This window comes from Paenibacillus glycinis (assembly GCF_009909185.1).
Classification (GTDB): Bacteria; Bacillota; Bacilli; order Paenibacillales; family Paenibacillaceae; genus Paenibacillus_Z; species Paenibacillus_Z glycinis.
Map to the genome: position 1 here is coordinate 230,687 of NZ_JAAAMV010000002.1, position 56,511 is coordinate 287,197.

The following is a 56,511-nucleotide window of genomic DNA, read 5'->3' on the forward strand; positions in this document are numbered from 1 at the left end:
CGGACTTAACCGTAGATGACCCCCCACCTGACGCCTCGTTCCTTGAGATAGCTGCGGTAGGCGATGCTGATCCGGTCCGACCTGAGATGCATCTCCAGCTGCAGGTCGAGCGGCAGCTCCTCCGGCTTCTGATTCTCCAGCACTTCGACATCCTGCTTGAAGATCAGCTCCTGATACGAGACGAACGCCTGCGTATCGACGTCGAAATTGCTCGTGACCAGAAAATAAGCGGCGGAACGGCGCTCTTCGTTCGGCTGGACGCATAATTGGATGGATACGACGTCGCCCGTCTCGGTGTCGGTCTTCGTGAATTTCACGCAGACCGGACTTAAAATTTCGTAAACGTAGCGGTATTGGACCTCTCTCCCTCTGCCGTCGCCGTTCGGCTGCATGATCAGGATGTCGTCCGATACGCCTCTGCCGTCGATCCAGTGCACGTCATGATCGGAGATGTACGGATGCTCCGGCGCTCCCAGATACCCTTCGTGGAGAAAAGCCAAGTGGCTGACATCCAGAAAATTCTCGATCAACCTCGGAGCGGCCGCCTTCACGCCGTAGGGTCCCATGGTCGCATGCAGCCGGAGGGCACCAGATTCGACCTCGGGGTATATAGGGAAACGGCCGTCCGAACGAAGCAGCCGGACCCAGACGAGGCCGTACCGTTCCTCGCAGCCGAACGCTTGGGTATGCGCCTTGGGCGGAATGACGCGGGCCGGATCGAGCTGCGGAATTTTAACGCATTGTCCGCCGCGGTCGTATTCCCAGCCATGGTACGGACAGACGATGCAATCGCCTTTCCGCTTGCCCAAGGAAAGCGGCGCGCCGCGATGCACGCAGACGTCCTTCAAGGCATGTACGCCGCCCTCCGAGCGGAACACGACGACGTATTCGCCCGCGACCGTCACTTTCAGCAGCTGTTCCTTCAACTCGGCCGACAGGCAGACGGGCAGCCATTCTTGCGCAAGAACGGGGTCTTCGATCAAGCTTGTTCGCCTCCCTCGCAGGCCATTGAATCGTTCGATTTTCCGACTTTGGTTGAGCTTAGTATAAGGAGGCTTTTCGAATCCGTCAACATCCTGCGTTACAGATATGTCATATAACCTAACGTGAATAGACAATCGTTGTGCATGATATACAAAAAACCCGTTCTCGGCTGAAGACATGCCGCGGGAACGGGTTTTGGCTCATTATAACTTCGTCATGATTGAACAGCGATCTACTATCGGCGCAGCTAGTCTTCGCCCAGAATAATATCCATGTTATACAGCAGCGACAAGGCTTCCGGCAGCATGAACGTCGCCTGCGAGATCCGGTTTTGGCTCGGATCGATCCGGTAGTTGGACGCATGCGACAGATCGGCGCCGCTCAAATCGGTGTCGCCGAACAGGCTTTCGCTGAAATCCGTCGACCGCAGGTCCGCCCGGTTCAGCTTCGCCTCCCGAAAATCCACGTCCCTGGCCAGGCAGTTGCGAAAGACGCTCTGCGGCAGATCCAATCCGATGAAAGTCGAATGGTTCAGCGTGCAGTCCTCGAACTTCAGCAGCGCGGGCACGCTGATTCTCGGCCATTCCCCTTCGCTCCAATTGACGCCGACCGCCTTGGATTGCATGAAGCTGGCATGGGAGAAGTCGCTGTCCACGATTTTGATGCCGTTCAGATCGCAACGGACGAAGCTGCAGCCCGACAATTTGCAGTCCGTGAACACCGTCTCGCTCAGGACGCAGTCCGTGAACACGCAATCGTAGAACCGGACGGACGTAAGCGTCTCGCCCGTAAATCGCAGGTCGTTAAACTTCTCGTCGTAATACTCGGTCTCGGTGAACATCGGATCAATTCCTTTCCGTTGCGGAGATGTAGAGCGTTAGGATGTCGTCGCGATAATCGATGAATGCCTTGGAGAGGGCGCTGTACGCTTTTGCATGCATCGACGGGTCTTGAAACAAACGGTTGCCTTGGCTGTCGTATACGATCATTCCATGCTCGTCGGCCGAACAGTACAAATAATCGTCGCAGAACAACCGACCGCGCTCGATCGGGAAGGTTGCGACCGGATCGCCGGTGCGCGTCGTAGCTTCTGAACAGTTGCCGGCGCCGCAATCCATCTCTTCTGTACAAATGGTATACAAAAGCGATTGCGACCGAACGTCCGTCTTGAGCTCCCAGAGACGCCCGCTTGCCGTTAAGACGTAACAGCCATGCGGCTCCGATTCGGACGGGGCGAGCGCGATGATCGTTTCGTTCAATTTCCATTCCGAACGGATGTATTGAAAAGCAAAGCCGGATTCCGTCATGCTCATGCCTTCCTCCAATCGCTCATCTCCGCAAGCTCAATAACAGCCCCGGATGCTTGGAGCAGATGCCCGTATCGGGCACGGTCGGGATCGCTTCGATAGCGTTCGAACGCCTGCCTGTTCGGGAACCAGACCAAATGCACTTCCCGCAGCCGGTCCGCGGTACAGAGCCTTCGTTCCAACCTTGCCCCGTGCCGCTCGAGAAGCGGAAGCACGGCTTCTTCGTAAGCATTGTACATCTCGATCCCGCACGCCGTCAGATTCGCGGTCATGACGAGCAGCAAGCCCGTTTCGGCTGCCTCCATGGCGAACGACTCCTTCCGTTATCCATCTTCCATTCCAATCTAGCATGCGATCCATAGCCCTCGAGCACGCTTAGCGCATCGATCCACCCATAAGACAGAGATTGACAGCCATTACGAAACGTTACGTGCAGCAGCGGGAAACTGTTCTTCTTGACCAGGTCCCGGCCATTCTTCATCGCGCCCGCGTTCGGCGCCAAGCTGTCGACATAAACTTCGGTTATGGATGTCATCGTCTACCTCGCATGAATTATGGGATACTTCCTTACTTCCACGCGATGCCGCTTTTTTCCTGTCCTTCACGTAAAATCCATCTTCTCCCCCGCCGCTCCCGAACGCCAAAAAGCCGTGCTCCCCGCGGATTGCCCCGGGAAGAACGGCTGCTTGGCAGATGAATGGGCTGGCTGCCGCGAATAACCGAATCGAATAGAACCGCGGACACCGATAGACGCCGTCGGCGCTAGCCTCTCTCCAATCGTTCGAGCGCGCGACGGTATTTCCCGAGCCGATCGATATCCGCCGGCGCGGGATCCCCGATTCGCGAGAGATCCATGTTTTCTTGAATATCCGCGATCTTGACGTTCCGCGCGATTGGATCTGCCTTCGCCCTGTCGACGAATTCGTCGTAGCTCTCCGCCGCGTGCCTCGTCAACGCCCGAACTGCGGCTACGATAGCCGCGGAGAACCCGTACTCCGTCAACTGCTCGAAGGTTACGTCCGAATCCTCCACGGTATCGTGCAGGACCGCGACGATCTTCTCGTCCATCGTCTTTACCCTGTTCATGACCGCCAGCGGATGCAGGATATACGGATGTCCGCCCTTATCCAGCTGGCCTTCGTGGGCTTCCAGCGCTACGGCTATCGCTCGTTCGATGTTCATTCCCCGCCGTCCTCCGCTTCGCTCTCCGCTATCCATTCCACCTGGTCGCCGAGCCGGATTCGGCCGGTCCGGACCACGGAAGCGTACACGCCGAAATGATTGCCGAAGGATTGGTTCACCTGCTTGAGCAGGGACGGATCTTTCGCGCGGGTGTCGGGGTCCATCGTAATCATGACGCAGCGTTCGCAGCGGCTGTCCACCCGCAGCCGCACGTCGCCGATTGCGAGCGTCCGTCCGAGCCACTCTTCTTCGTCCGGCGCGCCGCCCGCGAGCGTTACGACGAAGTTGCCGCGGAACCGGCGTTGGTCCACGTCTTTGCCCCACAGCTCCGCAAGCCTGCGTATCGAGGCGTCGGTCACGAGCAGCAGGCTCCCTTCGTCGACCGACATCAGCTGGGAATGCTCCGGATGAGGTTCCTTCAAACGCGACATCGAGATAGGCGTCGAGGTCAGCTTCTGGATGTCGCCCAGCAGGTCGTCGTTCCAGCCGAAAGTTCGCCCGTCCGCTCCCGTGACGCGAATCTCCCCATTGTCGTAGCGGGCTTGATAGGCGAGCATGTCCGGGATATTCCGGGCGGTCACGAACTTGTTCCAGCCTGCCTTGGTCTCGTCGTAGAAGGCGCCGATCCGGTCGCCGAGCATGCCATGCGGCTCGAGATCGCAATGCTCCAGCCGTTCTCCGCCGAACGATTTGACCGGAAAGCGGTTGATTTCGCTGATATGTCCCAGGGTTGCTTGCATCATTTATTCCTCCAGACCGGTATGGATCCACGATAAACTTTCTTGGCCTTCCAACGCAAGCGCCGCCGTCCCCGATCGCGAGGCCATCGCCCCTTAAGATAGATATTTCAAATCGAATCGTCTATAATCATTGGCATACAAAATGACCGGAGGTTATCGCTCATGGAGCTTAGACAGCTGGAATATTTTCACGCGATTTGCGGCGAGCTTCACTTTACGCGCGCGGCGGACAAGCTCGGCATCTCGCAGCCGACGCTCAGCCACCAGATCAAGTCGCTGGAGGACGAGATCGGAACCCCCCTGTTCGACCGGATCGGCAAGCGGATCGCCTTGACCGAGGCGGGCTCCGTCCTGAAGTCGCATGCGGCCGTGATCTTCGGCGCGCTTCGCAGCGCGAAGGATCAGATCGAGGAGCTGCACGACGGAGAACGGGGCTCCTTGTCCATCGGCTCGCTGCCGGGCGAGCTCAATCACCTGGTCGCCTCGCAGCTGGTGGAGTACAACAAGCATTTTCCGAAGATCCGGATCAAGATCGTCGCCGCCGAGGATGTCGCCGAGAAGGTGATCCATAACGAGCTGGACGCGGCCGTCACGCTGCTTCCGGTGGACGAAGAACGGCTATCGGCGATCCCGCTCTACGACGAACAATTTTATTTGACGGTGTCCCGCGACCATCCGCTCGCGGAGGAGACGTCCATCCCGTTCGCCGACGTGCAGGAGCTGCCCGTCATCTGGTTTCCCCAGGACCACAAATGCCGGCAGCTGATCGAGGCGACCTGCAGAACGACCGGCTTCGTCTTGAATCCGATCATCGAGACCAACACGATCGAGTCGATCATGAACCTGGTGAAATCCGGCGCAGGCGTCAGCATTTTATCGAAATCGCTCATTCAGCTGTACAACGACGGCCATGTCCGGGCGATTCCGATCGTCGATCCCGTCCTGCACCGGCAAGTCGTGATCATCTACAACCGGGACAAGTTTCTGAGCCGCTCGGTCAGGGCGTTCATCGATTTGCTCGGGCAATTCGTGGAAGATCACCACATCCGGGAAGGCCTGTTCGCGAATGGCTCCGGCGCTTAAGCGCTACACCTTCTCGAATAGCGCAGCATACCGGCCGTAGCCTTCCCGCTCCAGCGACTCGGAGGGAACGAACCGCAGAGCCGCGGAGTTGATGCGGTAATGCAGCTTGTCCGGACCCGGACCGTCGTGCAGCAGAACGCCCAGGTACGCGTTCGACAGCCGCGCGCGCAATATCGTGCGTACGGTTCCGCCGCCGAAATCCGCCTCCTTGCGAACGAAGCCTTCCTCCAGCGGCTTGGAGAAGCCCGGCCAGCCGTCGCCCGAAGCGAATTTATCCGCCGAGCCGAACAACGCGTCGCCGTTCACGGCATCGACGTACAGGCCGTCGCGGTGGTTATCCCAATACGCGTTCTCGAAGGGCGGTTCGTCCTCGCCGTTCTGGGTGACCCGGAACTGGACGTCCGTCAGCTGCTTCTTCAATCGATCCTTATCTTTCTTGCCGTTCCAATGCTGCTGCGCGAAAGCGTCGCGCCCCGATCCCTCGTGGTACAAATTGTAGTTTCTTCGGTGCGTCTTGTAGTAGTCCTGATGCTCGTCCTCCGCCGGATAAAACTTCCCGGCCGTCAGAATTTCCGTGACGATCGGCCGTTTGAAGCGGCCGCTCTTGCGCAGCGCCTGCTTGGAGGCTTCCGCCTGCTCGCGCTGCTCTTCGTCATGCGCGAAGATCGCCGTCCGGTACGAATGGCCGCGGTCCTGAAACTGCCCGCCGTCGTCCGTCGGGTCGATGAGCTGCCAGTAGATGTCGAGCAGACGCGCGTACGGGAAGATCTCCGGTTGAAACGCGATCTGCACCGCCTCAAAATGCCCCGTCGTCTCCGTGCCGACTTCCTTGTAGGTTGGATTATCCGTATGTCCGCCGGTATAGCCGGATACGATCGATACGATTCCGGGAAGCTCGTCGAACGGCTTCACCATGCACCAAAAGCAGCCGCCCGCGAATGTCGCGAGCCGCGTGCCCGCATGTGCGATTTTCATTTGTGCCCTGCTCCCTTCCATGTGAATCGAATCTTCCGCCGGCGAAGAATTCGACTCGTATTCTAAAGCGCGCGTCCGAGATAAGCGTCTACCGCGAGTATCCTATGCGTTCTACGGCGCGCGCCGGATCAATTCGATCGCTTCCTCGATATCGACGAGGACTTCCGTCGTCTCGTTCATGTCCTTGACGAGCAGCTTTTCCGCGGCCGCTTCGGTTTCCCCGATCAGGACAACGAAGCGGATCCCTTTGGACGAGGCGCTCGCCAGCGATTTGCGAAGCTTGCGGCCCGTGACCTCCACCCGCGTGCGGATGCCGCGATTCCGCAATGCGGCCGCGGCTTTGAGCGCGTCCGGCATGCTGTCGCCGATCGGAACGACCATCGCGGACGGCATCGCCGGAGTCAGGCTGCGGCCGCGCAGCATCTCCATGATGGATTCCATCCCGAACGAGAGGCCGACCGTGGGATACCGGATGTCCGCCTCGCCGACCAGTTCCCCGATGATGGCATCGTACCGGCCGCCTCCGCCCAAGCTGGACCCGAAGGCGCCGGACGCGTCGAAGATCTCGTAAACCGTCCCGGTATAGAACGACAAGCCGCGCGAGAGAAACGGATCGAACCGGCAAATGCCGTCCAGTCTCAACTCTTGGATCAGGTCCTGGAGCGCGATGACTTCGAGCGCGCCTGGCTGTCCCAGCAGCTCGTACTTGCCGGCCACCTGCTCGAACGTCGGGTCGTCCAGCTCGATGAGCGCGATCAGCTCGCTGGCCGTTTCCTCGTCCAAGCCTTTGCCGAGCAGTTCCCGCCCCACCTCCGCGCTCCCGATTTTCGCTGCTTTATCGAGCGTCAGCATGACGGAATGCTTGAAGTCCGGCAGGATGCCGACGGCTCCCAGCACCTCCCCGAGGAACCGCCGGTTGTTCCATTTGAGCGTGACCGGAATGTCCAATCTTCGGAACGCTTCCGCGGCCAGCTGCATCAGCTCCGCCTCCGCCTCCGGGCCGGCGACTCCGACCACGTCGGCATCGCACTGCAGGAATTCGCGCAAGCGCCCGCGCTTGACGGGACCGTCCCGGAACACCTTCCCGATCTCGTACCGTTTGAACGGCAGCTCGATCCCCGGGTTCAGCGCCACGACCTTGGCGAACGGGATCGTCAGGTCGTAACGCAGCCCGAGGCTCCGCTTGCCCTGGTCCGTCAGTTGATACATTTCCTTGAGGATTTCATCGCCTCCGGCGTACTTGGAGGTCAGGAGCTCGAGCTCGTTCAGGATCGCCGAGTCCATCTCCTCGAAATCGTACAGTCCGAACACGTCCTCCAGCGCGGACCGCACCTGCTTGCGCGCCGCCTGCTCTTGCCCGAAATAATCGTTGGTTCCTTTGACGTTTTGCATGGTACCATCCCTTTCCGCTGTGACAGATAAAAAACGCGCAGGACCTCGTGGTCCTGCGCGTTCGTATGCCGCAGGGAGGCCAACGCGAGATGCGTTAGCCCGCCCTGTCGATGACGGGCGTGCTAACGCTGCTTGTGACGATGGAGGCGATATGAGACGAGCTTGGGCATGGACATAAGCATGTTCGATACTCCTTCTCGGCTTGCGGATTAGCGAAATTATAGCGGATTGCGGCGAAGGATGCAAGTGCTTCCAGCGGGACGACTGTCCGGCAACGGCGAAAAACCTGCAAGGCCGGACGTTCTGCTCGCTATCATCGATTGGCTACGCCTCCGGTCCGGCTTCCCGCATGAATTCGCGCATCAACTCGCGAGGCGAAGCCCATTTCGCGAATTCGCTCCGGATATAGGTGTTGAACCAATGCGCATGGTATACGCGCATCCCGCACCGGGAGGCGCCTTCCAGCTCGCCGGAGCCGCCGTCGCCGACGAAGGCGCACGCCTCCGGCCTCGCCCCGAGCCGGTCGCAGGCAAGCCGATAGATCGCGGCATCCGGCTTGCTGCACTTCGCCTCGTAGGAGAATAAGCAATCATCGAAGTACGCGGACAGCTCCGATTCCCGCCAATCGGCCACTTCTTCCTCCGTGCAGTTGCTGATCAGCCCGAGCTTGATCCCCCTGCCGCGGAGGAATGCCAGCAGCTCGACGATCTCCGGTCGGATATGGCGAAAGGGCAGCCGTTTCTCCTCTATCCGCGCCCGCTTCAATTCTTGAATCGCCGTTTCGTTAACCGGCAGCCCCCTGCACGCGACGATATCCCGAATCACGTCCTCGAAGGCAGCGAACTCGCCGTTCATTCGCCGCGCTTGGCGTTTTCCCCACTCGGACTTGAACGCCTCGTTCGGCAGCCCCAGCAGCTTCGCGTAATCGTAGTTTCGGTTCGAACGTCTGCGCCCGTCCGCGAATTCGGTCACCAGCGTTTCGAACAGATCGAAAAAGACCGCTTCGATGGTCAAGTCGTCCGCTCCTTTTCATAATCATTCTCATAGACAAGGTGAGCGTACTCGTCGCCGGACAGGAAGCCTAGGCCCGCGTATAAGTGTTCAGCCTCGTTGCCGGCCGTCACGAATAATCGAATGACGGGAAAGAACGGTTCAAGCGCGCCTATCGCCCGCCGCAGCATGTAACGTCCTAAGCCATGACGCCGAAAATCGGGATGAACGGCGACGTCGTAGATCAAGGGCAGCTCCTCCCATAACGAAACCAGGCAGTAGCCGGCGAACTCGTTCGTCGCTTCTTGAAACACGATCGACGAGGCATGGTTCAGTTCTTGCCGCCGCTGATGCTCAAAGCAGTAGAAGGTGTCTTTCAGATAGGCTTCCGGCGCATCCTCGTCGAGTCCGCCGCGATAGGCCGCCTTCTTGAGCGCGACGATTGCCCTCAAGGGCTTCCGCTCGTCGGGGTCGACGCGGACGAAATCCGACAGATCCGGAAGCGCAAGGCTTTCCGTCGGTCTGATCATGCATGTGCTCGCGCTCCGCTTGCCGAATCCCGCGCTTTCGAAGGCGCTCAACTGTTCGGGCAATACGTTATGGGCTTCGACCCGTGCCCCTGCTGCATAACGAAGCGACGTTCAGAACCAGCTATGCATCGGTTGCGTTCAAGCATTCGTCCACCCACCGGTAACAGCGCTCCAGCTCGTCGTCGCTTATCCAATCCGAGCGATGCTCGAACATGATTTTCGCCTCGGCGTTCTCCCGCGCGAGGATCCGCAGGTAATCCTCGATCGGAGCCCAGCCGTCCGCCGTGCTCAGATGCGGCAGCACCGGATGGTTGCTCTTCGTCGGCCGATCCGTGATCCGCACGTTCTTCAAATGAATGATCTCCGCGTAGCGGGCGAATCTCCGAATGATCGAACGCGCATCGAAACGGGGATCCAGACGGTCCTGCGCATGCAGTCTGCCCGTATCGAGACAAAGCCGGATTCGGGGATGCTCGTCCAAAAGCCGCTCGAGGAAATCCGTCTCGCAGATATAACGATTCAGCACGTCGAACTCCAGAACGGGCGTGAATCGATGCGCTTCGCCGGCCGCGGACAACCAGTCGAACAGCGTCGCGCTTCTCGCCTTCAGCTCCTCGAACGAATACCGGCTCTCGAGCTCATGCTCGCGCCGATCCGCGAATCGCCACCCGCTCCAATCGACCCGGTCGTCCAAGATAACGGGCTTCGGATAATGAAAAAGCACGTAATCGGGCTTTACGGCGATCAGGTCGTCCAATTCCCGCCCGATCAGCTCGAACGCCTGCGCGCGGACCTCGTCGTCCAAGGCCAGGAACAGCGCATCCCGAAGCTCGGATCTGCCCGCCCGCAGCGGAAAGTGAATGCCGATGCGAAACCCGTCCCGCCTCGAAGCTTGGATCAGCTTCGACCAATCTTCTTCCCGCTCAAACAAGCATGCCTCGATGCCGCAAAAGCCTGTCCGGAAATCCCTCCGGTACTTCGCCTCGTCGAACGCCCCGTATTGGCCGATCATGAAGCGGTTATAATGGTTCGCCAACCTGCCATCCCTCCCGTCGCTGGAATAATATCACAATACCATCATTTCGGTCATCTTTTTGCGTAGCAATGCCCCTCGTGCGCAGGTATATTTGGAGGTGCCCGCCGATGGTACGGCCGCAGCCGGCGCTTACCGGCGCCGCTGCCGCTCCCGGCCGCAGCGGAGCTCGGAACGGAGGTGATGATGCGTAAAATGCAGCCTCAAGCACGTTTGCCTTAGTCCTTGCACGGCATTGATGAACGGTAACGCACACTCGTATCCTGGGAGGAATATGATGAAGATCCGAAATTTAAGAAAGCGCTTTCTCTCCGCCGCGTTCGCGGCGTCGCTCGTCATCGCGAGCACCTCGGTCGGACCGGCGACCACGAACGCCGCCGGTACCGCTTCGGCGAACAAGACCTTGTCCAGCTTGACGGTCGACGGCAGCCTGGGCGAATCCGTCTGGACGCTCGGGAACACCCTGGGCGCAACGACGATCGGCACGCCGAACAACACGGTTTCCTTCGGCACGCTTTGGGATGCCAATTATTTGTACGTCGGCGTCAAAGCGCTGGACAGCGCGCTCAATAACGACTCCGCCGTGATTTTCGACGACGATTCCTTCGATATCTACATTGACGCCAATCATAACAAAGGCACGTCCTACGACGGCTCCGACCGGATGTTCCAAGTCGCCTACAACGACGGCGCCCTCGTCGAGAAGAACAACAATACGAGCGGCGTCCTCCATGCGACGGCAGCCATCTCGGGCGGATTCACCGCCGAGCTCGCGATTCCGTGGAGCAGCCTTGGCGTTACGCCGGCCGCCGGAACGGTGATCGGACTCGATATCGCCAACAACGACGACGATAACGGCGGCACGCGCGACAGCCAGAAGGTCTGGAGCGGCACGGCCGACAACTACACGGATACGTCCGCGTTCGGCGACCTGACGCTCTCCGCCGCGACGGTCGGCAGCGCCTCTCCCGGTACGGCTTCCGCCAACAAGACGCTGGCCGCCATCGCGACCGACGGAAGCTTGAGCGAATCCGTCTGGAGCATCGGCAGCCTCGCGAACAAGACGACGATCGGAACCCCGAACAACACGCTCGGCTTCGGCGCCCTTTGGGACGCGACCTACCTGTACGTCGGCGTGAAAGCCTTGGACGGGAATCTGTTCAACGACTCTTCCCTGATCTATGACGACGATTCCATCGATATCTACATCGACGCCAACCATAACAAAGGTACGTCCTATGACAGCTTCGACCGGCAGTTCCAGGTTGGCTACAACGACAGCGCGCTGACCGAGAAGAACGGCAATACGAGCGGCGTCCTGCATGCGACGGCGGCCATCAGCGGCGGCTTCACGGCCGAATTAGCCATTCCATGGAGCAGTCTTGGCGTAACCCCATCGGCCGGCACGGTGATCGGACTCGATATCGCCAACAACGACGACGATAACGGCAGCGCGCGCGACAGCCAGCTCATATGGAATGGAACGGCCAACGATTATTTGGACACGTCGGTCTTCGGCGATCTGACGCTGTCCGGTACGACCGTCGGCACGCCAAGCACGGAGACGGTCGGCGGCGGCAGCATCTCGAGCCCGGCGATCGGTCCGGCGCCGACGGGATCGTTCTCGGGCTTCACGCTGGTCAAGAACTGGCATTTCGGCACGAGCGGCACGATCAAGAACACGAGCGATCTCGTCGGCGAATTCCAATTCCACGATCAATTCGGGACGATCGCGAACGGCACCAACTACGGCGCGGTCATCGTCGCGCCGACGGCCGCCACCGCCCTTGGGAGCACGCCGACCGGCGCGCAGCCGGTCGAAGACCCGAACCATCCGGTCCGCCAATTCACGTCGGACTCGCTCAAGACGTTCCTGGTGCCGTTGAACGGCGCGACGTCCGTCTCCCCGGGCCAGCATAACGTCGGCAACGGCTCGATCCAGGCCAAATGGAATTTGCCGAACGGCGGATCGCTCCTCGGCCGCGACATTCTGTGGGAAACGCGCGTCCGTTACGATACGCCGCAAGCGTTCTGGTTTGCGCTCTGGAACGCGGGCAACCAATGGAACCAAGGCGCCGAGATCGACTTGGTCGAGAGCTTCGGCTACGACAACGGCGGAGGCAACACGAATTTCGACGGCCGCTATTGGCATTCGAACAGCGTCAACAATCCCGATGCCATCAACTACGGCAGCTGGTCCTCCGGCATGGCCGCCGGCGGCGTGAGCGCCTTCGACCCGCTGCAGTACCATACGTGGCAGCTGCTGTACGCCCATGACAATTCGTACAAAATGTACATGGACGGCCATCTGGTGCAATCCGGCAACAATTACAACTGGACGGTGGGCAACGTGCCGGGCGGCACCCCGATCGATTTCGACTTCATGTTCGACTTCGGCTGGGGCCACACCCAGGTCGCGAGCGTGAACAAGACGCTTCCGGCTTCCGCGCTTTCCGGCAAATATTACGAGATCAACTACAGCCGCGTTTATTTGAAATAAGTAAATAAGTTCGCGTGGGAGGCGGGTTTCGATCCGCCTCCCTTTTCTTCGGCTTCCGGGCTCGCGCAAGCGCATGCGACAAGGTCAGCCGGGTTCCCCGCCCGCATTTCCCTCATCCCGATCGCGCCGTGCATTGCAAACCGCCCCCGTTCGTCATACAATACCAACTGTCGCCCCATTCTAGCAGACTCAGGCGACTTGGGAGATTCATCATGAACAAATCCGCACTGCTCCAATTGCTGATCGCCATGGCGATCTTCGGCTCCGTCGGCTTCTTCTCCGGTCTTACCGGGCTGCCCGCGCTCGAGCTCGTGTTCGTCCGCTGCATATGCGCGATCGTCTTTCTGGCGGCGGCATGGCTGCTGACGGGCACCTATAAGAAGGAACGGTGGTCCGGCAGGGAAACGGCGCTGATCGCGGCATGCGGCGTAACGAACGTGCTCAACTGGCTCTTGCTGTTCAAAGCATTCGAGCTCATCTCCGTGACGATCGCCATCTCGCTCTATCATCTCGCGCCGATCCTCGTCCTGCTGGCGGGTAGCTTCCTGTTCCGGGATAAATTGAACGGGCTCGCGATCGCCGCCATCGCGGGCTGCTTCATCGGGACGATATGCATCATCGGAACGGACGGCTTTCGCGCTTCCTCCCCGGGATGGGACGGCATGCTGTGCGCCGTGGGCGCCGCCTTCTTCTATGCCGCGACGATGATTCTCGGGAAGAGCATCCGGCAGACGAGCGTTTACGCGACGACGCTGATTCAGATGGCGATCGGCATGCTTGTGCTGCTGCCTTTCGTCCGCTTCGGCGCTTACGCCGGTTTGACGGGCGAGCAATGGCTGTACGCCGTCGTGACCGGCATCGTGCATACCGGCTTCGTGTATTTGCTATTCTTTCAGAGCATTCGGCATCTGCCTTCGCCCGTCGTGTCGCTGCTCGTCTTCGTCGATCCGGCGGTCGCGATCCTGCTCGATACCGCCGTGACCGGCTTTCGCCCGGATACGCTGCAGCTCGCGGGAATCCTGCTGCTGTTCGGCAGCTTATTCGCGGCGCTGACAGCCCCGTTGTTCGGCAAACGCCGGGCGCTGCGATCCGGATGACCGGCCAGCCGCGCGCCTGGTTCAACACAGCAAAAAGCCTCCGAAAGGAGGCTTTTTCGCATGATCAAGCTGGATTAAGATTTCCCGTTCTCGTAGGAATCTTGGACATATTCGTTCACGGCCTTCGCATCATAATCCGTCGATAAGCTGAGCGCGGCCCATTGCTCCGTTTCGGCCATTTTCGCTTGATCGACCGCGCGGGCGATCGCGACCGCATCGCTGCCGAGCAGCAGCCGAAGCGGCGGATGCTCGTGATCGACGATTGCGATGATGGCTTGCGCCGCCTTCGCGGGATCGCCGTTTTGCTTGCCGCTGGAGGATCGCGCATGCCGGAGCAGCGTGCCGACCGTGCCTTGATACGCGTCGCTCGGTTCGATATGGCTCATCGACGAGCCCGCCCAGTCGGTCCGGAAGCCGCCCGGTTCGACGATCGTCACCTTGAGCCCGAGCGGGGCGACTTCCTTGGCCAGCACTTCCGAGAAGCCTTCCACCGCCCATTTAGCCGCTTGATAAGCCGCGAGGCCGGGAGCGCTCGAACGTCCCCCGATCGAAGAGAACTGCACGATATGTCCGGAGCCTTGCTCCCGCAGCGCCGGCAGCGCCGCCTTGGTCACGTGGATGACGCCCCATAGATTCGTCTCGATCTGCGCCCGGAAGTCCTCGAAGGACGTATCCTCGATCGCGGATATGTTGCCGTAGCCGGCGTTATTGACCAACACGTCGATCCGGCCGAAGGCTTCGATGGCGGTTTGGACGGCCGCCCCGGCTTGTTCGGCATCGGTGACGTCCAATTCCACGGCACGGATCCGGTCGCCGTATCGCGCCGTTAGATCGGCCAGCTGCTCGGGCCTGCGCGCCGTCGCGATCAAACGATCGCCCTTCTCCAACACGGCCTCCGCCAAGCTGCGGCCGAAGCCGCGCGAGCTGCCGGTAATGAACCATACTTTCGACATCGCCAACCCTCTCCTATCGCAAACTGGATTCGTCTTGCTTTCCCGCGGCGTTTTCCGCTGATCGAAACGCTTGGATAGAAGAATAGCATGAATCGATATCGATGTAAACAATTATTATCTAATTTGTCTATTGTGTATTTTATGTGTATGTTTTTGCGAGAATCATGTATAATAGTGGTTAGAGAACGGTTAAGGGGATTAGCGAATCATGCCAAACTATGATGCGAGGACGAAATTGCTCAAGAAATTGATCGATTCCGTCATGAAGGACGGCTTCCAATCGCTCCGGATGGACGATATCGCCAAGCATATGGATGTCAGCCGAGCCACCATGTATAAGCATTTCTCTTCCAAGCAGGAAGTCATCGAGGGCGTCGTGCGGATCTTCATCGATTATATCGAAAGGCTCGACGAGCGGACCGACGAGGCCGACGAGAAATCGTACGGCATCTGGTTCCAGCAGTTGTTCGAGCAATCCGTGTCGCTCGTGGGGAAGATTTCGGACGTCTTCTTCAAGGATCTGCAGGCGGCCTACCCGGAGCTTTACGACGAGCTGAAGCACACGCTGCACAATCGCGAGCAGCAGACGCTCGCTTTCTACCAAGACGGCAAGAACAAAGAAATCTTCAATCCCATCAACGAGAAGTTCATCCTGCTGCAGGACAACGTGCTGCTACGGGAGATCATCAACGTAAAGTATTTGCTGTACAATCAAGTCACGATTCAGCAGGTGCTGCAGGATTATTATCAGTTCAAAAAAATCCAATTATTCAAGTCGGATAAGCTGTCGCTCGTCGACGACGCCAATATCGAACCCGTGATCGACCATATCGTCGAGAAATTCAACCGCACGCTGTCTTAGAACGGCCTTAGCCGGTTGCAGGGAAGCCAAAAAGCCGCATGCAGCGGCTTTTTCGTATTATGGGCTCAGTCAGGGATTTCCGGTTGGCCTTTTTGCGTTCCAGGCGACTTGCATATCGATTGGCGATGGCCGAGATCCCCTGCACTTATCGCCATCGCCCGCTTCAAGCTCGATACCCATACGCAATGCTGCCAAGCAGGTTCGCATGCTGCCCGACAGCATTCTTCCGGACAGGTTCGCAAGACGCCAAACAAGCACGCATGCTGCCCGCATTTCCATCCTTCTATGCTTGCTCGGATCCCGGGATGCCGTAACGAAGCCGGAGAACGCCGTTCCCCAATGCTTTGAAATCCAGCAGCCGCGCTTCTTGGTGTTTATACTTGTCGGTGTCCGTCAACAACCGGAGTCCCTTTCCCTCCAGCGTCGGAGCGATGACGAAGACGAGCTCGTCGACAAGCCCTTGACCGAGAAAGGCATTATGCAATTCGGCTCCGCCCGAAAGCAGCGCCGCCCGGTGTCCTCGCTCGCGCAGGTAACGCAGCGCTTCCTTCGGCGACGCCGCGACCTTGACGCCCGGAAGATCCGGATTGCCGCTCGAGACGACCACGATGTCCAATTCGCCGAAAGCGCCCCCTCCCCCGCTGGCCAGCATCCCTTCGAACGTGCGCCGGCCGACGATGAAATTGCCGGCTGCTCTCGCCTGCGCCGCAAAATCCTCAAGCGCCTCCTGCTTCGGCGGGTTGTCGGGACCCGACTGCGCGTAATTGCCGTTTGCGGTTAACGTTGCCCATAGCATGGTCTTCATTTCCATTTTATTTCCTCCTTGCGCGCTACGAATGCGCGGTTTGTTTGCTTCCCTGTGCTCTTGCGAATGCGCCGCCAACGGCTGCGGGTTTCATCCGAACCGTTCGCTGCATGCCGGTGCCTCCACATCCAATAGGTTAGCGCCCTATGGCAGAATTGAAAAGTAGTTACAATAAAGTGCAATAGTTTCAAAAAATGAACGATGTGCGGTTGCTAGGTTTATCGCCATCACATTCCTTGTGAGGGCCAACCGGATCTTGATATTCACCCCTAGACGCCGGCCCCGGATTCAACCGCGCCATTTATTTAATGGCCTTAAACGTACTGTTAAGTTGCATCCCGATGGATATCCGCTCAGCTCGAACACGCCTTTTGATTCGAACCGACTTCGAGCCGGCCCATGAAGAAATCCGCGCACGGCAAAAAACCGCGCGAGCGGCGCGGTTCACGATGCGAGCTTCTCCGTTAGCGGGATGAGCCGCGGGTATCGGCTTCAACGAATTTTCGCAGGCAAGCGCGGCAAATGCATGCTTTGCCGCGCAGCTCCGGCGGGACAAGCTCGAACAGCTCCCGCGGAAAATAAGCCTTGCCGCACCAGCAGTCATGGCTGCCTTCGCAGGCGTTGGTTTGTCCGCAAATCGGACAATCGGTTTGCGCTGCCTCGTCGTGCATCGGGCGGTCCTCCCTCTCGTAACCCGCGATTCCAAAAGCTGGCGGTTCAGTTCTCACTCGATTATAGGACGAGCCCAAACCGTTGGCAATCGGAATCATGGCAAGACCAGCAGAACTCGCCGACCCGCGCATGGCCAGGTGCTCGTGGCTTTGCCAGCTTGCCGGCCTAAGCAGAATGAACCGTTGTCTCCCCGTACGCGCCTAGAGCCGTGCGCACCGCGGCGCCCGTCCGGATGGACGCTCCGTGCAGCGGAAGCACGGCTTCCAACGCCGCCAGCGTCAGCAGCACGTTGGATTTGCGGCAGCTGTAGCCCATCGTGCCGATCCGCCAGATGCGTCCCTTGAGCGGGCCGAACGAACTCGCGATCTCGATGCCGAAATCCGCGAGCAGCCGGCTGCGGACCGCTTCTCCGTCCACGCCCGCGGGGATGCAGACGCAGGTAACGACAGGCATTTTGCAGCTCTCGTCGCCGTATAGCTCCAGTCCCATCGCCAGCAGTCCCGCGACGAGCGCGCGTTCGTGAAGCCGATGGCGCGCGAACCGTTCGTCGAGTCCTTCTTCCAGCGCCAGCCGCAGTCCTTCGCGCAGACCGTAGAGCATGGCCGTCGCTTCGGTGTGATGGTTAAGCCGCCGCGGACTCCAATACTCCTGCAGCTGCGTCAGATCCAAGTAATTGCTGCGGATGAACGCGGACGGATCGTCGTCGGCATACCCCTCCGGCCGGATTCCCTTTTCGATCCGCTTCCTCCGGAGCAGGCGCGCCTCCACGCGGTCGTTGTACGTAATCGGCGACATGCCGGAAGGCACGGACAAGCATTTCTGCGTACCGCCGACGACGGCATCAAGCTGCCACGCATCCGTTTCCACGGGTACGCCGCCGATGGTCGCGACCGCGTCGACCACGAGCAGAATGTCCCGTTCGCGGCAGGCGCGCCCGATGTCGGCGAGCGGCTGCAGCCGTCCGGTCGACGTCTCGCCGTGCACGATGGCGACCAGGCTCGGCTGCAGGCGGTCGATCGCCGCGATCACGTCGTTCGGATCGAAGACCGTGCCCCACTCCTGCTCGATCGTCGCCACGTCCGCGCCGCAGCGCTCCGCGATCTCGGCGAGCAGGTAGCCGAACCGGCCGAAGATCGGCACGAGCACCCGGTCTCCCGGTTCGATCAATCCCGTCAGCACCGCTTCGAGTCCCGACCTGGAGGTGCCGTCCACCGGATACGCCCAGCGGTTGGACGTCCGGAACACGTCGCGCAGCATTTCCATCGTCTCGTTCATGAGCGCCGTGAATTCCGGGTCGAACTGGCCGAGGATCGGATACGAGAGCGCCCGCAAGACCCGCGGGTCCACCTCGACCGGACCGGGCGTCATGATGATACGGGGCGAAGGCGACAAATCCGAATATTTCTTCATAGCTCTTCCTCCCCGTAAGCTAATGCGTACAGCAATCCGGTCAAGACGTCCGTGCCGCATTCGAGCTGCTCCGGCGCCGTGTCTTCCTCCGGCGCGTGGCTGATGCCGCCGCGGCTCGGCACGAAGATCATCGCCGTTCGGCAGACGGCCGCGAACAGTCCCGCGTCATGGCCGGCCCCGCTGCCGATGCCCCGGCAGGAGTACCCCTTGTCGGCGCATATCCGCGCGATCTCCGCTTGCAGCTTGGCATCCATCGGCGAAGGGCGCTCGGCGAGCCAGCACGTCAGCGACGCCTTGACGCCGTTGCGGTCCGCGATGTCGCCGAACGCCGCGAACGTCCGCTCGCAGAAGGCTTGAAGCGCATCCTCGTCCCGGTGGCGGACATCGAGCGAGAATCGGACTTTGCCGGGGATGACGTTCGCGACGTTCGGCATCGCGTCCAGCATGCCGACCGTCGCGACCAGCCCGTCGCCCGCCGCGACCGCGGCCTGTCGCAGCCAGACGATCATCTCGGCGGCGGCGGCAAGCGCGTCGGCGCGGATCGCCATCGGCGTCGTCCCGGCATGCCCGGCGCGACCTTCGACATCGACGAAGTACCGGCGCTGCCCGAAGATGGCGTCGACGATCCCGATGTCGCAGCGCTCGCGTTCCAGCACCTCGCCCTGCTCGATGTGAAGCTCCGCGAACGCGCCGATGTCCGACCGCCTGCTCAACCGGCCGGCTTCCGGATCGAAGCCCGCCTCCAGCATCGCCGCGCGCAGCGAGATGCCGTTCGAATCGACGGCGTCCAGGCTTCCGTCGAACCGCTTGCCGCCCGTTACATGTCCCGAACCCCAATACGCGAGCGGGAAGCGGCTGCCCTCTTCCTCGCAGAACGAGACCGCCTCCAGCGTCCGCCGCGGGGGTCCGTACTCGCGCTTCAGCCGCGATAATGCCGCGATGGCCGCGGCGATCCCGAGCGCGCCGTCGTACCGGCCGCCGCGCCTTACCGTGTCGATATGCGAACCGGTCAGCACCGAGGAGGCCGCGCCGTCCGTCCCGGCCAACCGGCCGTACACGTTGCCGACTTCGTCGACCGAGACCGCGAGCCCGGCTTCCCGCATCAGGCCGGCGACCATGCGCTGGGCTTCCCGCCAAGCGGCATCGTACAGCAGCCGGGTGACGCCTCCCTCCGGATCCGCGCCGACCGCGGAAAATCGCTCCAACAGCCGCGTCGTACTCCTGTAAGCCTCGCTTGCCTCCATGCCGATTCCCCCCTTATCCGATGATTCGCGAAGCCGAAGCATGAGGACGCAGACGCCTGCCGCTCGCTTGGCGCTCCGTATCCAATCCGCCTTGGTCGGCATGCCGGTCGTAGACGACGTTCCCTCTTAGCAGCGTTTTCTCCACGCGGCAGCCGAATCCGAATCCTTCGTAGGCGCTGTGGGGATGGCGGTACTTCAATTGATCGGCCGTCAGGACATACGGCGCGTTCAGGTCGACGATGGCGAGATCCGCGTCCAGCCCAGGGCCGATCGCGCCTTTGCTGCCGCTCAGCCCGAACCTTTCGGCCGGCGCCGCCGACATGGCGCGCGAGAGGATCGGCAGCGGGATGCCGCGCTTCAGCCAGCCTTCGCCGACGAGCAGTTCAAGCGTGCTTTGCCCCCCGAGAATGCCGCCCCAGACCTCGAAATAATTCCCGCCCTTGACGGTCTTCATGGATGGCGGACACGGCGAATGGTCGGAGGCGACGATATCGATCTTCCCCTCGGCCAATTGCCGCCATAGCGCCTCGCGCTCGCGTTCGCCCCGGATCGGCGGCGAGCATTTGGCGCCGGCGCCGATCCGGACGACATCCTCGTCCGTGAAAGCCAGATAATGCGGGCACGTCTCCGCCGTCACGTCTAGCCCGGCACGCTTGGCTTCGTCGATGAGCTCGATCGCCTCGGGCGTGCTGATATGGACGAAATGCAGCTTGCAGCCGGTGCGCCGCCCCATGTCCAGCGCCAGCTTCACGGCTTCCAGCTCCGCCTCGGCCGGTCTGGAAGCCAAGTAATCCCGCATGGCCGTCTCGCCGGCGGCTTGCTTGGCGGCGGCCAGCTTCGCCACGACGGGTTCGCTCTCCGCGTGCAGCGCCAGGACATGGTTCAGCGACGCGATAGCCTTCATGCCTTCGAACAGCGTGTCGTCGTCCACGTTCGCGAAACACCCGTCGCCCGTGTCGCCCGGCGAAGACATGAACGCCTTGTAGCCGACCACCCCGGCTTCGGAGAGCGCAGCAAGCTCGCCCTGATTGCCCGGCACGAGCCCGCCCCAGAGCGCGTAATCCACGCGGACGCCGCTTCGCCGTGCCGCGGCCAGCTTCAGCTCGAGCGCGGCCGCGTTCACCGTCGGAGGCAGGCCGTTCAGCGGCATGTCGACGAAGGTCGTGCAGCCGCCCGCCGCAAGCGCGGCCGAGCCGGTCGCAAAGCCTTCCCATTCGCCGAGCCCCGGTTCGTTGAGGTGCACGTGGGCGTCGACGACGCCAGCGAACACATGCCTGCCCGCGGCCGGAACGATCCGGTCGGCGTCCTCCAAGGGAAGATTCGGCGCGATATCCGCGATTCGCCCGTCCTTGATCCCGATGTCCAGCACCTCGACGCGGTCCCGAAGCACTACGCTGCCGCCCGTCACGACGACATCCCATTGTTTGCTCAGCATCCGGCTCTCCTCCTCCTCCTGCTTGCCTTGACGACGTCAGATCCTGGATGACCGCCTACAACGAGCGCAAGCAGAAATCACCACCGCAAGATCGCGTCAGATAATCTGACATACATTCTTATTGGTTACATAATAGCTTGAAATTCACGGATTGTCACTTACCGGATCGCATGAAATCATGCGCATATAGGGACGCTATCAAAAATAGATTCCCGGCGCATGCCGCTTATGCTATCTTAATGTTATAAAAAAATGACATGAACGGTGTAATACCCGATAGCCCTGGATATTACGCCAGCCGATCGGACGGCTATGTACCGGCGCATCGGTCGGCTATCGCTCGTAAATCCCGGCAAAATACGCAAAAGAAAGAAAATGTTCCCAGAGTGAAATCTGACGACTTCGTTCGACAGATTAATCGCCGCGTTCTTGCTACGATATCCATTGGATTGACATAAAGGCGGGATGGAGGGGATAATAGTGCGATTGGATATAGTACATATAATCGAGCAATTAGGAATTGACTCGGCGAAATTCGACGAATGGAAAATTGCCGTGCTTGGGAGAAGCGAAGCGCGGCAATCGGATCAGACAATTCCCCCGGAGGCTGACGATACCGGTCAAGCTTCGGAACGTCGGAAATAATTCGACGCATCCTACCGTGTCTTCATTATCTGACTCCAATCAAACGAAAGAAATAAAAGGCAAAACCATTGAAAAGTGGTGACGCAAAGCTATAGGGGCTGAAATGCCAGCCAGCTGCCGTATGAGGAGGAATCGTTCGTGGTTAAACACATCACCGATGAAAATGTACAGGAACTCGTCGACGCTCTGCATCTTGACTATGAAGCGCTCTTGGAAAGGTTTCACTTCACCATTGGCGGAAAAAGCTTGACGCGCGAAGAATCCATTCGGTTCATTGAATTTCTGAGAACCGAGCTCGGCAATCAAACGAAATAAAGGCCGCTTACCGGACATCGAACCGGCAGGCGGCTTTTTTTCGCATGCGGCGCGTCGGCCTCATTTCAACTGCACGTGCAGCCCCTCTCCCTCCGTCCACTCCGCGAAGTACACGTCGCGAAATCCTTCGATCCCTTGCTCCCGCAACAGTCCCAGCAGCCAAGCCTCGTCGCGGCCGAGCTCTCTCAGCTCGTCCCGCTGAATATAGCCCTGCTCAACGAGAATGCGCGGCAGCCCGTCCGGCTTGCCGGTCATATGCAGCTCCTCCCTTGTCGGAGGCTCTACGCGGGATTGCTTCATGACGCTCAAGCTCCCGTTCGGTTCGAACACCGCATAGGCGACCTCCTTCACGCTGAAGACTCCTTGCTCCCGCAGCAGCATGCCGACCTGATGCATATCGAGCCTGTTGCGCTTCATCGCCCGCACGTCGATCACGCCGCCGCGAATGACGATGTCCGGTCTGCCGCCGAGCGGCACCGACAGCCACGGCAGGAGCTGGACCGCTTTCTCGAGCGAGATCGACAAGACCAACCAGAGCGCGAGCGAATAGAGCAGCATGAGGAAATGCACTTGCCTGTCGTAGATCGTGTTGCCGACGAGCTCGCTCAACATCAGCGAAGAGACGAAATCGAACGGCGTCAATTGAGAAATCTCCTTCTTCCCGAGCAGCTTCGTCATCAGCCACAGGCCGAAGAAGGCCGTGACCAGTTTCAGGGTAATCATCGCGTAATCCATGCCGCACCGCCGTCCGCGTCGTTTTACTGGACTATACCCGCCGCGGGCGGACTTGAAGCGGACGCGGGCAATCGCGATCCGCTGTCACCCATTGGGCATCCGCGTAATACCATGTATAGACGCATGACTATTCCATTAACGGAGGTTACCCAATGAACCGTGGATTTTTCCCCGGCGGAGGATTCGGCCGTCGCCCGTTCTTTCGTCCGTTCGCGCATCCTTTCTTTCCCGGCCGTTTCCTGTTCCCGACGTTCTTCTTCAACCCGTTTTTCTTTCCGTTCTTCAGGGACGGCCAGCCCGGCGATGATTTATTCGCCCAGCATCAAGTAAAGCCCGGCGATACGATGACTTCGATCGGCCACGCCTACAACATGCCGCATGCGATCCTCGAAGAGGCCAACTCCCACCTGAACCCGAACCAATTGAAAGCCGGCGACACCGTGAACATTCCGCGCATCTCCAACATGCACTGCCATAAAACGTACTCGGAAGGACCTGCGCAGCAAGGCGCCGCTTCCGGTAAAATGTAACGCCGATTGACATGACAAAGGCAGCCGAGACCGTTAAACCGCCTATCCCGACCGTTAGTTCTGCTTCGTCTAACATTCGGGATGCGGACCGGCGTTCGGCTGCCTTTCTTGCGCGAGGCTAGCTTCTGCCCGCTTCGACGACCTTGTGGCCGAGCCAGTGGCGGATCATCGCGAGCAGCTGCGCGCTGTTGACCGGCTTCGTGATGTAATCGGACGCCCCCGCCTCCAGGCAGCGTTCCCTGTCGCCTTTCATGGCTTTGGCGGTGAGGGCGATGATCGGCAGCTCGGCGAACGCCTTGCGCTTTCGGATCGCCTGCGTCGTCTCGTATCCGTCCATGACCGGCATCATGATGTCCATCAGCACGATGTCGGTATCGGGATTTTGCTCCAGCATCGCGATCGCGTCATGTCCGTTCTCCGCGGGCAGCACGTGCATGTTATGCCGCTCCAGGATCGTCGTAAGCGCGAAAATATTGCGGATGTCGTCGTCGACGACGAGCACTTTCTTGAAGGCGATCAGCTCGTCGGACGAATGCAGCCGGACAAGCTTCTCCTGCGAGGTATCGGCCATGTTCTCCGCCTTGCGGTGCAGGAACAGCGCGGTATCCTCCAGCAGCTGCACCCAGGTCTTGGCTTGCTTCAGCACGGCCAGGCGCATCAAATCCTCCAGCTCGCGGTCTTCGTTCGGCTCCGGCTTGCGGCTCGTATGGAGCAGGATCGGAACGAATTTCCGCTCCGGATTTTTCTGAATCTCGCGAACGATCGACGTCAGCGACAAATCCGGCAGGTCGTTATCGACGACGACGCAGTCGAACGGCCGCGACTTAAGCTGGTTGGCCGCTTTGCGCAGCGTATCGACCGCCGTGATCTTGACGTCCTTGCCCGCGACCAGCTCCACCAGCTGGCCGCGGCGCTGCTCGTCGTGCATGGCGATCAGCAGCTGGCGGACGCCGCGGTCGGCGTTCGCGCCGAGCCGGTCGAGCGCCCTCTCCAGGTCTTCGTTCGAGACGGGCTTGCGGATGAAGTCCGCGACGCCCTTGCGCAGCAGATCGATCGCATCCTCCTCGACGGTGATGACGCAAACCGGAATATGGCGGACCTCCGGATTGTTCTTCAGGTGCTCGATGACGAGCCAGCCGTCGATGTCGGGTAAGCGCAGATCGAGCGTGATCGCGACGGGCTTGTACCGGAGCGCGAGATAGAGCGCGTCGGAGCCTTTCGGCGTAATGACGGCCTTGATGCCCTTCTTCCGCAGCTGGCCGAGCAGGATCTCGTTGAACTTCTGGTCGTCCTCGACGATCAGAAACACCCGGTCTCCCGGAACGATGGACTCCCGATCGTCTATCGCGGACGCTCCCGAATACGACGAGAAGCTGCGCGTCCTGACCTGCGGCGCGACGTCGATGACCTCCGGCACGTACGCCGGCTTCGGCGCCGGCTCGTTCGTGTCGACGTCGAGCGGCAGATAGAAATTGAACGTGCTGCCGATGCCCGGCACGCTGTACAGGGTCAGCTCGCCGCCCAGCATGGCCGCGATTTCCCTGGAAATGGCGAGGCCGAGTCCCGTCCCGCCGTATTCGCGGTTCGTGCTGCCGTCCGCTTGCTGGAATGCCTCGAAGATAATCTGCTGCTTCTCGGCCGGAATGCCGATGCCGGTATCGCTGACGGAGAAGCAGATCACCGTCTTCGCCCGGTTCAGCGTCTCGTTCGTCTCGCTCCAGCCGCCGGTCGCTTTGCGGATCTGCAGCATGACCTGCCCCTGCTCGGTAAATTTGAACGCGTTGGAGAGCAGGTTCTTCAGAATCTGCTGCAGCCGCTTCGAATCCGTGGAGATCACCGCCGGCACGCCTGGCTCGGTCGTCAGGCGGAAATCCAGTTTCTTGTTGTTTACGATCTGGCGGAACATCCGGTCCAGGCCGCCGCTGAGATCGGCGAGCGACACGTTGCCGTATTCCGGCGTGACCGTGCCGGATTCGATCTTGGACAGGTCCAGAATGTCGTTGATCAGGTTGAGCAGATCGAGCCCGGATTCTTGAATCGTCTTGGCGAACTTCACCTGATGCTCGGACAGGTTCGCCTCCGGATTCTCGGCCAGCTGCTCCGCCAGCAGGAGCAGCGAATTGAGCGGCGTCCGCAGCTCATGCGACATGTTGGCGAGGAATTCGGACTTGTACCGCGACGTCAGCGCGAGCTGCTCGGCCTTCTCTTCCAGGAACCGCTTCGCCAGCTCGACCTCGTTGTTCTTGCTCTCGACCTCGGCTTTCTGGATGACGAGCAGCTTCGCCTTGTCCTCCAGCTCCTCGTTCGTGTTCTTGAGCTCGTTCTGCTGCTTCTGCAGCTCCTCCGTCAGCAGCTGGGACTGCGCCAGGAGCTGCTCCGTCCGCTGGTTCGCCTGCATCGTGTTGATGACGATCCCGATCGATTCCGTCAGCTGATCGAGGAACGCGATGTCGATCTCGCTGAAGCGGCGGAAGGAAGCCAGCTCCAACACCGCCAGCACCTGATCCTCGAAGATGATCGGCAGCAGCACGATATTGAGCGGCGTCGCCTCGCCGAGCCCCGAGGAGATGACGACGTAATCGGCCGGCACGTTCGTCAGCAGGATCCGCTGCTTCTCGATGAGGCATTGGCCGACCAGCCCTTCGCCGGCGCGGAATTCATTGGCCAGATGCTTGCGCTGCTGGTACGCGTAGCTCGCGAACAGGGCCAGCGTCTGCTCGCCGTTCGCTGGCTCGTTGATGTAGAACACGCCGTGCTGCATCGATACGAGCGGGGCGAGCTCCGTGAGGATCATGCGGCAGACCGCGTTCAGGTCGCGCTGGCCCTGCAGCAGCCGGGAGAATTTCGCCAGATTCGTCTTCAGCCAATCCTGTTCCGTGTTGATCCGCGTCGTTTCCTTCAGGTTCCGGATCATCTCGTTGATGTTGTCCTTCAGCGTCGCGACGTCCCCGGCCGCGGCCACGTCGATCGACCGCGACAGATCGCCCTTGGTCACGGCGGTCGCGACGTTCGTGATCGCCCGCACCTGCGTCGTCAGCGTGCTCGCCATATAGTTGACGTTGTCGGTCAAGTCCCGCCAGGTGCCGGCCGCTCCGGGCACGCTCGCCTGTCCGCCCAGCTTGCCCTCGGCGCCGACCTCCCGGGCGACGGTCGTGACCTGCACCGCGAAGGTCGCGAGCGTGTCGATCATGTTGTTGATCGTGTCGGTCAGCTCGGCGATCTCGCCCTTGGCTTCCACGTTCAGCTTCTGCTTCATGTTCCCGTTGGCGACGGCGGTCACGACCTTGGCGATGCCGCGCACCTGATCGGTCAGGTTGGTCGCCATGATATTGACGTTGTCGGTCAGATCCTTCCAGATGCCGCCGACGCCGCGCACCTGCGCCTGTCCGCCGAGCTTGCCGTCCGTGCCGACCTCGCGCGCCACCCGCGTGACCTCGGAGGCGAACGAATTCAGCTGGTCCACCATCGTATTGATCGTGTTCTTCAGCTCGAACAGCTCGCCCTTCACGTCGACGGTGATCTTCTTCGACAGGTCGCCGTTCGCGACGGCGGTCGTCACGCCGGCGATGTTCCGCATCTGCACGGTCAGGTTGCTCGCCATGTAGTTCACGGTATCCGTCAGGTCCTTCCACGTCCCCGAGACGTCCTTCACCTCGGCCTGCACGCCGAGCTTGCCTTCCGTGCCGACTTCGCGGGCGACGCGCGTCACCTCGGAGGCGAAGTTGCTGAGCTGGTCGACCATCGTGTTCATCGTGATCTTGAGCTCCAGGATCTCGCCCTTCACGTCGACCGTGATTTTCTTGGACAGGTCGCCCTTCGCGACCGCCGTCGTGACATCGGCGATATTCCGGACCTGATCCGTCAGGTTGCGGGCCATGTTGTTGACGCCTTCGGTCAAGTCCTTCCAGGTGCCGCCGACGCCCTTGACCTGCGCTTGGCCGCCGAGCTTGCCGTCCGTGCCGACCTCGCGCGCGACCCTCGTGACCTCGGAGGCGAACGTCGAGAGCTGGTCGACCATCGTGTTGATCGTGTTCTTCAGCTCCAGGATCTCGCCCTGCACGTCCGCCGTGATTTTCTTCGACAGGTCCCCGTTCGCGACGGCCGTCGTGACGACCGCGATGTTCCGCACTTGATTGGTCAGGTTGCTCGCCATGTAGTTGACGCTTTCGGTCAAATCGTACCACGTGCCCGCGACGCCCCGAACCGTCGCCTGCCCGCCCAGGATGCCGAGCGTGCCGACCTCGCGCGCCACCCGCGTCACCTCCGAGGAGAACGTCGAGAGCTGATCCACCATCGTATTGATCGTGTTCTTCAACTCCATGATCTCGCCCTTGGCGTTGACCGTGATCTGCTTGGACAAATCGCCCTTCGCGACCGCCGTCGTCACTTCCGCGATGTTGCGGACCTGGTCGGTCAGCGTGCTCGCCATGAAATTCACGCTGTCCGTCAGATCCTTCCACGTCCCCGAGACGTCCTGCACGTCCGCTTGCCCGCCCAGGATGCCTTCGTTGGACACCTCGCGGGCGACGCGCGTCACCTCGGAGGCGAAATTGCTCAGCTGGTCGACCATCGTATTGATCGTGCTCTTCAGCTGCAGGATCTCGCCCTTCGCGTCGACGGTGATCGTCTTGGACAAGTCGCCCTTCGCGACCGCCGTCGTCACCTCCGCGATATTCCGCACCTGATTCGTCAGATTGCTCGCCATGTAATTGACGCTTTCGGTGAGATCCCGCCACGTGCCGGCGACGCCGCTGACCTCGGCCTGCCCGCCCAGGATGCCCTCCGTGCCGACCTCGCGCGCCATCCGCGTGACCTCCGAAGCGAAGGTCGAGAGCTGGTCGACCATCGTGTTGATCGTGTTCTTCAGCTCCAGGATCTCGCCCTGCACGTCCGCCGTGATCTTCTTCGACAGATCCCCGTTCGCGACCGCCGTCGTGACGACCGCGATGTTGCGCACCTGGTTCGTCAGGTTGCTCGCCATGTAATTGACGCTCTCGGTGAGATCCCGCCAGGTGCCGGATACGCCCTTGACGTCCGCCTGCCCGCCCAGCTTGCCTTCCGTGCCGACCTCGCGCGCGACCCGCGTCACCTCGGAGGAAAAGGTCGAGAGCTGATCGACCATCGTGTTGATCGTGTTTTTCAGCTCCTGGATCTCGCCCTTGGCGCCGACGGTAATCTGCTTCGACAGGTCGCCGTTGGCGACGGCGGTCGTCACCGCGGCGATGTTGCGCACCTGGTCGGTCAGATTGCTCGCCATGTTGTTGACGCTGTCCGTCAGATCCTTCCACGTTCCGGAGACGCCCTTCACGTCCGCCTGCCCGCCCAGCTTGCCGTCCGTGCCGACCTCGCGCGCGACCCGCGTCACCTCGGAGGCGAAGGTGCTCAGCTGATTGACCATCCGGTTGATGTTGTTCGCCGTCCGCTGGAACTCGCCGGTCAGCGCCCGGCCTTCGAACTCCAGCTCCACCTTCTGCGACAGATCGCCTTGCGCGACGGCGTTGATGACTCGCACCATCTCGCTGGTCGGCTGGATCAGGTCGACGACCAGCCCGTTGAGCGACTCGACGGCCGTCTCCCACGAGCCGCCCGTGTTCTTATGTACGAATCGCCGGCTTAGCTTGCCTTCCTTGCCGACGACCCTCGCGACGGACTCCGCTTCCTTGACCAGGCTTTCCATCATCTCGCCGATTTCGTTGAAGGTATCCGCCACTTTGCCGGAAATGCCGGTATGATCATATGGCATCCGATACGAGAAATCGCCTTTTTTCAAAGCCATCAAAGCATTCAGCAACAATCCCGAGTCAATCGTATCAGCGGCAACAAGCGGTACATTTTCCGTATCTGCCATTTTACAACCCTACTTTCATCGTGTATTTTGGCGGCATTTCCCTAGCGATTCCCAGGCGATGCCTATGTAAAGGGTGACGCGATTTCACGTTTGGCCGAGATCGTGAAGCGGAATAACGCTCCCCGGTCCGGCACGGGAACGGCCCATATCGAACCGCCCATCAGCTCGACGAGCGATTTGCAGATGGACAAGCCGAGGCCCGTCCCGCCGAATTGGCGGCTGGCGGAGCCGTCAAGCTGGTAGAACGGCTGAAACAACTGCTCCAGCCGATCCTCCGGCACGCCGATGCCCGTATCCCGCACCGAGCACTCGAGCATGATCGCGTCGTCGTGTTCCGCGAGCAGGTTGAACGTTACCTCGACGCCGCCCTCGGGGGTGAACTTGACGGCATTGCCGATCAGATTGATCAGTACCTGCCGCAGCCGCAGCATATCCCCGACGATGAGGTCGGGCAGCCGCGGATCGACGGCGACGTTCATCGTCAGATTGCGCTTGCGTACCTGGGCGGTGAACAGGTCCAGCGTTTCGTCGAGGCAGAGGCGAAGCGAGAAAGGCTGCTCCGCCAGCTCCAATTTGCCGGATTCCAGTTTCGAGAAGTCCAGGATATGATTAATGACCTTGAGCAGCGCGTTGCCGCTGGTTTGGATGATCTCGACCAACTCGGCATGCTCGGGCGGAAGCTCCAGCGTGAGCAGCAGGTCCGACATGCCGATAATGCCGTTCAGCGGCGTGCGGATCTCGTGGCTCATCATCGCCAGGAACTCGGACTTGACCCGCGAAGCGACCTCCGCCGCTTCCTTCGCCTGCAGCAGCTCGCGATTGGCTTTCTCCAGCCGGTGCGTCTGCAGCTTCAGCAGATCGCTCTGCCTGCTGAGCGACCGATTGGCCTCGTAGAAGCCGACGTACCCTTCCACTTTGGCGCGCAGCACCTGGGGAATCACGGGCCATGCCATGAAATCCACGGCTCCCGAAAATTCCGCCGGATCGTCAAGCTCTTCCGGATCGACGGCGGAAAGAAAAATAATCGGAATATGCCTCGACTTGTCCCTGGCCTTGATCATGCGCGCCGTCTCGAAGCCGTTCATGTCCGACATGCGCGCGGCGATGAGGATGACGGCGAAGTCGTGATCCAGCAAGCTCCGCAAAGCCTCCCGTCCCGAGTAAGCCCTTATCGACCGAAACGGCATCCCGGCGATGGCGGCCTCGACGGCGGCCAGATGCTCCGGTCGTTCGTCGACGATCAGCAGTTGAACAGGATGCTCCACCTGTCTCATTCCCCCTCCCTTCCTAGTGCTCCTTATACCCTTATCACCCGGATTCCGGGCAGGTGAAACAGATTGGCATTGAATAACGAAGCGATTGTGATTATAATCACAATGTACGATATTTTAACGAAATGAAGGGATTCGCGTGCCATTTTTACGGTTCAAAGGATTTACGACCGCTTTTCTGAAGCAGTTGACGCCGTCGCTCGTCGAGGAATTTTCCAAGCTCGTCCGCATTCCGAAGGACATCGTCAAGATCGAGCAGCTCGATATTCAGGTGATCACGAATACGCCCCGCTCCGTGGAGATTCTCATGTTTCAACGCGCCCAGGAGATGCACGACGCCATCGCGGCCAAGCTGAACCGCATGCTGATGGACCTCGGTTACGATAACGTCCACATCTTCTTCATCATTCTGTCTCCGGCTCTTTATTATAAAGAAGGCAAGCCCCTGCCTTATTCCCAGGCGAGAACCGTTTGATCCGATCGTTTCGTCGCATCCGGTCGAACCGACTGCCGCGGTAATCAAACATCCCCATACCTCAAGATGCGCGAAACCCCCGGCATGCAAGGATGCCGGGGGTTTCGCATGGATCACGTTATGCTTGAATCGAACGGATCGGCAATCGATTCGCCGATGAACGCCAAGACGATCGTCAATCGTCCGGACAAGCGCGGCAATTTAAAAAAGAGCTTCCCGGCCGGCTCCGCAGCGCGGAACGTCCGTGAAGCTCTTCGATTCGTGCGGATTGCCCGCTAATATAGGCATCCGCGGATGCGCCCGCAGCCAAACGAAGCACCTTAGGCGATTAGCCGCCCCTTGCCCCGAATCGATCATGAAGTAAATAGCGGCTTCTGCATGCCGTCTCCCGCGGCGACCCGGCTTCTCGCCAGCTGCTTGGTCATATACTCGCCGTTCACGAAAGTACGGTCTTTCAATTTCATGGCGTTGATTTCCAGCCCATAGGTAACGAATCCGAACGATTCGTACAATCGTTTGGCGCCCTCGTTGCTTTCGGCGACGGCCAAATTCAGCTGTTCGACTTCGGTCGTCGTCTCGACGCATTCGATAAGCCGGGCCAACAGCCGCTTCGCGATTCCTTTGCCCTGCCATGACTTATCGACGTACATGCCCCAGATGACGCCCTTATGCCGGAATTTCATAAGCGATTCTTGCTTGAATCCGACGATGCCGATCAAGTCCCCGTTCTCCGCGAACGCTCCGACCACGAATCGGGAGACGTGATCCGAAGCGATAAGGAGTTCGGGCGCGTCGCTCAACTCCTCGGACGATGAACTGAATGATTCTGGATGCTCTTCAATTGCCCGCTGGCGCAATTGCCGGAAAACCGCTCTATCCCCGGGTTGTAACAATCGGATGAACAAATAAACACCTCGCTTGATTTTCCATCGAAAACAAGTGCGGCCGAACGCAAAAAAACGCCGCCGTAGCTCCCGGCCGAGCGCTCGCCGCTCAACCGAATCCCGCCGCCGTTCCTCGTACCCTGCCTGCAAGATCCGTGCCGGGCGATTCCTCCTGCGCTGCTCCCCGACCGGCCAGGCCTTATCTTACACAATGAAAATGCCCGACGTCAACCAACTTGCTTTAACGTGTTACATGAACCGACATTTATGAAGAATGCGTAAAAGACGCCGTAGTTCAGTCGTCGCAATCCCTTTTTCCTAGTCCGAAACAGCGAAAACCGACGTTCCCTTACAGCGCCAGCTCGTAGCGGCTCGCGCTGTAGCCGTCGCCGTCGAATTGCCCGCGATAGCGCAGTCCGTTGCGGAGGTAGTACGCGTTCAGCGCAGGGTTGTCCGCCATGCAGTCCAATCTGAGCCAGGATTTTCCTTGACGCCGGATATAATCGGCCGCCCAGGCCAGCATGCTTTCCCCGATGCCTTGTCCGGGATGCAGCCGCGATACGACCAGCCGATGCACGTAGCCGGCGTCGCCATGGAACAGTTCGCCCCATAACGCCTCGTATTCCCACTCCACGGAGAAGCATCCGACGGGCTCGCCGTCCCGAATGGCCGCGAAAACCTCGCGCTCGCGGATGAATTGCTCCATGTACGACGGCGTGAACCACTCCTCCCGCCATTGGTTGATGCCCTTCGCCGCCCTTATCCAACCTGCCGCTTCCACGTACAGGGCTCGCAGCGCCTCCGCTTCTTCGGCTTGCGCTCTTCGAATGGTGATTGCCAACGCCTGCATCGTTTCTCCTCCCGTCAAACAAACATGTGATCCCGACGAACGCGCCGCCCCGACGAACGGCCGTCATGCACGATCCGCCTTCGAGGCGTCCCGCGGTTCCCCGCGCGCAGCGGCCCGGAGCTTGACATGCAGCCGCGCAACGCCGAATAGTAGCTGTAGTTTAAGGCTGAACGCCTCGGCATGTCAATCGGCATAAGGACGCATGGACCGGCGGCTGCCGCGGCATGTTGATCGCCTAGCACCATATATGGCGAGCCATAATAGCATAATGAGAATCCAGGATAAATTAGGAGGTTATTTCCAAAATGCTCAAAAAGCAATCGCGTCGATTCACGAAAGAAACGAAAGCTTACCGCCGGGTCCAAAGACATGTTCATGAATTCGAAGGCAGCACGAAATTGGCCGAAGCCGGCAATGACAGGCATAACCATCGGTTTGCCGGCGTAACCGGCCAGGCGATCAGGTCCGGCGACAGCCATTTTCATGAAATCGTGGTTTCGCGCACCGATTTCTTCAACCACTTCCATAAACTGATCAAAATCCGCACGGGTCCAGCCATCCCGGTCGGCAATGGCAAGCATGTTCATTTCGTCCTCGGGAGAACGACCTTGAACGACGGTCACAAGCACCAATTCAATTTCGCGACGTTGATCGACGCCCCGCTCGTATAATTCGCTTCCAGGTGCGGGTACTGCGACCATCCAGCTAAACCAGCCTGCCATACGCATGAAGAAAGCCGCGAATCCGCGGCTTTTTCGTTGTTAACACACTGCTGCAGACCTGCAGTTCCGGCGTCGTTACATCGGAGTACATCCGATATCGACTCCGATTTCATTAAGTTTCGCGCCGGGCTCGGATTCGGGAATACGAGTAGAAAACGAACAGTTGTTCGAATCGCGAGATGATGCTAAGATGGAAAAGATGCTGGAATTTGCCATCTTTGCCACTTATCCATCGAAGGAGGAACAAACCAAGTGAACGCTTCAACCGAAGTAGCCGGCGCGTCGCCCGCGCTCGTCGACGTCAAGCGGGGGCCGATCGTCGCCGCGCTCATCATCGGCGCATTCGTCGCGATTTTGAACGAGACGCTGCTGAACATCGCCTTTCCGGATTTGATGACGGAGTTCTCCATCGCGCCGGCCACCATTCAATGGCTGTCCACGGCGTACATGCTCGTCATCGGCATTCTCGTGCCCGTCACCGCTTTGCTGCAGCAATGGTTCACCACCCGGCAAATGTTTCTGACCGCCATGATTCTGTTTCTGGCCGGCACGATCGTCTGCGGCGCGGCGCCCGCATTCGGCGTCCTGTTGGTCGGCCGGGTCGTGCAGGCGCTCGGGACCGGGCTGCTGCTGCCCGTCATGATGAACACGATCCTCGTGATCTTCCCGCCCGAGAAGCGCGGCGGCGCGATGGGCATGATCGGTCTCGTCATCATGTTCGGACCGGCGATCGGGCCGACGCTGGCCGGTCTCATCATCGATCAGCTCAACTGGCGCTGGCTGTTCTTCCTGGTCGTTCCGCTCGCGGCCTTCTCCGTTATCTTCGCCGCGGCTTTCCTGCGGAACGTGTCGGATATCACCAAGCCGAAGGTGGATATCTTGTCCATTCTGCTGTCGACGGCCGGCTTCGGCGGCATCGTATACGGCTTCAGCAAAGCCGGCGAAGGCTCCTGGTCCGCGCCGGAGGTCGTCTGGACGATTACGGTCGGCGGGATCGCCCTCGCGCTCTTCATCATCCGCCAGCTTCTCGTCCGCGAGCCGATCCTCGATCTTCGGGCATTCCGATTCCCGATGTTCTCGCTCGTCACGGTCATGATGCTCGTCCTGATGATGACGCTCTTCTCCACGATGATCCTGCTGCCGCTCTTCCTGCAGACGGCCTTGCTCATGACCGCGTTCAGCGCGGGCTTGACGCTGATGCCGGGCGGCATCATCAACGGCGTCATGGCGCCGATCTCCGGCAAGCTGTTCGACAAATACGGGCCGCGCGTGCTTGTCGTTCCCGGCCTGATCCTGGTGCTGCTCGCCGTGTGGCTGTTCACGTACATCTCGGTGGACACGTCAGCCGGTTACGTCGTCGCGCTGCATATCATCCTGCTCGTCGGGATCTCGCTCGTCATGATGCCGGCGCAGACGACGGGGCTCAACCAGCTGCCGCGCTCGCTCTACCCGCACGGCACGGCGATCTTGAACACGCTGCAGCAGGTCGCGGGCGCGATCGGCACGGCGCTGTTCATCAGCATCATGTCCTCCGGCACGAAGGACTTCATGGCCGAGAAGCCGAACGCGACGCCGGCCGAAGGCCTGGTCGCCGGCCTGCATGACGCGTTCGTCATCGGATTCGCCATCGGCTGCGTGGCGCTCGTGCTGGGCTTCTTCATCAAGCGCGTCCAGGCGCCGAAGGAAGAGTCGAAGCAAGAGGTGGCTTAACCTCTTGGCGTATGCATTAACGAACGCTTAACGCGCAAACGCACCCGTTCGCCCGAGCATCGCTGCCCTTTCGCGGGCGGCCATGAAGGGAGTGCGGGTGCGTTTTTTTTGCGTTATGCATGAGGGAAGTCAGCTCGCCAGCGATTGAAACCTGCGGACAATATCGACGACGTATTTGACGATGACCGACGCACCGCCTAAGAAGTAAAGCACGATCAGCGTATAATGCGTGGGGTCGATCGAGGTCATGGAGAGTATAAAGTTCAGTGGCACGACGTAGAACACGATATCCTTCAAATACCCGAGGAACGTGGTATCGAACGAGCCCGACCAGAAGGAACGGGCGAAGGCAAACACGAAATCGAGTATCATGAAGCCGAATACGCCCCACATGGTGTACACGACCCAATCCCCGAGCGTGAATCCGTAATCCATCTCTCATCACCACCTTGCTCCACCATATGCCCGTCAATCTGACATGTTGAAACAAAATGAAAATAAACGCAAAAACGGATAAACGCCGCGCGCACGCTTCGTTTATCCGTTGCAAATGCTATTCTTGCCCAACTCCGGTTGGCAACCGGCCTTCACGGCGGCAGGCGATCTAGGATAGCCCGACCGGTTCCCCGCTCTTCGCGCTGCGCTGCGTCCGCGGCTTCATGTTGGCGAGCGCGACGCCGGCCAGTACGAGGACGCCGCCGCCGATCTGAGCGGCGCGGATGGGATCGCCGAGCACGAAGTGGCTGACGACGATGGCCACGAACGGCGGAATGTTCATGAACATGGCGCTGACGGAAGGTCCCACGACCGCGATGCCCCGATTCCACCAGAAGCCCGCCAAGCCTTGCCCGATCACGGCGACGCCGACGAGGAGCAGCCAGCTCGACGGCTGATGGCTCCACTGCGAGTGCCCGGCCAGCGATTCATAGCCGACGGCAGGCGACATCATGATCGTCCCGATCACCGTGGAGTAGATCGTGACCTCGTACGAGCTCATATGAAGCGTCAATTTGCGGATAAACAGCAGGCTGACGGACATGCCCAGCATCGCGATCAGCAGATTCACGTCCCCGATCGAGATCCCGATCGATTTCCCTCCGTAGAGGACGATGGTCACGACCCCGATCAGCGCGAGGACGGAGCCCGACAATTTGAGTCCGGTGATGACTTCTTTCAGGAATATCCGCGCGAGCAGCGTCGTGGCGATCGGCGACAACGCGACGATCAGCGAGGCGTTGCCGGCCGTCGAATGCTGAAGTCCGGTAAAATAGAACAGCTGGTTGACCAGCGTTCCGGAAATGCCGGCGAACACCAAGAGCAGCCACTCCCTGCCCGTCGGCCGCCGCATCGAGCGGTTGACGAGCGCGACCGCGATCAAGAAGAGCGACATGACGACGAGCCGCGTGAAGGATAACAGAATCGGCGAGAAATCCCGCAGCAGATAAGCGCTCGCCACGTAGTTGCCGCCCCACAGCAGCGATACGCCCCATAATTTGCTTAATACGGCACGGTCAGGCATTTTGGTAAAGTCCCCTTGCGTTCCAAGTTAACGGTTATTTGCGAGGCAGCGTTGCTCCGGCCGCGGCACGCGAGCTTCGGTGCGATCTTAGATACGACATCACGGTCGCGACGGCCATCAGCGCGGCCATGAACCAGAACACGGCATGAAGCCCGGTAATGAACCCGTCCAGCGAGGACTTGTCGTCCATGCCGACCTGGGTCCCGGAGAAGATCGCGAGCATCGCTTCATGCGGAATGCTGTGCGTGACGATCGGCATGGAGAAGGCGATGCTGAGCATCATCCCCATGTTCGTCGTCAGCGACCGGATGCCGGACGCTTCGCCGCGGTATTTCGGTCCGGCCGCGTTCATGATGCTGCTCGAGTTCGGCGAATTGAACAGGCCGGAGCCGACGCTGATGATGGTCATATAGACGGCCAGATGCCAGAACGGCGTCGACAGCCCCGTATCCAGCGCAAGGCCCGCCATGCCGAAAATGTTCAAGAACAGACCGATCGTGGCCGGCGTCGTTTCGCCGTATTTGTCCCCGAGCACGCCCGCCAGCGGCGAGACGACCAGCATGCCGGCCGCGAGCGGAATCGTCATGATGCCGGCCATCAAGGCATCCTTCTCGAGCGCGCCCTGGAAGTAGAAGATCAGCATGAACATGACGCCCATGCGGGCCAGCGCGTTGAGCGTCGCCGAGATGATCCCGAAGGAGAATACGCGGTTCGCGAACAGCGGCAGGTGCAGCAGCGCATTGGGATGGATCCGTTCGCAGCGCAGGAAGACCGGGAACAGCACGACGAAGAACAGCCCGGATATCCACACGACCGGCGAGGTCCAGCTTTGAATCGGCCCCCACGTCAAAGCGATCAGCAGGCCGGTGATCGACAGGACGTACGTCACGGCGCCGCCGCGGTCCAAGCCGCCGGCCTTCGGAGCGGCCAGCTTGTCGTCCTTCAGCCCCAGCACCTTGAAGCCCCAGATCACGCCGAGGATGCCGAACGGCACGTTGAACCAGAAGGTCCACTCCCAGCCGAACGATTCCGTCAGCCAGCCTCCGAGCACCGGACCGATGATCTGGCCGACGGCCACGACCATGATGTTGATGCCGAGCGCGCGGCCGAGCTCTTCCTTGGGAAAGGCGTCGGCGACGATCGCCGTGCTGTTCGCCATGATCATCGCGCCGCCGATGCCCTGCAGGATCCGGAGGAGGATGAGCAACGGCGCATTGCCGGCGAAGCCCGCGACCAAGGACACGACGGTGAAGAGCAGCATGCCGCCGATATAGATGCGCTTGCGCCCGAAGCGGTCCGCGAGCGAGCCGGCCATGAGCACCATGACGGTCTGCGCGACCATATAGGAGAGCATGACCCACATCGCCTGCAGCAGCGAGGCGTTCAAGCCTTTGAGCAAATCCGGCAACGCGATAATTAACGTGCTAAAATTCAGTGCCGACAACAACGAGCCGAGGCTCGTCACGGATAAAATCCACCATTTTCGCGAATCGCTCATTTTGACTTTCTTCCCTTCTTCCTTCCTTCTGCCTACTCGCTCCCGCCTTGCTTCAGCCTGCGCGCCCGCTCCAACCGTTCGCCGAAGCCTTGACGCATGGCCTGCAGCTTCTCCATCTTCTCGTCGATATGATGAATGATCGCCTGCAGCCGCGCCGCCGCCTCGTCGAGCAGCCGGTCCCGCTCATCCAGATCGGATTCCCCGCGATAGCTCGCTTTGATCTGCTCCAGCTCTTCCTCCGCCTGCAAAATGTCGCGGATTTCCTGCAGCGACGCGCCTAGCACCTGCTTCAGCCTCAAAATATGCGCGATGCGGTTCAGCATCTCTTCGTCGTAGAGCCGGTGCCCGCCTTCCGTTCGCGCGACATCCGGCAGCAAGCCGATCTCCTCATAGTAATGGAGCGTTCTCGAGGTGATTCCGAGCCGCTCCGTCACGTCCTCCATCGTCAATCTCGCCGAAGCCGTCATCTTCCTCCGCACCTCCTTCCCTGTCAAATCGTTCCGTTACTGTTATCATAGCAGAAATTCAAGATTACGTTAACGTTAGTTTTGCAAAAGAAAGCGGAACGGACGACAAACACCCCCGGACGGGAGGAATCGGGAAACCCGAGGTTTCCGATTCCCGCTGCCGGAGGTGCGCTTTTCGGTTGCGTTACGAGAGGTTTAGGCGAGAATTCTTAGCGTTGTCATGCGGCGAATCCAATCATCCGCTTAGCCTCTCTTGATCGTATGGAGAAATTTCTCCAAAGCCGCGGTATCCGTGATGCGGCGGTTGCACGCGTCGCTGTCGATGCAGACGTAATGGCCGAACGCCTTGTAATAATCGGGCGGCGAGTTCGCGGGCCGCGTCTTGACCGTGAACAACGCCAGCTCCTCGTGGCCATTGCAGATCAGGCAGTAGCCCTTCTTGTTCACGGGCGTATATCGGCCTTCGAGGCCGGTCAATTGCCCGTCTACGGGATAGACCAGAAACATTTTGCCCGTGGCGATATCCGTCCAGCCGAGGTAGGTCATCCGGCGCCGGTCCATCGCGTCGACGTCGGGCGCGTTCAGCTTCTTCGCCTTCGGGAACAGCTTCTGCAGCTGCTTGTTCGAGATAGCCGGGAATTCTTCCCGCCAAGGCTCCAGCGAATCCAGATAGCGCTGAAATTGTTCCGCGGCGTCCATCTCGCTCATGGCGGATAATTGCCGCTTCCGTTCGTCCTCGAGCCCCGGGAACAGCTCGTCGATCATGAGCGAAGCGCTGTAGCGCACGGCCTTCAGCACGTTCCGGTCCGATGCGGTTCGAAGCGCCTGCAGAAGAATATCGGTTTGTTTCTTGATCGCGTTGAATTGATGGTTTCCAATGAACGTGGCATGCATGGATGGTCAGCCCCTTATTTTTAGTAGAACGCCAATAAGGTGCAAAGCCCATCGCTAGAAACGATCACGGCGACGGTTCGGGCGATGGGTTAGTGCCAGTCGCGTCCCATGCAAAGTATCGCCCCTAATCCGGGCTTTGCATGAGCGGGTCCAATCCGGCAATCTCTTATTGCCATCTCTACCAGCCCCTTTCGCTTGAGTTGTTCCCAGTATACCAGCTGTTCCCCGCTTCGCACAATTATCCGGTTTCCGGTCGCCGCGGCCGCAATCGACCGGGCAACGGCGCGTTTCGGGCGTTCATTCGTTCGGGGCACGAAGCCGCGGCGTTCCGGTTAAGGGATCCATTGCAACTGTTCCAGCTTCAAGCCGAGCTTCTGCAGCAGGCTTTTGTTCACGTATAGGCGGCCGCCATAGTTGCGGCTGTTTTCGAGGTCCGCGAAAAGCGACTTGCCTTGCAGCGAAAGCCGGAACTGCCGGTCGATCGGATACTGCTCCAGCTTCTCCGCCTTCACGCCGAACGCGTGCTGCAAAGGCTGGAGGGCGATCCAACCCGTGTTGCCTTCGAGGAAAGCGGCCGGGAGCTCCACGGAGACGCGGTTGATGACCGCGACGGCTTCGGGTTCCGTCGACTCGGTCAACGGCGCGACCGGCAGGTTGTCCGGTTGAAGATCGGCCGGGACGGCCGCGGGCTGGAGCGGTGCCGGGCTTGTCGGTTCCGGCCGGGACGGCGCTTGGAAGAGCGGTTCGTCTTGCTTCGTATACGGCCTCGTCCGCCCCGTCTTCAAGCTGTAGATCCAAGGCTTCCTGGTCGGTTCGTTATACGCGAATTCGATCGATCCGCTCTTGGCATCGTAGCCGTAGAAGCTCCCCACGACGAGCGGCGTCGTCGTTCCCGTTGCGGGGTCGAGCGCGACGATCTCGTTCTGCCGCTTCTCTTCGCTGTACACGTGCGCGAGCAGCCGGTTGTCCGGAAGCCAGAATACGCCGGAATAGAACGCGGTGAACGAGAATTCCCGAACCGTTCCGTCTCCGGTACGCTTCACGAATGCCAGCAGCCGCTTGCCTGTCGCGTTGCGTTCGGAACCGATCGTGTAATGCTCGCCGACCTTCAATTCCCATTTGCCGTCCGGAGAGCGCTCGTCATAGTCGATGCGGCGCGTGACGAGGTCGTGGCTCGGGCTGTACAGCGAGCTGCCGATGCTATCCAGGTAATCGCCGTTCCCGTAGAGCCGCAACGCGCCGTTCGCATTGTCGACGCCGAAGCCCCAGTACGGCTTCGGAAGCGCGTACCAGTTCCCCGACCCGTCCGCATACACGACGCGGGATACGTATTGCTGTCGTTCGTAAGCTGCCGCCCGGTAATAGGAGCGCCCCGTGACCGGATCCTTGTATCCGTCCTGATAGGTCCATTCCGGCGAAGCTCCCGAAGCGCTTGCGAGCTGACCGCCGATGGGCCCGCTCAGTCCGATCACGGCCGCCAGCAGCGCGATCGCATGGCTTGTTTTCTTCATGGCTTCCTTCCTCCCATTCGCATCGGTTCCGTTACTAGAGGCTGACGGCTTCCAAGGTTATTGCCGTTGTTTTGCCCGATGCGATTAGGCGCCCGCTTCTTTCGCGCCTTGGATGGCCGCCGTCCGAGCCGGCCTGCCTTTTCCCTCCCAATTCACCAGGAAAATCCCCGCGCATATGAACGCGCCGCCGACGCCAACGTACCATTGGACCCGTTCGCCGAGCAGCAGCCAGCTTGAAATCACGCCGAAGACCGGCACCAGAAACAGGAACGAGCTGGTCTTCGCCGGATCGCCGCGGCGCAGCAGATAAAACCACAGCATGAATTGAACGATGGAGCAGACGAGCGCGAGCCAGAGCGTGACCAGAACCGAAGTTCCGGTGAACGCGAAATACGGATGCTCCGTCATCAGGCTGAGGACAAGGAGCATCATGCCGCCGGCCAGCATTTGATAGGCGGCGAGCGCGGTCATGTCGAACCCGGCTCCCCATCGCTTGATGAGCAAGGTAGCCGCGGCGAAACTGAACGCGCCCGCCAGGCCGATGAACGTGCCCGGCTGCAGGCCGAGATGCAGCCCGAAGGAAAACGCGACGCCGACGATGCCGACGGCCACGCCGAGCCACTGGCGTCCGCGGTAAGCCGCGCCGCCGAAGACCGTGCTCAGCAGGATCACAATTAACGGATTCGTGCACGTGATGATCGAGGATTCCCCCGACGTGATCCAGCGCATGGAATAATAGGCGCAGCCCATCACGCCGGCGGATTGGAACAGGCCGATCGCGGATGCTTGCAGCCATTGGTTCCTTCCCCTCGGCCGAGGCTTCCCGATCATGCGCGCGATGACCGCGAGCAGCGCACCGGCCAATGTGAACCGTAAGCCCATCAAGAAAAACGGCGGCGCGTAAGTCAAGCCGATTTTGCCGACGGGAAATGCAAGGCCCATGATAAGCGTGGTGCCTAACACGAGGCCGATATAGGTGAATTTGTTCATGCCCGTTTCCTCCTTCTGCGATGCGTACCTGAATTGATACTCATTGTAAGAGAGGATGGGTTTTATGTATAATGATTGTTATCGATATTGGATATCATTATTGGTGATACCAGAAAGCGAGGAACTTCATCATGGAAAGCGGGGATTTACGCGTGTTCCGGATGGTAGCCCGCGAAGGCTCCATCACGAAAGCCGCCGCGAAGCTCGGTTACGTGCAGTCCAACGTCACCTCGCGCATCAGGCAGCTGGAGTCGGATCTCGGCACGGTGCTGTTCCACCGTCACAACCGCGGCATGACGCTCTCCTCGAGCGGCAAAACGCTGCTGGCTTACGCCGACAAAATCGTCGGCCTGCTGGACGAAGCGGCCAAAGCGCTCTCCTCGTCCGAGAAGCCCGCCGGCCCGCTCGTCATCGGCTCCACGCAAACGGCGGCCGCCGTCCGGCTGCCGCGCCTGCTGACCGACTACTACGCGATGTACCCGAACGTGCTCCTGTCCGTCGTCACCGGAAACACGCAGGAGCTGATGGATCGCGTGCTCCGCTACGAGCTGGACGGCGCCTTCATCGGCTGCGAATGCGAGCATCCGGAGCTGGAGTCGGTGCATGCGTTCACGGAAGAACTCGCGATTGCCGCCCATGCGTCGATCGCGAGCCTGGAGCAAGCCGTCAAACGGCCGATTCTCGTCTTCACGAAAGGCTGTTCCTATCGCGACATCTTGGAGAGCTGGCTTCGATCGAACGGGCTCGCGCAATCCGTGATCATGGAATTCGGGACGCTCGAAGCGATAATCGGCGGCGTGACGGCCGGGCTCGGCATCTCGCTGGTACCGGTATCCGTCGTGAGCAGGCAGGCCGAGGAAGGTTTGGTTCGGCTGTTTCCGGTCTCAGAGACGCATCGCGCGATGGTGACGGAATTCATCACGCGCAAGGATTCGTTCATCAGCGGCGCGCTCGGCGCCTTCATGGGGATGATTCCGAGCGTGCCGACAACGAGCGGCTGAGCGGCTGGGCGGCGCCCCGGGCACGACTCGATCAGCCCTTATGCGCTGGCCGCGACTATTCGTCCTCCGGCTCGTCGCGACCGGTCTCATGCAGCGCATTCGCGGACATCAGCTTGATTGTGCGGAGCAGCTCGTCGGTCTCTTCCGCGGACAGTCCGGCGGATATCGTCTCGCGCCAGTACGCGAGCTTGCTCTTGATGAAATGGCGCATCTCCAGCCCCTTCGCCGTCAGCGTAACGAGATACGCGCGGCTGTCGAGCGGATCGCGCGAGCGCTTCACGTAGCCGAGCTTCTCGAGCCGGCCGATCGCCCGCGCGGTCGCCGCCTTGTTGATGAACAAATTGGACGAAAGCGTCTCTTGGGATACGCCGTCTTTCTCGTACAAATTGATCAGGAAAATATATTCGGATGAATTGATGTCCTGCTCCTTGAGCTCCCGGTTCAGATAAATCTGAAATTGGCGGTGCAGGACCGAGATCCATTTGGCGATGCTGTCCATGCGTTATCCCCTTCCTGATTCGTATACAAGTCAACTATATGGACAGTGTAAACGATCGATCCGGATTATACAACAGGCCAGCCCGAACATGCGCGGTTTCCCCGAACGGTTGCGACGGCGCGTGACGGCGATGAAACGGACAACCTTGTTCCGTTCCATCGTTGCACGAGGCGAGCCGCTCATGGTGCCGGACATGCATAACTGCGCGAAAGCGCAATAAGCCGGCCCGACGAATCGAACCGGCTTGCGACAAGCATGGCTTTCAAGCGTCCGCATCGAATCGCCGTTTGCCGCACGGCTTTTTTCCGGCAGCGCAATCCGGCTCCGCGTACGTCTACGGGTAAATCTTCTCGCCTTTCTCCAGCATGTCCACGAATTGCGCGATCCGCTTCACTCTCGTTTCCGGCTTCTTGGCGTTATGGATGCGAAAGGTCATCGCGTACTTGTTCGCCCGGTCGAGCGTATCGTAGAAGGCTTTCGCCGCCTTGCTGCGATCCAAGGCTTCGGCGAAATCCGCCGGAATTCCCGCGATGCTTTGCGACTCGTAAGCCTTATCCCATTCGCCGTTCCGCTTGGCCTTCTCGATCGCGGCAAGTCCCGAGGCCTTCATCCGTCCGTGCTCGATCAGGCGTTCCGCCTTTTCCTTGTTCACCTTCGACCATATGCTTTTCGCTCCGCGCGGCGTAAACACCTGAATCCACGACGCGTCGTCGTACTTCTCCTTCCGGCTGTCGATCCAGCCGTAGCACAGCGCGATATCAAGCGCTTCCTGATAGGTAATCGATTCGATACCCGACCCTTTCTTCGCGATTTGCATGCGGGTCCCGGGCATTGACGCATGATGCGCTTCGAGCCATTCTTCCAGCTGCCGCTCGGTTTGAAACAACAGCATCGGCAGCATTTCGGTTTTGCCGGCCATGGAATCACCTCCGTCAACCATTATCTCGCCGCTTCGCTGACAACTGCAGCCAGTCGAGATACGCGGCGCGCGTCTTTATTTCAGCTTCTCTTCCACCGACCGGAGCTTCTGCTCCATCGTCCCCTGCTTGTCCCTGCGGTCGTCGATCGTGATCGACGTCGAGACCCGCAGCGCGCCGCTCGCGAACGGAACCTCGTGCATGCGCCGGACGACGGCAAGCAAATCGTCCAGCTCGCCTTCGATGATCGTGCTCATGGGCGTCAATTGATAGCGGATCTTCTCTTTCGCTTCCCGAAGCACGTGAACGACGGACGCGACATACGCGCCGACGCTCGTCGATTCCGTCCCCAGCGGAACGATCGTGACTTGTACGATTGCCATGGCTTGTCCCTCCAGTAGTTAATCTCGTTAATTTATTTAATTCATATCATTAATCACTTCTGTTTCGCCCGATGTTTCCGGACAAAATGCCCCGCCGCCCACACGATCGTTCCGATGAGGTACAACGGCAAGACGAAGACGATCAAGGTCGCGAAGTCGGCCAAATCATCCCAGCCGCCGTTGCCGCGGTTCACTTCGACGAGGAGAATCGTGCAGCCGACCGCGTAAACGGCAAATGCCCACCATCTTCTCCGCCATCCGGCGGCCAGCAGGATTAGCAGCAGAACCGCCCACAATAGGATATATCCAGGACCATGCATCGACGCCATCCCTCCCCGATTAATGCCCGCTTCCGATTCGAACGCATACCTACGATTACCCAAAACGGACTTCATTCCGGCAAGTCGCGGAACACGCCCGTAAGAAGGTATATGCCGAAACGAACGCGAATAGATGAAGCATCGGCCAGCTGTCAGAAACTCGCAAAGGAGTGTCGGCATGGAGCAAAACGCAAATGATTTGCATGCAACGCCGTTAATCGCCGCCCGCGCGCTTGCGGACGAGATCGATCGGCGCCGGTCGAAGCGCGTGCGTCCGTTCGTCGTCGCGCTCGACGGCGGAAGCGGCGCCGGCAAGACGACGCTCGCCATCTTGGCCGCCCCGCTCCTCGGCGCCGCGCTCGTGCATTACGACGACTTCTTCGATGCCGCGATCGCGGACGAAGAATGGGACCGCAGCACGGCGGAGCAGCGCTGCCGCCGCTGCATGGATTGGCGGCGAGCCCGCCGCGAAGCGCTGCTGCCGCTGCTGGACGGCCGGCCCGCCTGCTACCGCCCGTTCTCCTTCGAGACGGCTGATCGCTTGGCGCGCGAGGCGGTGACCGTCCCGCCGGCGGACGTGATCCTGCTCGAAGGCATTTACGCCAACTTGCCCGGGCTAAGCGACCTCATCGACCTGTCGGTCCTGGTTCATGTACCGGCCGACGTCAGGACCCGCAGGCACAATGAGCGGGAGAACGGCGAGGATCTCGCCTGGCACGGGCGTTGGGATGCCGCCGAAGCGTATTATTTCGCCCGGATCCGCCCGCCTTCCTCGTTTGACCTTGTGCTGAACCTGTAGCCTTGCCGCGATTTCGCGTCTTTTTTGCATTACTTCGGCAGCCGGCCCAATACCCGCGTCAGCTTGTCGATCGCGAACGCCGGATCGGCCAGGAACCGCCTATCCGGGTGTGCCATGGGAACCAAAGAAACCCTCTATCGGCTGGCGGAACCGTACAACGAATCCTAAAGCCCGTCCAAACGCCGCGTGAATTCCATATCCCACCGGAATCGTCTGTCGAATCTAGCGCCCGGCGGAACCGTAACCCGTATCCTAAACCGAAGGACCGGCGCGACAGGAGACTCGAGCCTCCGATCGTGCCGGTCCTATCGCGATGTTACGCCTGACCCGCGCCGGCAATGAGCCGAATCGCGTTCTCGACGGTCTGCCGCAAATTCGTCTCGCCCTGCCGCAGCGCCTCCGCGAGCGCGATCGGCCGCGGCGTGATGCTGAACGCCGCCAGCAAGCCTTCCCCGTACAGCGGCTCGTACCCCGGCTGCAAGCTGCCGGCGAACGCGATGACCGGCACGTTCGCCTTCCGCGCGCGCGCCGCGATCCCCGCGATTACCTTCCCGTTCGGCGTCTGGCCGTCGATCCGGCCTTCCCCCGTCAAGATATAATCGGCGCCGGCGATCTGCCCGTCGAAGCCGACCGCGTCCAAGACGAGATCGATGCCCGGCTCCAGCTTGCCGCCGCACAGCATGAGCGCCGCCCCGATTCCGCCGGCCGCCCCGGCTCCCGGCACGTCGTGCAGACGAGGGCCGCCGGCCGCCTCGATCAGATCGGCGGCATGCGCCAGCGCCGCATCCAGTTCGTCCGCCATGTCCGGCGTCGCCCCCTTCTGCGGCCCGAATACCCGCGAAGCCCCGTTCGGCCCGACCAGCGGATTGGTCACGTCGCAAGCGACGGAGAGGCTCGCTTTCCGCAGCCGGTCGTCCATGCCCGACCAATCGATGGCCGCCGCCCGGCGAAGCTGTCCGCCGCCGAGCCCGATCGGCTCGCCGTCTTCGTCCGTCAACGAGACGCCGAGCGCCTGCAGCATGCCCGCGCCGCAATCGTTGGTCGCGCTGCCCCCGATCGTGATGATGACGCGATCGACGGAGTCATGACCGAGCGCCTGCCGAATCAATTCCCCGGTCCCGTACGTCGTGGCGAGCAGCGGATTCCGGGCTTCGACGGGCACGAGCTGCAGCCCGCTCGCCTGCGCCATCTCCACGATGGCCGTTCGGCCGTCGCCCGACAGCCCGTACTTTGCCGCCACGGTCTCCCCCATCGGACCGGTCACGGCGGCCTCGATCAGCCGGCCGTTCATGGCCGAAGTCAAAATCTCCAGCGTTCCTTCCCCGCCGTCGCCGACGGGCAGCTCGACGATCGACGTCCCGCGCCCGGCCATGACCGCTTCGATCGCTTCCCGCATGACGGCCGCCGCGCGCTGCGCGGTCATGCTTTCCTTGAACGAATCCGGCGCTAACACGAATTTCATGGGCCTCTCTCCTTCTTAGGTATCCGCAAGTTTTGGCGGAATATCCAACATTTGCATGGCATTCCCGTTCCCGGGGCAAGCTAATTCCCAAATCACGACGGAACGGGAGGATACGCGCATGATCGAACAAATCCGCAAGGAGCTTCAGGATCCTTCCGATCTTTACACCAACGTGCTCGACAACGGCACGCTTCGCATGGAACTCTGTTTTTTTCCTTATCTTTGCGATCAAGGACTTATCAATACGGAATTAATCGAGCCGTTCACCTACCGTTTCCATCCGGATGCCTTCAACCGCTTCCTCGTCTCCCATCCGTGCCTTGACAAGGCGGAAGATCCCAAGGGATGGACGAACCTGCTGTTGAAGGGCGCGCTGCTGTTCAAGCTCGAAGGAACGGTCTACCGGCTGGAGGTGCCGCGGAAGCTGCATGATAAGCCCGACTCCGTGCAGATCGAGAACACGCTGCAAGGGCCGCAGTCCGCCTTGACGGAAGACGTGGACATGAACATCAGCCTCGTCCGCGTGCGGTACAACGAACCGACGCTCAGCGTGGAACGGCATGTGCTCGGCGAAGCTTCGAAGTCCCGCGTCGTGCTGCTTTACGACGTCGAGCGCGTCAATCGGGAAGTGCTCGAGCTCGTCAACGAGCGCCTCGCCCAGGTAAAGGTCAACATGCTGCGGGCGACGGGCCAGCTGATGAAGGAGCTGTCGGGCAAGCGCCATAAGCTGTTCCCCATCATCCTCCAAACCGAGCGGCCCGACCGCATCGCGACGATGATCGAACGCGGCAAAGTGGCGATGCTGCTCGACGGCAGCCGTTTCGGACTCATCCTCCCCGTGCGATTGTTCGATTTCATGCACGCGATGGACGACGATTACGAATTCCACTGGATGAGCAAATTCCTGCTGATCCTGCGCTACGTCGCCATGACGCTCACGATCACGCTGCCGGCCCTGTATATCGCCATCGTGTCCTACAATCCGGAGGTGCTGCGCGTGCAATTGACGTTGTCCATCGCCGGAAGCCGGGTCGTCGTGCCGTATCCTTCGTTCATCGAGGTGTTCATCATGCTGTTCATGATCGAGGCGCTGATCGAAGCGAGCCTGCGGCTTCCCCGCTCCATCGGTTCCACGGCGACGACCGTCGGCGGGTTGATTCTCGGCCAATCCATCCAACAGGCGGGGCTCGTGAGCAGCATCATGATCATCGTCACCTCCGTCGTCGCGATTTCCAATTTCGTCATCCCGAACAACGGATTTGGGTACTCCATCCGTTTCGTCAAGTACGTGTTCGTCGTAATCTCCATCTTCTACGGCCTGCTCGGCGTCGTCGTGCTGTTCTTCTCGCTGGTCGTCTACTGGTGCAATCTGCGAAGCTTCGGGCAACCGTATCTTTCCTTCTTCCGCCCGAGGGAAGAAGCCAGCGTCCATCGCGCCGGGAACGGAGCGAACGAAGGATGAGCCGTTACTTATATTACCATGTGCTGTATGTCGGCATGATCAACATCATGATGTTCGTCCCCTACTTGCTGGTCCGCGACCGGTTCGAAGGCGCGATCTCCGGCATGCTCGTCGCGGTCGGCATCAGCACGGCGCTGTCGCTCGGCATCGTCGCGTGCTTCGGACGCTTTCCCGGCATGGGCTTTCCGGAAATCAACGATCTGTATCTGCCGAGATGGCTGTGGAGCTTTAATTTGCTGTTCGGCGGACTCTGCGTATGGCTGCCCGCGGGCATCATCGTCATCTATTCCTACGCCGAAACCTCGCGCTTGTTTTTCTACCCGGACATGAACCCGTACGTCAACCTGTTCCTGCTTGCCGGCGCCTCCGTATGGGCGAGCAGCCGCTCGACGCGGACCGTGCAATTCATCCAGGAAATCGCGATGATCGTCATCACGCCGATGCTCATCTTGTTTCTGATCAAAGCGATGTTCGACGACAACATGGATTGGGACGCGATCCGCTACGTGGCCGGCTACGTGAGGAAGCCGCCGTCCTTCGTCGCCATCGCTTCGGGGACCTTCCTGTTCTCGGGCTACATGAATCTCGTGATCTCCAATCGGCTTCACGTCAAGCGGATCCGCTTCCGCTGGATCATTCCGGTGTTCGGCACGCTGTTCCTCGCGATCACGTTCTTCGTGCCGATCGGCTTCCACGGTACCCAAGGCGTCGAGGATTACGTCTACCTCTGGTCGATGACAGCTGATTCCATGGCGCTCGATTACGGCTTCATCAACCGGGTGCTGTACGTGTTCCTGCTGATGTTCACCGGGATCTCGCTCCTCTTCATCATGAATACCTGGCATACGGCGATTCTCTTCGTGCGCTATGCTTTGAACCGGTACAAAGGCGTGGAGGAAGAATCCGTCTCCGGCTTGAACGTCTGGATGTCCGCCGCGATCGGCATCCTGGCATTCGTCTACATGTCCTGCATGAATCCGGAGCGAAACCAGCTGATGTCACAGCTATGGATCATCATCCGGTTTTTCGCCGAAATCGCGACGCTCTTCCTCATGGTTTACTTCGTGCGGAAACGGATCAAGCAGACGGAAAAGGAGAAGGCGCTGGAATGAAAAAAGTCGCGTTCCTGTTGCTTGCGTTGTCCTGCTGCGCGTTCCTCGGCAGCTGCGGATTCAAAGATATCGACAAGCGGTTCTTCGTCGTGGCGATGGGCATCGATTATACGGGGAAGACGGAGACGCCTTACCTCGTCACGCTTCGGCTCGCCATACCCGCGACCAAGATCGGGGAAGGGCTGGCGGAAAGCCAGGTCGAACAGCTCGAGGCGCCGAGCATCGCGGAGGCCGTCCGCAACCTGAAGTCGCATGTCGACAAAGAGCTGGATTTCGGCCAGTGCCGCGTCTTCTTGTTCGGCCAATCGCTAATCAAGCACTCCATGGAGGAGCCTCTCAGCTGGCTGGGCAGGCGCCGCGACATCCAGCTCATCTCTTACCTCGCGACGGCCGAACCGAGCGCGAACAAAGTGCTGAAAGCGAACCCGACGACGGAGCGGATCGCCGGAAACGCTTTCTTCCTGACGTTCGGCAAAGAAGGCACCATCTCCCCGTACACGGTCACGGAGTATCTCTTCGACAGTTTTCGCCGCTTCAAGGAAAAAGGGCTCGACCCGTATCTCCCCACCATCCGGTTCGACGGGAATTCGTACGTGGTCGAGCACCTTGCCTTACTGAACAAAACGAAGCAGCAGCTGATGCTGAACCGCAGGGAAACGCTGCTGTTCAACTTGAGCGCGAACGCGTTCGCCAAATCCGGCATCGCCGTCAATTACGAAGGCAAGCGGCTGGTGCTCTACATCTCCAAGGTTTCCAAGCAGGTCCGCATCACGAAGGACAACGTGCCGACGGTCCATCTCCGGCTCAAAATCCAGGGCATGGTCGAGCAGACGGCGGTGACGCTGATGAACCGCAACATCCCGCAGGTCGAGAAGCTGCTCGAAAACCATTTCAACGCGAACACGGAGCGGCTGCTCGCCAAGATCCGCGATGCCGGCGTCGACCCTTATGGATTCGGCTTGCATTACTTGGCCCAATATTTCGGCGACGAGCAAGACTGGAAGCATTGGCGCGAGGTCTACCCGCAGGTCAAATTCGACGTGACCTCGCGCGTCGTGATCGACAGCACGGGACTCATCCGGTAATTACAGGTACGTCAAATAGTGGCCGTACCCTTCCTTCTCCATGTCGGCCTTCGGAATGAACCGCAGCGCGGCCGAATTGATGCAGTAGCGCAGCCGGGTCGGCCCCGGACCGTCGTTGAAGACATGCCCGAGATGCGAATCGGCTTCCTTGCTGCGCACTTCCGTGCGGACCATGCCGTGCGTCAGGTCGTCCTTCTCCTTCACGTTGGCGCCCACGATCGGCTTGGTGAAGCTCGGCCAGCCGCAGTTCGAATCGAATTTGTCCGCCGAGCTGAACAGCGGTTCGCCGGAGACGATGTCCACGTAGAGGCCTTCCCCGTTGAAATCCCAGTACTCGCCGGTGAACGGGCGTTCCGTGCCGTTGTTTTGCGTGACCTCGTATTGAATCGGGGTCAGCTTGCTTCGGCGGGCTTCGCGTTCCTTCGGCGTATTCCAATGGTCGGCGATGAACGCGTCGCGGCCAGAGCCTTTGCGGTACATTTTATACCGAAGCGGGTTCTTGTGATGATAGCCTTGATGATAGTCTTCGGCCGGGTAAAACTCGGTGGCCGGCACGATCTCCGTCACGATCGGCTTGTCGAAGCGGCCGCTTCGCTGCAGCTCGTCCCTCGAACGTTCGGCCGCGGCGCGCTGTTCCTCGCCGTAATAGAAGATCGCGCTCCGGTAGGAATCCCCTCTGTCGTGGAATTGCCCGCCCGCATCGGTCGGATCGATCTGCATCCAATACGTGTTCAACAGCTTCTCGTAGGGATAGATCGCCGGATCGAACGTGATTTCGACGACTTCCGCATGTCCCGTCGTGTCGGAGCACACTTCCTCGTAAGTCGGGTTGGCCTTATGCCCGCCCATATATCCGGAGACGACGCCGTGAATGCCGGGCTGCTCCTCGAACGGAGTGACCATGCACCAGAAGCATCCTCCCGCGAAAGTCGCTTTTTCCAATTTTTCGGCCGCTGGCCGGGTTGATTCCGTCTTCGTTTCGCTCATGCTTCGGCACGTCCTTTCTATCATTTGAATCATACCGATATCATACCAGAGACGGTTTCGCATTCCAAATTTCCTCCTTCGACAGGACAAGCGACATAACATGAGAAATTTCTCACTTAATTCTCATAAAGTCGCATTTGGATAAAAGAATGCTTGCGATTTCCCTTAATCCGCGAAAAACCTCCTGTTTCACGTGTGGTATAGTGTAAAACATGACAAACGGCACCTTGAAGAGCTGGAGGGAAAGACATGGCAATTTCGCATAAACGTTTACTCAAAAGCATCCTAAATGTGAGCCTTTGCGCCACGATCGGCTTGACGGCAATCGCAGCCGGTACGACGTTGACCGCAAGCGCGGCAACGGAGAAATCCAAAGAACTTATCGATTACGGCGAGAAATACATAGGCACTCCGTATTTGTACGGCGCTGTACCCTACATGACCAACGCGTTCGATTGCTCGTCCTTCACGCAGTACGTATTCGACAATTTCGACATCAACTTGCCTCGCACGTCGCTCAGCCAAGCTTCGAAAGGCACGAAAGTCGCCAAAGGGAACCTCAGCATGGGCGACCTCGTCTTCTTCAAAACGAACGGCTACAGCATCAGCCACGTCGCGATCTACGCCGGCGACAACAAGATCCTGCACAGCGCCAACGACGGCGTCGAAATCTCCGACCTGGGATCCAGCTATTGGAAGAAAAATTACGTGACCGCGCGACGCGTGCTTAATTAAGCAGCGAAAGAGCCGGGCGGAAGAGGAAGCGTCCTCTTCGTGCCCGGCTCTTTTTTGCCGCGTTATATGCGGAACAACCCGTGTCCGTCCAGCTTGACGAGCGGTTCCTTGTCTTCGATCAAGCCGTCGCCCTCCGACTTCCGCGCGACGTCGATCAGCCAGCGCGTGAACCCGGCGACGTTCATCGACTCGAGCTCCGCCATCCCGAAAAATCCCGCCGCATCCACTTCGATCCCGTCCGGGACCGGCTCTCCGCCGACATAATCCATCGCGAACGCGATATAGACATTGTGAATGTTTCGCGGCAGGTCGCGGACCGCGACGATCCCCCGCACTTCCGCGTCCACGCCGGTCTCTTCTTTCACCTCGCGCCGGATGGAATCGTGAATCAGCTCCAGCTGCTCGATATACCCGCCGGGATTCGTCCAGTACCCTTTGCCCGGCTCCTGCGCCCTGCGCACCAGCAGCACTTTCCCTTCCCGCAGGACGAGCGCGCCGACGCCGATGCTGTAATTGCCCCAATGCACGAAGCTGCAGCCTTCCGCGGAGCAGGCTAGACGCATCGTTCCGTCGACGTCGCGCGTTTCCAGCGGCGCCCCGCATGTCATGCAATACTTCATTTCCATTCGCTTCACCCGATTTGTCCGATATGTTGTTGGAGACATAGACCAGCGCTACGTCTAAATCATAGCGCTAGTGCCCGGTAAAGTTCAACCGTTAATATCGGAACACGAGCAAATCGGGGAAGCAGGTTGTTTCCGCCAGAAGCGAGCGGCGTGACCGTTACTGCTGCTTGACGGTGACGCCAAAGCTGCGCACGTCGCTCGCCGAACCGTTGCTCAGGACGGCCGTCAGCGTAACCGCCGCGTCTCCCCTGCCGTGCGCGGGCCGGTGGACGGCACCGTCAGCCGCCAGCACGGCCGGATTGCTGGAGTACCAGACGATGGTGCTGCCGTAATAGCCTTTCGACGGCAAGCCCGGCGGCTGCGTCACGCTCGAGGCATTGTCGCCGCCTTTGAACGCGATGGCCAGATCGGCCTTGTCGGCGGCGGCTTTCTCCTGGCTGGTGAATTCCGGCTTGACGGTCAGAACGAACACTTTCGCGTCGGCCGAGGAGCCGCTCGCGATGAATGCCGTCAGGATGACGAACGTATCGCCGGCGCCGGCTTGCGGCCGATGAATCGTTTTGCCGTCGGACGACAGCACGCCCGGCATGCTCGAGTTCCACGTAATCGCCGATCCGTTCGCGCCTCTGGCCGGCAAACCGTCCACCGGACGCGTCACGCGGCCCGCGGTATCCGATCCGCCGAAATCGATCTGCAGCGCCGCTTTGTCGGCCGCGACGCGCTGGGCGTCGGGGATATGCTGCTTCACGGTCAAGGTGAAGATCTTCACGTCGGTATAACCGCCGGATTGGATGAAGGCCGTGAAGACGACGATCGCGTCGCCCGAGCCGTTCGCCGGCCGGTTAACCGTCCTGCCGTCGTTCGAGACGACGGCAGGCAGCGAAGACACCCATCTGACGTCGGAGCCGTTCGCGCCCTTCGACGGAAGCGACTTGAGCGGCTGCGTCACGCTGCCGCCGTTGTCGGAGCCGCCGTAGCCGATCGCGAGCGCGGCTTTGTCCTTCGCTACCCGCTCGCTGTCGGTGAGCTGCGGGAAATTGCCCTTGACGACGACGCGGAACGTGCGGCTGGCGGTCGCGCCGTTGAACTTGAGGACGGCGGTCAGGTTCACCGCGACGTCCGAATTCGTCGACCGGCGCACCGTCAAGCCGTCGTTCGATATCACGCCCGGATTGCTCGACGTCCATTGTACCGAAGAGCCGTTCTTGCCTCTGGCGGGCAGGATGAGCGGCAGCGTGACGCTGCCCGCGGAGTCGTTGCCCAAATATTGAATCGCCAAGGCGTTCTTATCGTCGTTGACTTTCTTCGCGTTCTGGGAGCCCGCGCTGCTGCCGGCCTCGCATTGCGTCTTGAACGACGCGATCATGTTTTTCAGAAGCGCGCGCGTTTGCTCGTTCTTGGTCTTCGCGAGCACTTGATTGAGTCTGGCTACCGTTTCCTTGCAGGATTGCAGCTGCTGCTGGCGCTTTGCGTCGCCCGAACCGCTGGAGCCGCCGCCGTGCGCGTACGCCGCGGCGCCGCCGAACGCAAACAGAGACAAAACGAGCATTGCGATTGCCCATTTCTTCATGAACCTCTCTCCTCGCTTCTTGGAATCGGCGAAGGCGCATCCGAACCTGCTTCGCCAAGCACGCTGGTGAACCGGGAACGATAATGAGCGGCAATCAATTCCGTACGTGAGTGCGTTCCGCGTTCTTACCCTTCAAACGAGCGCGCCGCCCCAATAGTTGCACTCGTTTCCAATAAAAAATTCCGCCCGAAGGCGGAATTTTTTGGCAAACCCTATATGGCGAATACATGATGGCCGATTTTCGCGGTGATCTTCCGCGTCAGGATCCATTTGGATTTTGCCGTGGCCGGATTATAGTAGTAGAGCGCGTTCTTCGTCGGGTCCCAGCCGCGCACGGCATCCTTCGCCGCGAGAAACGCCGAGTTGTCCGGCAGCAGCCAATATTGGCCGTCGGACACGGCGGCGAAGGCATACGGCTCGAAGATGACGCCGGTCAACGTCTTCGGAAAGGCCGGCGACTTCAAGCGGTTCATGACGACCGCGCCGACGGCGACCTGCCCCTTGTACATCTCGCCCCTGGCTTCGGAATAAATAATGCGGGCCAGCTTCGACAGCTCGGGCTTGTTGACGGACAGCTTCTTCAGCTTCGCCCACGTGGCCGGTCCCGCGATCCCGTCCCGCGCCAAGCCGTGGTCGCGCTGGAAATTGGACACCGCATTGCGGGTCGCCATGCCGAATACGGTCGTTAGCGAGCCTTTGTAGTAGCCGAGCGTTTGCAGACGGAACTGCAGGTCGGCCACGTCCCCGCCCGCGCTGCCGGACTTCAGCGTCGGCGCGGACGCGGCGAATGCCGAACCGCCGAAGCCGAGCAAGGCGCATCCCGCGACGAGCGTTCCGGCCAGCGCGGCGGTCAATCGTTTGTGCTTGTTCATGAAGCTCGAATCCCTCCATCACGAAAGTCTGGAAGACGATCATACCACGGGAGTTCGAGCCGTTTTGCGGAAAACAGGAGATTCTAATGATCTTAAATAATCCTCATCGGACAAGCGATGCCCCCCGATTATACGGTGCTTCTGCGAAGCAGCGCATACCCGACGAACGACAGGACGACGGATACCGGCAGCAAGAGCAGCCCGAGGTTGAACGCCGAACGCCCTTCGAAGAAATCGTGGACGCCGTTCCACCAGCCCCAGTAGATGAAGGCGTACACGAGCAGCGTGCCGATCAGCAGGGAGACGATGGACATCGTATACAAGCCGGTTTTGCCGAAGCGGCGGAAGAGGCTCGAGATGCCCCAGCCAAAGATATACATGAAGAGCAGGAACGATGTGAACACGATAAACTGCTGAACGGCATTGCCGTCCGTGATGTAGGGAAGATGAAAGAAGAACAAATCCACGCCCCAGCCGTCCGACCACATCTCGATATAAGACAACAGGGTCAGCAGCAGTCCCGTTCCGACGCTCGTCATCGCGATCATCATCATCGAGCCGGAGAAGTAATCCCGCCGGCGGACGCTCAGTCCCAGCGCGAACGCGAACGTATGGTGCACGCC

At 60.1% G+C, this 56,511-nt stretch carries 55 protein-coding genes and 1 riboswitch (1 of these 56 running past the window's edge); of the genes, 16 read left to right on the forward strand and 39 right to left on the reverse strand.

The window, feature by feature from the left end; translation table 11 throughout:
* Positions 1–5: 5 nt before the first annotated feature.
* The 6 genes from GT019_RS05105 to GT019_RS05130 form a co-directional block, all read right to left on the reverse strand.
* Positions 6–983: an aromatic ring-hydroxylating oxygenase subunit alpha gene (locus GT019_RS05105; protein WP_161741668.1), complete on the reverse strand. Its 978-nt coding sequence runs from the start codon at positions 981–983 to the stop codon at positions 6–8.
* Positions 984–1,231: 248 nt separating this feature from the next.
* Positions 1,232–1,825, reverse strand: a complete 594-nt coding sequence (locus GT019_RS05110) for a pentapeptide repeat-containing protein (RefSeq protein ID WP_161741669.1) — start codon at positions 1,823–1,825, stop codon at positions 1,232–1,234.
* A gap of 4 nt (positions 1,826–1,829) precedes the next feature.
* Entirely contained in the window at positions 1,830–2,297 is a 468-nt protein-coding gene (locus GT019_RS05115; protein WP_161741670.1) for a hypothetical protein, read from the reverse strand.
* Complete coding sequence (locus GT019_RS05120) at positions 2,294–2,596, reverse strand: hypothetical protein (RefSeq protein WP_201755246.1); 303 nt, start codon at positions 2,594–2,596, stop codon at positions 2,294–2,296. Before GT019_RS05120 ends, GT019_RS05115 begins: the two co-directional genes overlap by 4 nt.
* 457 nt (positions 2,597–3,053) lie before the next feature.
* Entirely contained in the window at positions 3,054–3,473 is a 420-nt protein-coding gene (locus GT019_RS05125) for an HD domain-containing protein (RefSeq protein WP_161741671.1), read from the reverse strand.
* Positions 3,470–4,216 carry an MOSC domain-containing protein gene (locus GT019_RS05130; RefSeq protein ID WP_235946904.1) on the reverse strand — a complete coding sequence of 249 codons (747 nt, stop codon included), beginning with the start codon at positions 4,214–4,216 and terminating at the stop codon, positions 3,470–3,472. Before GT019_RS05130 ends, GT019_RS05125 begins: the two co-directional genes overlap by 4 nt.
* A gap of 159 nt (positions 4,217–4,375) precedes the next feature.
* Here GT019_RS05130 and GT019_RS05135 point away from each other — a divergent pair, with 159 nt between their 5' ends.
* The gene (locus tag GT019_RS05135) at positions 4,376–5,296 is read left to right on the forward strand and encodes a LysR family transcriptional regulator (protein ID WP_161741672.1); all 921 of its coding nucleotides are present in this window, start codon (positions 4,376–4,378) and stop codon (positions 5,294–5,296) included.
* 3 nt (positions 5,297–5,299) lie between these two features.
* On the opposite strand, the gene msrA (GT019_RS05140) is transcribed toward GT019_RS05135, so the two are convergent.
* The 5 genes from msrA (GT019_RS05140) to GT019_RS05160 all read right to left on the reverse strand — a co-directional run bounded on the left by msrA (GT019_RS05140) (position 5,300) and on the right by GT019_RS05160 (position 10,219).
* Positions 5,300–6,271, reverse strand: coding sequence for a peptide-methionine (S)-S-oxide reductase MsrA (gene msrA, locus GT019_RS05140; RefSeq protein WP_161741673.1), 972 nt, complete (start codon positions 6,269–6,271; stop codon positions 5,300–5,302).
* Between the two features lie 111 nt (positions 6,272–6,382).
* Positions 6,383–7,663 carry a histidine--tRNA ligase gene (locus GT019_RS05145; RefSeq protein WP_161741674.1) on the reverse strand — a complete coding sequence of 427 codons (1,281 nt, stop codon included), beginning with the start codon at positions 7,661–7,663 and terminating at the stop codon, positions 6,383–6,385.
* Between the two features lie 324 nt (positions 7,664–7,987).
* A complete protein-coding gene (locus tag GT019_RS05150; RefSeq protein ID WP_161741675.1) occupies positions 7,988–8,677 on the reverse strand; it encodes an HAD family hydrolase in 690 nt (229 codons plus the stop codon).
* A complete protein-coding gene (locus GT019_RS05155; protein WP_161741676.1) occupies positions 8,674–9,183 on the reverse strand; it encodes a GNAT family N-acetyltransferase in 510 nt (169 codons plus the stop codon). The genes GT019_RS05150 and GT019_RS05155 overlap by 4 nt, the downstream gene beginning before the upstream one ends.
* A 121-nt stretch (positions 9,184–9,304) precedes the next feature.
* The gene (locus GT019_RS05160) at positions 9,305–10,219 is read right to left on the reverse strand and encodes a sugar phosphate isomerase/epimerase (protein WP_328803910.1); all 915 of its coding nucleotides are present in this window, start codon (positions 10,217–10,219) and stop codon (positions 9,305–9,307) included.
* 274 nt (positions 10,220–10,493) lie between these two features.
* Between GT019_RS05160 and GT019_RS05165 the strand changes: the two genes are divergently transcribed.
* Positions 10,494–12,716 (forward strand): sugar-binding protein, encoded by a 2,223-nt coding sequence (locus GT019_RS05165; protein ID WP_161741677.1) that lies wholly within the window; start codon positions 10,494–10,496, stop codon positions 12,714–12,716.
* Positions 12,717–12,928: 212 nt separating this feature from the next.
* Entirely contained in the window at positions 12,929–13,813 is an 885-nt protein-coding gene (locus GT019_RS05170; protein ID WP_161741678.1) for a DMT family transporter, read from the forward strand.
* A gap of 74 nt (positions 13,814–13,887) precedes the next feature.
* On the opposite strand, the gene GT019_RS05175 is transcribed toward GT019_RS05170, so the two are convergent.
* The gene (locus GT019_RS05175) at positions 13,888–14,766 is read right to left on the reverse strand and encodes an SDR family oxidoreductase (protein ID WP_161741679.1); all 879 of its coding nucleotides are present in this window, start codon (positions 14,764–14,766) and stop codon (positions 13,888–13,890) included.
* Positions 14,767–14,974: 208 nt separating this feature from the next.
* Here GT019_RS05175 and GT019_RS05180 point away from each other — a divergent pair, with 208 nt between their 5' ends.
* A complete protein-coding gene (locus tag GT019_RS05180) occupies positions 14,975–15,628 on the forward strand; it encodes a TetR/AcrR family transcriptional regulator (RefSeq protein ID WP_161741680.1) in 654 nt (217 codons plus the stop codon).
* Between the two features lie 283 nt (positions 15,629–15,911).
* Here the strand turns inward: GT019_RS05180 and GT019_RS05185 are convergent, their stop codons facing one another.
* The 5 genes from GT019_RS05185 to allB form a co-directional block, all read right to left on the reverse strand.
* Positions 15,912–16,439 carry a dihydrofolate reductase family protein gene (locus GT019_RS05185; protein WP_235946906.1) on the reverse strand — a complete coding sequence of 176 codons (528 nt, stop codon included), beginning with the start codon at positions 16,437–16,439 and terminating at the stop codon, positions 15,912–15,914.
* Positions 16,440–16,897: 458 nt separating this feature from the next.
* Positions 16,898–17,104 (reverse strand): cysteine-rich CWC family protein, encoded by a 207-nt coding sequence (locus GT019_RS05190; protein WP_161741681.1) that lies wholly within the window; start codon positions 17,102–17,104, stop codon positions 16,898–16,900.
* Positions 17,105–17,270: 166 nt separating this feature from the next.
* Positions 17,271–18,515, reverse strand: coding sequence for a pyridoxal-phosphate-dependent aminotransferase family protein (locus tag GT019_RS05195; RefSeq protein WP_161741682.1), 1,245 nt, complete (start codon positions 18,513–18,515; stop codon positions 17,271–17,273).
* Complete coding sequence (locus GT019_RS05200) at positions 18,512–19,759, reverse strand: Zn-dependent hydrolase (protein WP_161741683.1); 1,248 nt, start codon at positions 19,757–19,759, stop codon at positions 18,512–18,514. The genes GT019_RS05195 and GT019_RS05200 overlap by 4 nt, the downstream gene beginning before the upstream one ends.
* A gap of 13 nt (positions 19,760–19,772) precedes the next feature.
* Positions 19,773–21,194, reverse strand: a complete 1,422-nt coding sequence (gene allB / locus GT019_RS05205) for an allantoinase AllB (RefSeq protein ID WP_235946908.1) — start codon at positions 21,192–21,194, stop codon at positions 19,773–19,775.
* 693 nt (positions 21,195–21,887) lie between these two features.
* Positions 21,888–21,961: riboswitch (cyclic di-GMP riboswitch) on the forward strand.
* Positions 21,962–21,977: 16 nt separating this feature from the next.
* On the opposite strand from allB, the gene GT019_RS05210 reads away from it, so the two are divergent.
* Complete coding sequence (locus GT019_RS05210; protein WP_161741684.1) at positions 21,978–22,154, forward strand: hypothetical protein; 177 nt, start codon at positions 21,978–21,980, stop codon at positions 22,152–22,154.
* Positions 22,155–22,214: 60 nt separating this feature from the next.
* Here GT019_RS05210 and GT019_RS05215 read toward each other — a convergent pair whose 3' ends face one another.
* Positions 22,215–22,889, reverse strand: a complete 675-nt coding sequence (locus GT019_RS05215; protein ID WP_161741685.1) for a YetF domain-containing protein — start codon at positions 22,887–22,889, stop codon at positions 22,215–22,217.
* 152 nt (positions 22,890–23,041) lie between these two features.
* Between GT019_RS05215 and GT019_RS05220 the strand changes: the two genes are divergently transcribed.
* Positions 23,042–23,419, forward strand: a complete 378-nt coding sequence (locus tag GT019_RS05220) for a LysM peptidoglycan-binding domain-containing protein (protein WP_161741686.1) — start codon at positions 23,042–23,044, stop codon at positions 23,417–23,419.
* A gap of 118 nt (positions 23,420–23,537) precedes the next feature.
* On the opposite strand, the gene GT019_RS05225 is transcribed toward GT019_RS05220, so the two are convergent.
* Both GT019_RS05225 and GT019_RS05230 read right to left on the reverse strand, forming a co-directional pair.
* A complete protein-coding gene (locus GT019_RS05225; RefSeq protein ID WP_235946910.1) occupies positions 23,538–29,162 on the reverse strand; it encodes a HAMP domain-containing protein in 5,625 nt (1,874 codons plus the stop codon).
* A 167-nt stretch (positions 29,163–29,329) separates the two neighbouring features.
* The gene (locus GT019_RS05230; protein ID WP_201755247.1) at positions 29,330–30,541 is read right to left on the reverse strand and encodes an ATP-binding protein; all 1,212 of its coding nucleotides are present in this window, start codon (positions 30,539–30,541) and stop codon (positions 29,330–29,332) included.
* A gap of 136 nt (positions 30,542–30,677) precedes the next feature.
* On the opposite strand from GT019_RS05230, the gene GT019_RS05235 reads away from it, so the two are divergent.
* Complete coding sequence (locus GT019_RS05235) at positions 30,678–31,013, forward strand: DUF1904 family protein (RefSeq protein WP_161741688.1); 336 nt, start codon at positions 30,678–30,680, stop codon at positions 31,011–31,013.
* A gap of 108 nt (positions 31,014–31,121) precedes the next feature.
* Positions 31,122–31,292, forward strand: coding sequence for a hypothetical protein (locus GT019_RS05240; RefSeq protein ID WP_161741689.1), 171 nt, complete (start codon positions 31,122–31,124; stop codon positions 31,290–31,292).
* A 74-nt stretch (positions 31,293–31,366) separates the two neighbouring features.
* On the opposite strand, the gene GT019_RS05245 is transcribed toward GT019_RS05240, so the two are convergent.
* Positions 31,367–32,047 (reverse strand): GNAT family N-acetyltransferase, encoded by a 681-nt coding sequence (locus GT019_RS05245; protein ID WP_328803911.1) that lies wholly within the window; start codon positions 32,045–32,047, stop codon positions 31,367–31,369.
* A 199-nt stretch (positions 32,048–32,246) separates the two neighbouring features.
* Positions 32,247–32,747 carry a GNAT family N-acetyltransferase gene (locus GT019_RS05250; RefSeq protein ID WP_161741691.1) on the reverse strand — a complete coding sequence of 167 codons (501 nt, stop codon included), beginning with the start codon at positions 32,745–32,747 and terminating at the stop codon, positions 32,247–32,249.
* A gap of 305 nt (positions 32,748–33,052) precedes the next feature.
* On the opposite strand from GT019_RS05250, the gene GT019_RS05255 reads away from it, so the two are divergent.
* Positions 33,053–33,418: a YmaF family protein gene (locus GT019_RS05255; protein WP_161741692.1), complete on the forward strand. Its 366-nt coding sequence runs from the start codon at positions 33,053–33,055 to the stop codon at positions 33,416–33,418.
* Positions 33,419–33,721: 303 nt separating this feature from the next.
* Positions 33,722–35,179 (forward strand): DHA2 family efflux MFS transporter permease subunit, encoded by a 1,458-nt coding sequence (locus GT019_RS05260; RefSeq protein WP_161741693.1) that lies wholly within the window; start codon positions 33,722–33,724, stop codon positions 35,177–35,179.
* 129 nt (positions 35,180–35,308) lie between these two features.
* Here GT019_RS05260 and GT019_RS05265 read toward each other — a convergent pair whose 3' ends face one another.
* The 7 genes from GT019_RS05265 to GT019_RS05295 all read right to left on the reverse strand — a co-directional run bounded on the left by GT019_RS05265 (position 35,309) and on the right by GT019_RS05295 (position 42,058).
* Entirely contained in the window at positions 35,309–35,614 is a 306-nt protein-coding gene (locus GT019_RS05265; RefSeq protein WP_161741694.1) for a hypothetical protein, read from the reverse strand.
* 169 nt (positions 35,615–35,783) lie between these two features.
* Positions 35,784–36,698, reverse strand: coding sequence for a DMT family transporter (locus tag GT019_RS05270; protein ID WP_161741695.1), 915 nt, complete (start codon positions 36,696–36,698; stop codon positions 35,784–35,786).
* Between the two features lie 34 nt (positions 36,699–36,732).
* Entirely contained in the window at positions 36,733–38,196 is a 1,464-nt protein-coding gene (locus GT019_RS05275) for an MFS transporter (protein ID WP_161741696.1), read from the reverse strand.
* Between the two features lie 32 nt (positions 38,197–38,228).
* Positions 38,229–38,663, reverse strand: coding sequence for a MerR family transcriptional regulator (locus GT019_RS05280; protein ID WP_161741697.1), 435 nt, complete (start codon positions 38,661–38,663; stop codon positions 38,229–38,231).
* 243 nt (positions 38,664–38,906) lie between these two features.
* On the reverse strand, positions 38,907–39,557 hold the full coding sequence (locus tag GT019_RS05285; RefSeq protein WP_161741698.1) for a FusB/FusC family EF-G-binding protein: 651 nt from the start codon (positions 39,555–39,557) through the stop codon (positions 38,907–38,909).
* 332 nt (positions 39,558–39,889) lie between these two features.
* Positions 39,890–41,068: a hypothetical protein gene (locus GT019_RS05290; protein ID WP_161741699.1), complete on the reverse strand. Its 1,179-nt coding sequence runs from the start codon at positions 41,066–41,068 to the stop codon at positions 39,890–39,892.
* Positions 41,069–41,152: 84 nt separating this feature from the next.
* Positions 41,153–42,058 (reverse strand): DMT family transporter, encoded by a 906-nt coding sequence (locus tag GT019_RS05295; protein WP_161741700.1) that lies wholly within the window; start codon positions 42,056–42,058, stop codon positions 41,153–41,155.
* 131 nt (positions 42,059–42,189) lie between these two features.
* On the opposite strand from GT019_RS05295, the gene GT019_RS05300 reads away from it, so the two are divergent.
* Positions 42,190–43,059 (forward strand): LysR family transcriptional regulator, encoded by an 870-nt coding sequence (locus GT019_RS05300; protein ID WP_161741701.1) that lies wholly within the window; start codon positions 42,190–42,192, stop codon positions 43,057–43,059.
* 55 nt (positions 43,060–43,114) lie between these two features.
* On the opposite strand, the gene GT019_RS05305 is transcribed toward GT019_RS05300, so the two are convergent.
* The 4 genes from GT019_RS05305 to GT019_RS05320 form a co-directional block, all read right to left on the reverse strand.
* Positions 43,115–43,558, reverse strand: coding sequence for a MarR family winged helix-turn-helix transcriptional regulator (locus tag GT019_RS05305; RefSeq protein ID WP_161741702.1), 444 nt, complete (start codon positions 43,556–43,558; stop codon positions 43,115–43,117).
* 334 nt (positions 43,559–43,892) lie between these two features.
* On the reverse strand, positions 43,893–44,477 hold the full coding sequence (locus GT019_RS05310) for a YdeI/OmpD-associated family protein (RefSeq protein WP_161741703.1): 585 nt from the start codon (positions 44,475–44,477) through the stop codon (positions 43,893–43,895).
* A 75-nt stretch (positions 44,478–44,552) separates the two neighbouring features.
* Positions 44,553–44,858: an MTH1187 family thiamine-binding protein gene (locus GT019_RS05315; RefSeq protein ID WP_161741704.1), complete on the reverse strand. Its 306-nt coding sequence runs from the start codon at positions 44,856–44,858 to the stop codon at positions 44,553–44,555.
* Positions 44,859–44,911: 53 nt separating this feature from the next.
* Complete coding sequence (locus GT019_RS05320) at positions 44,912–45,178, reverse strand: hypothetical protein (RefSeq protein WP_161741705.1); 267 nt, start codon at positions 45,176–45,178, stop codon at positions 44,912–44,914.
* A gap of 178 nt (positions 45,179–45,356) precedes the next feature.
* Here GT019_RS05320 and GT019_RS05325 point away from each other — a divergent pair, with 178 nt between their 5' ends.
* Positions 45,357–45,977, forward strand: a complete 621-nt coding sequence (locus GT019_RS05325) for a uridine kinase family protein (RefSeq protein ID WP_161741706.1) — start codon at positions 45,357–45,359, stop codon at positions 45,975–45,977.
* A gap of 316 nt (positions 45,978–46,293) precedes the next feature.
* Here GT019_RS05325 and GT019_RS05330 read toward each other — a convergent pair whose 3' ends face one another.
* Complete coding sequence (locus GT019_RS05330; RefSeq protein ID WP_161741707.1) at positions 46,294–47,439, reverse strand: glycerate kinase; 1,146 nt, start codon at positions 47,437–47,439, stop codon at positions 46,294–46,296.
* Positions 47,440–47,557: 118 nt separating this feature from the next.
* Between GT019_RS05330 and GT019_RS05335 the strand changes: the two genes are divergently transcribed.
* From GT019_RS05335 to GT019_RS05345, 3 genes are read left to right on the forward strand one after another with little or no spacing between them, the layout of a single operon-like run.
* Positions 47,558–48,901 carry a spore germination protein gene (locus GT019_RS05335; protein WP_161741708.1) on the forward strand — a complete coding sequence of 448 codons (1,344 nt, stop codon included), beginning with the start codon at positions 47,558–47,560 and terminating at the stop codon, positions 48,899–48,901.
* Positions 48,898–50,013 (forward strand): hypothetical protein, encoded by a 1,116-nt coding sequence (locus GT019_RS05340; RefSeq protein WP_161741709.1) that lies wholly within the window; start codon positions 48,898–48,900, stop codon positions 50,011–50,013. The genes GT019_RS05335 and GT019_RS05340 overlap by 4 nt, the downstream gene beginning before the upstream one ends.
* Positions 50,010–51,098 carry a Ger(x)C family spore germination protein gene (locus GT019_RS05345; protein ID WP_161741710.1) on the forward strand — a complete coding sequence of 363 codons (1,089 nt, stop codon included), beginning with the start codon at positions 50,010–50,012 and terminating at the stop codon, positions 51,096–51,098. Before GT019_RS05340 ends, GT019_RS05345 begins: the two co-directional genes overlap by 4 nt.
* Here the strand turns inward: GT019_RS05345 and msrA (GT019_RS05350) are convergent, their stop codons facing one another.
* Complete coding sequence (gene msrA, locus GT019_RS05350) at positions 51,099–52,085, reverse strand: peptide-methionine (S)-S-oxide reductase MsrA (RefSeq protein WP_161741711.1); 987 nt, start codon at positions 52,083–52,085, stop codon at positions 51,099–51,101.
* Between the two features lie 249 nt (positions 52,086–52,334).
* On the opposite strand from msrA (GT019_RS05350), the gene GT019_RS05355 reads away from it, so the two are divergent.
* A complete protein-coding gene (locus GT019_RS05355) occupies positions 52,335–52,820 on the forward strand; it encodes a C40 family peptidase (RefSeq protein WP_161741712.1) in 486 nt (161 codons plus the stop codon).
* A gap of 62 nt (positions 52,821–52,882) precedes the next feature.
* Here GT019_RS05355 and GT019_RS05360 read toward each other — a convergent pair whose 3' ends face one another.
* The 4 genes from GT019_RS05360 to GT019_RS05375 all read right to left on the reverse strand — a co-directional run.
* On the reverse strand, positions 52,883–53,446 hold the full coding sequence (locus tag GT019_RS05360; protein WP_161741713.1) for an NUDIX domain-containing protein: 564 nt from the start codon (positions 53,444–53,446) through the stop codon (positions 52,883–52,885).
* A gap of 157 nt (positions 53,447–53,603) precedes the next feature.
* A complete protein-coding gene (locus GT019_RS05365) occupies positions 53,604–55,016 on the reverse strand; it encodes an immunoglobulin-like domain-containing protein (protein WP_161741714.1) in 1,413 nt (470 codons plus the stop codon).
* A gap of 212 nt (positions 55,017–55,228) precedes the next feature.
* Positions 55,229–55,888 carry a spore cortex-lytic enzyme gene (sleB, locus tag GT019_RS05370; protein ID WP_161741715.1) on the reverse strand — a complete coding sequence of 220 codons (660 nt, stop codon included), beginning with the start codon at positions 55,886–55,888 and terminating at the stop codon, positions 55,229–55,231.
* A gap of 128 nt (positions 55,889–56,016) precedes the next feature.
* Positions 56,017–56,511, reverse strand: the 3' portion of a protein-coding gene (locus tag GT019_RS05375; RefSeq protein ID WP_161741716.1) for a hypothetical protein. The gene runs 192 nt beyond the window's last position; 495 of the gene's 687 nt are visible here — the last part of the coding sequence; its start codon lies off the right edge, out of view; the stop codon is at positions 56,017–56,019.

Bases quoted from the DNA above. Each gene is read 5' to 3' on its own strand.
- GT019_RS05355 (WP_161741712.1), top strand. From the start codon at position 52,335: ATGGCAATTTCGCATAAACGTTTACTCAAAAGCATCCTAAATGTGAGC.
- GT019_RS05225 (WP_235946910.1), bottom strand. From the start codon at position 29,162: ATGCCATATGATCATACCGGCATTTCCGGCAAAGTGGCGGATACCTTC.
- GT019_RS05360 (WP_161741713.1), bottom strand. From the start codon at position 53,446: ATGGAAATGAAGTATTGCATGACATGCGGGGCGCCGCTGGAAACGCGC.
- GT019_RS05320 (WP_161741705.1), bottom strand. From the start codon at position 45,178: ATGCATGGTCCTGGATATATCCTATTGTGGGCGGTTCTGCTGCTAATC.
- sleB (WP_161741715.1), bottom strand. From the start codon at position 55,888: ATGAACAAGCACAAACGATTGACCGCCGCGCTGGCCGGAACGCTCGTC.
- GT019_RS05120 (WP_201755246.1), bottom strand. From the start codon at position 2,596: ATGGAGGCAGCCGAAACGGGCTTGCTGCTCGTCATGACCGCGAATCTG.
- GT019_RS05325 (WP_161741706.1), top strand. From the start codon at position 45,357: ATGGAGCAAAACGCAAATGATTTGCATGCAACGCCGTTAATCGCCGCC.
- GT019_RS05305 (WP_161741702.1), bottom strand. From the start codon at position 43,558: ATGGACAGCATCGCCAAATGGATCTCGGTCCTGCACCGCCAATTTCAG.
- GT019_RS05270 (WP_161741695.1), bottom strand. From the start codon at position 36,698: ATGCCTGACCGTGCCGTATTAAGCAAATTATGGGGCGTATCGCTGCTG.
- GT019_RS05285 (WP_161741698.1), bottom strand. From the start codon at position 39,557: ATGCATGCCACGTTCATTGGAAACCATCAATTCAACGCGATCAAGAAA.
- GT019_RS05335 (WP_161741708.1), top strand. From the start codon at position 47,558: ATGATCGAACAAATCCGCAAGGAGCTTCAGGATCCTTCCGATCTTTAC.
- GT019_RS05180 (WP_161741680.1), top strand. From the start codon at position 14,975: ATGCCAAACTATGATGCGAGGACGAAATTGCTCAAGAAATTGATCGAT.
- GT019_RS05215 (WP_161741685.1), bottom strand. From the start codon at position 22,889: ATGGATTACGCGATGATTACCCTGAAACTGGTCACGGCCTTCTTCGGC.
- GT019_RS05135 (WP_161741672.1), top strand. From the start codon at position 4,376: ATGGAGCTTAGACAGCTGGAATATTTTCACGCGATTTGCGGCGAGCTT.
- GT019_RS05110 (WP_161741669.1), bottom strand. From the start codon at position 1,825: ATGTTCACCGAGACCGAGTATTACGACGAGAAGTTTAACGACCTGCGA.
- GT019_RS05295 (WP_161741700.1), bottom strand. From the start codon at position 42,058: ATGAACAAATTCACCTATATCGGCCTCGTGTTAGGCACCACGCTTATC.
- allB (WP_235946908.1), bottom strand. From the start codon at position 21,194: ATGCTGAGCAAACAATGGGATGTCGTCGTGACGGGCGGCAGCGTAGTG.
- GT019_RS05195 (WP_161741682.1), bottom strand. From the start codon at position 18,515: ATGAAGAAATATTCGGATTTGTCGCCTTCGCCCCGTATCATCATGACG.
- GT019_RS05280 (WP_161741697.1), bottom strand. From the start codon at position 38,663: ATGACGGCTTCGGCGAGATTGACGATGGAGGACGTGACGGAGCGGCTC.
- GT019_RS05290 (WP_161741699.1), bottom strand. From the start codon at position 41,068: ATGAAGAAAACAAGCCATGCGATCGCGCTGCTGGCGGCCGTGATCGGA.
- GT019_RS05230 (WP_201755247.1), bottom strand. From the start codon at position 30,541: ATGAGACAGGTGGAGCATCCTGTTCAACTGCTGATCGTCGACGAACGA.
- GT019_RS05185 (WP_235946906.1), bottom strand. From the start codon at position 16,439: ATGGAAATGAAGACCATGCTATGGGCAACGTTAACCGCAAACGGCAAT.
- GT019_RS05130 (WP_235946904.1), bottom strand. From the start codon at position 4,216: ATGATGCAAGCAACCCTGGGACATATCAGCGAAATCAACCGCTTTCCG.
- GT019_RS05220 (WP_161741686.1), top strand. From the start codon at position 23,042: ATGAACCGTGGATTTTTCCCCGGCGGAGGATTCGGCCGTCGCCCGTTC.
- GT019_RS05115 (WP_161741670.1), bottom strand. From the start codon at position 2,297: ATGAGCATGACGGAATCCGGCTTTGCTTTTCAATACATCCGTTCGGAA.
- GT019_RS05125 (WP_161741671.1), bottom strand. From the start codon at position 3,473: ATGAACATCGAACGAGCGATAGCCGTAGCGCTGGAAGCCCACGAAGGC.
- GT019_RS05190 (WP_161741681.1), bottom strand. From the start codon at position 17,104: ATGCACGACGAGGCAGCGCAAACCGATTGTCCGATTTGCGGACAAACC.
- GT019_RS05310 (WP_161741703.1), bottom strand. From the start codon at position 44,477: ATGGCCGGCAAAACCGAAATGCTGCCGATGCTGTTGTTTCAAACCGAG.
- GT019_RS05200 (WP_161741683.1), bottom strand. From the start codon at position 19,759: ATGGAGGCAAGCGAGGCTTACAGGAGTACGACGCGGCTGTTGGAGCGA.
- GT019_RS05255 (WP_161741692.1), top strand. From the start codon at position 33,053: ATGCTCAAAAAGCAATCGCGTCGATTCACGAAAGAAACGAAAGCTTAC.
- GT019_RS05250 (WP_161741691.1), bottom strand. From the start codon at position 32,747: ATGCAGGCGTTGGCAATCACCATTCGAAGAGCGCAAGCCGAAGAAGCG.
- GT019_RS05365 (WP_161741714.1), bottom strand. From the start codon at position 55,016: ATGAAGAAATGGGCAATCGCAATGCTCGTTTTGTCTCTGTTTGCGTTC.
- GT019_RS05340 (WP_161741709.1), top strand. From the start codon at position 48,898: ATGAGCCGTTACTTATATTACCATGTGCTGTATGTCGGCATGATCAAC.
- GT019_RS05275 (WP_161741696.1), bottom strand. From the start codon at position 38,196: ATGAGCGATTCGCGAAAATGGTGGATTTTATCCGTGACGAGCCTCGGC.
- GT019_RS05145 (WP_161741674.1), bottom strand. From the start codon at position 7,663: ATGCAAAACGTCAAAGGAACCAACGATTATTTCGGGCAAGAGCAGGCG.
- GT019_RS05165 (WP_161741677.1), top strand. From the start codon at position 10,494: ATGAAGATCCGAAATTTAAGAAAGCGCTTTCTCTCCGCCGCGTTCGCG.
- GT019_RS05170 (WP_161741678.1), top strand. From the start codon at position 12,929: ATGAACAAATCCGCACTGCTCCAATTGCTGATCGCCATGGCGATCTTC.
- msrA (WP_161741673.1), bottom strand. From the start codon at position 6,271: ATGAAAATCGCACATGCGGGCACGCGGCTCGCGACATTCGCGGGCGGC.
- GT019_RS05265 (WP_161741694.1), bottom strand. From the start codon at position 35,614: ATGGATTACGGATTCACGCTCGGGGATTGGGTCGTGTACACCATGTGG.
- GT019_RS05315 (WP_161741704.1), bottom strand. From the start codon at position 44,858: ATGGCAATCGTACAAGTCACGATCGTTCCGCTGGGGACGGAATCGACG.
- GT019_RS05155 (WP_161741676.1), bottom strand. From the start codon at position 9,183: ATGATCAGACCGACGGAAAGCCTTGCGCTTCCGGATCTGTCGGATTTC.
- GT019_RS05330 (WP_161741707.1), bottom strand. From the start codon at position 47,439: ATGAAATTCGTGTTAGCGCCGGATTCGTTCAAGGAAAGCATGACCGCG.
- GT019_RS05175 (WP_161741679.1), bottom strand. From the start codon at position 14,766: ATGTCGAAAGTATGGTTCATTACCGGCAGCTCGCGCGGCTTCGGCCGC.
- GT019_RS05345 (WP_161741710.1), top strand. From the start codon at position 50,010: ATGAAAAAAGTCGCGTTCCTGTTGCTTGCGTTGTCCTGCTGCGCGTTC.
- msrA (WP_161741711.1), bottom strand. From the start codon at position 52,085: ATGAGCGAAACGAAGACGGAATCAACCCGGCCAGCGGCCGAAAAATTG.
- GT019_RS05300 (WP_161741701.1), top strand. From the start codon at position 42,190: ATGGAAAGCGGGGATTTACGCGTGTTCCGGATGGTAGCCCGCGAAGGC.
- GT019_RS05240 (WP_161741689.1), top strand. From the start codon at position 31,122: ATGGATCACGTTATGCTTGAATCGAACGGATCGGCAATCGATTCGCCG.